At 37.1% G+C, this 57671-nt stretch carries 53 protein-coding genes and 3 pseudogenes (2 of these 56 running past the window's edge); 41 read left to right on the top strand and 15 right to left on the bottom strand.

The features are described 5' to 3' along the window. Positions 1 to 728, bottom strand: the 5' portion of a protein-coding gene (locus tag KI375_RS14275; RefSeq protein ID WP_212974142.1) for an efflux RND transporter permease subunit. The gene continues 1327 nt to the left of window position 1, outside the view; the window shows 728 of its 2055 coding nt (coding positions 1–728); the start codon lies at positions 726 to 728; the stop codon falls past the left edge of the window. A 162-nt stretch (positions 729 to 890) separates the two neighbouring features. Here KI375_RS14275 and KI375_RS14270 point away from each other — a divergent pair, with 162 nt between their 5' ends. The 3 genes from KI375_RS14270 (at position 891) to KI375_RS14260 (ending at position 3325) form a co-directional block, all read left to right on the top strand. Further along, positions 891 to 1442, top strand: a complete 552-nt coding sequence (locus KI375_RS14270; protein ID WP_212974141.1) for a TetR/AcrR family transcriptional regulator — start codon at positions 891 to 893, stop codon at positions 1440 to 1442. Between the two features lie 181 nt (positions 1443 to 1623). Beyond that, positions 1624 to 2103, top strand: a complete 480-nt coding sequence (gene rlmH / locus KI375_RS14265) for a 23S rRNA (pseudouridine(1915)-N(3))-methyltransferase RlmH (RefSeq protein WP_212974140.1) — start codon at positions 1624 to 1626, stop codon at positions 2101 to 2103. 235 nt (positions 2104 to 2338) lie between these two features. Next, positions 2339 to 3325: a virulence RhuM family protein gene (locus KI375_RS14260; protein WP_212974139.1), complete on the top strand. Its 987-nt coding sequence runs from the start codon at positions 2339 to 2341 to the stop codon at positions 3323 to 3325. A gap of 118 nt (positions 3326 to 3443) precedes the next feature. Here KI375_RS14260 and KI375_RS14255 read toward each other — a convergent pair whose 3' ends face one another. Continuing rightward, positions 3444 to 3875 (bottom strand): VOC family protein, encoded by a 432-nt coding sequence (locus KI375_RS14255; protein WP_212974138.1) that lies wholly within the window; start codon positions 3873 to 3875, stop codon positions 3444 to 3446. Positions 3876 to 4291: 416 nt separating this feature from the next. Here KI375_RS14255 and KI375_RS14250 point away from each other — a divergent pair, with 416 nt between their 5' ends. From KI375_RS14250 to KI375_RS14225, 6 genes are all read left to right on the top strand, one after another. Then, positions 4292 to 4984, top strand: coding sequence for a response regulator transcription factor (locus KI375_RS14250; protein WP_212974137.1), 693 nt, complete (start codon positions 4292 to 4294; stop codon positions 4982 to 4984). A gap of 79 nt (positions 4985 to 5063) precedes the next feature. Then, complete coding sequence (locus KI375_RS14245) at positions 5064 to 5987, top strand: ABC transporter ATP-binding protein (RefSeq protein WP_212974136.1); 924 nt, start codon at positions 5064 to 5066, stop codon at positions 5985 to 5987. Next, entirely contained in the window at positions 5980 to 6729 is a 750-nt protein-coding gene (locus KI375_RS14240) for an ABC transporter permease (RefSeq protein WP_212974135.1), read from the top strand. Before KI375_RS14245 ends, KI375_RS14240 begins: the two co-directional genes overlap by 8 nt. Before the next feature lie 21 nt (positions 6730 to 6750). Beyond that, on the top strand, positions 6751 to 7665 hold the full coding sequence (locus tag KI375_RS14235; RefSeq protein ID WP_212974134.1) for a sensor histidine kinase: 915 nt from the start codon (positions 6751 to 6753) through the stop codon (positions 7663 to 7665). A gap of 342 nt (positions 7666 to 8007) precedes the next feature. Further along, complete coding sequence (locus KI375_RS14230; RefSeq protein ID WP_212974133.1) at positions 8008 to 8223, top strand: hypothetical protein; 216 nt, start codon at positions 8008 to 8010, stop codon at positions 8221 to 8223. A 164-nt stretch (positions 8224 to 8387) separates the two neighbouring features. Further along, positions 8388 to 8840: a hypothetical protein gene (locus KI375_RS14225; RefSeq protein ID WP_212974132.1), complete on the top strand. Its 453-nt coding sequence runs from the start codon at positions 8388 to 8390 to the stop codon at positions 8838 to 8840. A 74-nt stretch (positions 8841 to 8914) separates the two neighbouring features. On the opposite strand, the gene KI375_RS14220 is transcribed toward KI375_RS14225, so the two are convergent. Beyond that, positions 8915 to 9337 (bottom strand): hypothetical protein, encoded by a 423-nt coding sequence (locus tag KI375_RS14220; protein WP_212974131.1) that lies wholly within the window; start codon positions 9335 to 9337, stop codon positions 8915 to 8917. 135 nt (positions 9338 to 9472) lie between these two features. Here KI375_RS14220 and KI375_RS14215 point away from each other — a divergent pair, with 135 nt between their 5' ends. The 14 genes from KI375_RS14215 (at position 9473) to KI375_RS14150 (ending at position 22126) form a co-directional block, all read left to right on the top strand. Further along, a complete protein-coding gene (locus KI375_RS14215; protein ID WP_212974130.1) occupies positions 9473 to 9709 on the top strand; it encodes a hypothetical protein in 237 nt (78 codons plus the stop codon). An 89-nt stretch (positions 9710 to 9798) separates the two neighbouring features. Continuing rightward, the gene (locus tag KI375_RS14210) at positions 9799 to 10635 is read left to right on the top strand and encodes a class I SAM-dependent methyltransferase (RefSeq protein WP_212974129.1); all 837 of its coding nucleotides are present in this window, start codon (positions 9799 to 9801) and stop codon (positions 10633 to 10635) included. Positions 10636 to 10919: 284 nt separating this feature from the next. Then, complete coding sequence (locus KI375_RS14205) at positions 10920 to 11585, top strand: NAD(P)-dependent oxidoreductase (RefSeq protein ID WP_212974128.1); 666 nt, start codon at positions 10920 to 10922, stop codon at positions 11583 to 11585. An 83-nt stretch (positions 11586 to 11668) separates the two neighbouring features. Then, positions 11669 to 11869 (top strand): hypothetical protein, encoded by a 201-nt coding sequence (locus KI375_RS27410; RefSeq protein WP_244852637.1) that lies wholly within the window; start codon positions 11669 to 11671, stop codon positions 11867 to 11869. Positions 11870 to 12008: 139 nt separating this feature from the next. Then, entirely contained in the window at positions 12009 to 12761 is a 753-nt protein-coding gene (locus KI375_RS14195) for a copper homeostasis protein CutC (protein WP_212974127.1), read from the top strand. Between the two features lie 237 nt (positions 12762 to 12998). Then, positions 12999 to 15113, top strand: a complete 2115-nt coding sequence (locus tag KI375_RS14190) for a BglG family transcription antiterminator (RefSeq protein ID WP_212974126.1) — start codon at positions 12999 to 13001, stop codon at positions 15111 to 15113. Positions 15114 to 15138: 25 nt separating this feature from the next. Continuing rightward, positions 15139 to 15579 (top strand): PTS sugar transporter subunit IIA, encoded by a 441-nt coding sequence (locus tag KI375_RS14185; RefSeq protein WP_212974201.1) that lies wholly within the window; start codon positions 15139 to 15141, stop codon positions 15577 to 15579. Between the two features lie 5 nt (positions 15580 to 15584). Beyond that, positions 15585 to 15854 carry a PTS sugar transporter subunit IIB gene (locus KI375_RS14180; RefSeq protein WP_207452424.1) on the top strand — a complete coding sequence of 90 codons (270 nt, stop codon included), beginning with the start codon at positions 15585 to 15587 and terminating at the stop codon, positions 15852 to 15854. Between the two features lie 23 nt (positions 15855 to 15877). After that, positions 15878 to 17173 (top strand): PTS ascorbate transporter subunit IIC, encoded by a 1296-nt coding sequence (locus KI375_RS14175; protein WP_212974125.1) that lies wholly within the window; start codon positions 15878 to 15880, stop codon positions 17171 to 17173. 78 nt (positions 17174 to 17251) lie between these two features. Next, positions 17252 to 18244 carry a phosphotriesterase family protein gene (locus tag KI375_RS14170; protein ID WP_212974124.1) on the top strand — a complete coding sequence of 331 codons (993 nt, stop codon included), beginning with the start codon at positions 17252 to 17254 and terminating at the stop codon, positions 18242 to 18244. Positions 18245 to 18328: 84 nt separating this feature from the next. Further along, complete coding sequence (locus KI375_RS14165; protein ID WP_212974200.1) at positions 18329 to 19048, top strand: creatininase family protein; 720 nt, start codon at positions 18329 to 18331, stop codon at positions 19046 to 19048. Positions 19049 to 19057: 9 nt separating this feature from the next. After that, entirely contained in the window at positions 19058 to 19786 is a 729-nt protein-coding gene (locus tag KI375_RS14160; RefSeq protein WP_212974123.1) for a KDGP aldolase, read from the top strand. After that, a complete protein-coding gene (locus KI375_RS14155) occupies positions 19783 to 20511 on the top strand; it encodes an SIS domain-containing protein (RefSeq protein WP_212974122.1) in 729 nt (242 codons plus the stop codon). The genes KI375_RS14160 and KI375_RS14155 overlap by 4 nt, the downstream gene beginning before the upstream one ends. Before the next feature lie 1162 nt (positions 20512 to 21673). After that, positions 21674 to 22126 carry a class I SAM-dependent methyltransferase gene (locus tag KI375_RS14150; protein ID WP_212974199.1) on the top strand — a complete coding sequence of 151 codons (453 nt, stop codon included), beginning with the start codon at positions 21674 to 21676 and terminating at the stop codon, positions 22124 to 22126. Between the two features lie 341 nt (positions 22127 to 22467). On the opposite strand, the gene KI375_RS27975 is transcribed toward KI375_RS14150, so the two are convergent. Next, positions 22468 to 22632 carry a DUF3951 domain-containing protein gene (locus KI375_RS27975; RefSeq protein WP_212974121.1) on the bottom strand — a complete coding sequence of 55 codons (165 nt, stop codon included), beginning with the start codon at positions 22630 to 22632 and terminating at the stop codon, positions 22468 to 22470. 57 nt (positions 22633 to 22689) lie between these two features. Here KI375_RS27975 and KI375_RS14140 point away from each other — a divergent pair, with 57 nt between their 5' ends. Next, on the top strand, positions 22690 to 23211 hold the full coding sequence (locus KI375_RS14140; protein WP_212974120.1) for a hypothetical protein: 522 nt from the start codon (positions 22690 to 22692) through the stop codon (positions 23209 to 23211). Here KI375_RS14140 and KI375_RS14135 read toward each other — a convergent pair. Together KI375_RS14135 and KI375_RS14130 are read right to left on the bottom strand one after the other, a co-directional pair. Then, on the bottom strand, positions 23157 to 23360 hold the full coding sequence (locus KI375_RS14135) for a Mor transcription activator family protein (protein WP_244852648.1): 204 nt from the start codon (positions 23358 to 23360) through the stop codon (positions 23157 to 23159). The genes KI375_RS14140 and KI375_RS14135 overlap by 55 nt on opposite strands. A gap of 77 nt (positions 23361 to 23437) precedes the next feature. After that, complete coding sequence (locus KI375_RS14130) at positions 23438 to 24376, bottom strand: hypothetical protein (protein ID WP_212974118.1); 939 nt, start codon at positions 24374 to 24376, stop codon at positions 23438 to 23440. 641 nt (positions 24377 to 25017) lie between these two features. On the opposite strand from KI375_RS14130, the gene KI375_RS14125 reads away from it, so the two are divergent. The 12 genes and pseudogenes from KI375_RS14125 (at position 25018) to KI375_RS14070 (ending at position 44749) form a co-directional block, all read left to right on the top strand. Next, complete coding sequence (locus tag KI375_RS14125) at positions 25018 to 28110, top strand: DEAD/DEAH box helicase (protein WP_212974117.1); 3093 nt, start codon at positions 25018 to 25020, stop codon at positions 28108 to 28110. Positions 28111 to 28159: 49 nt separating this feature from the next. Continuing rightward, positions 28160 to 28273, top strand: a pseudogene (locus tag KI375_RS27970) (23S rRNA (pseudouridine(1915)-N(3))-methyltransferase RlmH); the annotation flags it as partial. A 26-nt stretch (positions 28274 to 28299) separates the two neighbouring features. Then, positions 28300 to 29529 carry a hypothetical protein gene (locus KI375_RS14115; RefSeq protein ID WP_212974116.1) on the top strand — a complete coding sequence of 410 codons (1230 nt, stop codon included), beginning with the start codon at positions 28300 to 28302 and terminating at the stop codon, positions 29527 to 29529. Positions 29530 to 29999: 470 nt separating this feature from the next. Continuing rightward, on the top strand, positions 30000 to 31934 hold the full coding sequence (locus KI375_RS14110) for a DUF2075 domain-containing protein (protein WP_212974115.1): 1935 nt from the start codon (positions 30000 to 30002) through the stop codon (positions 31932 to 31934). 337 nt (positions 31935 to 32271) lie between these two features. Beyond that, positions 32272 to 32397, top strand: coding sequence for a M48 metallopeptidase family protein (locus KI375_RS27965; protein WP_374706847.1), 126 nt, complete (start codon positions 32272 to 32274; stop codon positions 32395 to 32397). A gap of 136 nt (positions 32398 to 32533) precedes the next feature. After that, positions 32534 to 34462 (top strand): annotated as a pseudogene (locus tag KI375_RS14100) (MrcB family domain-containing protein); the annotation flags it as partial. Beyond that, positions 34434 to 36905 (top strand): restriction endonuclease-like protein, encoded by a 2472-nt coding sequence (locus tag KI375_RS14095; RefSeq protein WP_212974112.1) that lies wholly within the window; start codon positions 34434 to 34436, stop codon positions 36903 to 36905. The pseudogene KI375_RS14100 and the gene KI375_RS14095, both read left to right, overlap by 29 nt. Before the next feature lie 1289 nt (positions 36906 to 38194). Further along, positions 38195 to 39439: an SEFIR domain-containing protein gene (locus KI375_RS14090; protein WP_212974111.1), complete on the top strand. Its 1245-nt coding sequence runs from the start codon at positions 38195 to 38197 to the stop codon at positions 39437 to 39439. Positions 39440 to 40368: 929 nt separating this feature from the next. Beyond that, positions 40369 to 41997: a type 2 periplasmic-binding domain-containing protein gene (locus KI375_RS14085; protein ID WP_212974110.1), complete on the top strand. Its 1629-nt coding sequence runs from the start codon at positions 40369 to 40371 to the stop codon at positions 41995 to 41997. Between the two features lie 155 nt (positions 41998 to 42152). Further along, positions 42153 to 43055 (top strand): ABC transporter permease, encoded by a 903-nt coding sequence (locus KI375_RS14080; RefSeq protein ID WP_212974198.1) that lies wholly within the window; start codon positions 42153 to 42155, stop codon positions 43053 to 43055. An 11-nt stretch (positions 43056 to 43066) separates the two neighbouring features. Further along, on the top strand, positions 43067 to 43960 hold the full coding sequence (locus KI375_RS14075) for a carbohydrate ABC transporter permease (protein WP_212974109.1): 894 nt from the start codon (positions 43067 to 43069) through the stop codon (positions 43958 to 43960). 21 nt (positions 43961 to 43981) lie between these two features. Beyond that, positions 43982 to 44749: a Cof-type HAD-IIB family hydrolase gene (locus KI375_RS14070; protein WP_212974108.1), complete on the top strand. Its 768-nt coding sequence runs from the start codon at positions 43982 to 43984 to the stop codon at positions 44747 to 44749. 527 nt (positions 44750 to 45276) lie between these two features. On the opposite strand, the gene KI375_RS14065 is transcribed toward KI375_RS14070, so the two are convergent. The 6 genes from KI375_RS14065 to KI375_RS14040 form a co-directional block, all read right to left on the bottom strand. Next, a complete protein-coding gene (locus KI375_RS14065) occupies positions 45277 to 45618 on the bottom strand; it encodes a DUF1801 domain-containing protein (RefSeq protein ID WP_212974107.1) in 342 nt (113 codons plus the stop codon). A 51-nt stretch (positions 45619 to 45669) separates the two neighbouring features. Then, positions 45670 to 46065, bottom strand: a complete 396-nt coding sequence (locus KI375_RS14060) for a VOC family protein (RefSeq protein WP_212974106.1) — start codon at positions 46063 to 46065, stop codon at positions 45670 to 45672. An 86-nt stretch (positions 46066 to 46151) separates the two neighbouring features. After that, positions 46152 to 46586, bottom strand: a complete 435-nt coding sequence (locus tag KI375_RS14055; RefSeq protein WP_212974105.1) for a YciI family protein — start codon at positions 46584 to 46586, stop codon at positions 46152 to 46154. A 501-nt stretch (positions 46587 to 47087) separates the two neighbouring features. After that, positions 47088 to 48353, bottom strand: a complete 1266-nt coding sequence (locus KI375_RS14050) for an RNA polymerase sigma factor (RefSeq protein ID WP_212974104.1) — start codon at positions 48351 to 48353, stop codon at positions 47088 to 47090. After that, the gene (locus tag KI375_RS14045) at positions 48350 to 48781 is read right to left on the bottom strand and encodes a YciI family protein (protein ID WP_212974103.1); all 432 of its coding nucleotides are present in this window, start codon (positions 48779 to 48781) and stop codon (positions 48350 to 48352) included. The genes KI375_RS14050 and KI375_RS14045 overlap by 4 nt, the downstream gene beginning before the upstream one ends. Positions 48782 to 48926: 145 nt before the next feature. Beyond that, a complete protein-coding gene (locus KI375_RS14040) occupies positions 48927 to 49739 on the bottom strand; it encodes an alpha/beta fold hydrolase (protein ID WP_212974102.1) in 813 nt (270 codons plus the stop codon). 350 nt (positions 49740 to 50089) lie between these two features. On the opposite strand from KI375_RS14040, the pseudogene KI375_RS27960 reads away from it, so the two are divergent. Next, positions 50090 to 50269, top strand: a pseudogene (locus KI375_RS27960) (hypothetical protein); the annotation flags it as partial. Between the two features lie 112 nt (positions 50270 to 50381). Here KI375_RS27960 and KI375_RS14035 read toward each other — a convergent pair. Together KI375_RS14035 and KI375_RS14030 are read right to left on the bottom strand one after the other, a co-directional pair. Next, positions 50382 to 51380 (bottom strand): HAAS signaling domain-containing protein, encoded by a 999-nt coding sequence (locus tag KI375_RS14035; RefSeq protein WP_212974101.1) that lies wholly within the window; start codon positions 51378 to 51380, stop codon positions 50382 to 50384. Beyond that, the gene (locus KI375_RS14030; RefSeq protein ID WP_212974100.1) at positions 51367 to 51714 is read right to left on the bottom strand and encodes a PadR family transcriptional regulator; all 348 of its coding nucleotides are present in this window, start codon (positions 51712 to 51714) and stop codon (positions 51367 to 51369) included. The genes KI375_RS14035 and KI375_RS14030 overlap by 14 nt, the downstream gene beginning before the upstream one ends. Before the next feature lie 524 nt (positions 51715 to 52238). Between KI375_RS14030 and KI375_RS14025 the strand changes: the two genes are divergently transcribed. Further along, positions 52239 to 53048, top strand: a complete 810-nt coding sequence (locus KI375_RS14025) for an endonuclease/exonuclease/phosphatase family protein (protein WP_212974099.1) — start codon at positions 52239 to 52241, stop codon at positions 53046 to 53048. Positions 53049 to 53265: 217 nt separating this feature from the next. Here KI375_RS14025 and KI375_RS14020 read toward each other — a convergent pair whose 3' ends face one another. Continuing rightward, positions 53266 to 54387, bottom strand: coding sequence for a hypothetical protein (locus tag KI375_RS14020; RefSeq protein WP_212974098.1), 1122 nt, complete (start codon positions 54385 to 54387; stop codon positions 53266 to 53268). An 876-nt stretch (positions 54388 to 55263) separates the two neighbouring features. Between KI375_RS14020 and KI375_RS14015 the strand changes: the two genes are divergently transcribed. From KI375_RS14015 to KI375_RS14005, 3 genes are all read left to right on the top strand, one after another. Further along, positions 55264 to 56436, top strand: a complete 1173-nt coding sequence (locus tag KI375_RS14015; RefSeq protein ID WP_207453839.1) for a ParM/StbA family protein — start codon at positions 55264 to 55266, stop codon at positions 56434 to 56436. 15 nt (positions 56437 to 56451) lie between these two features. Next, a complete protein-coding gene (locus KI375_RS14010) occupies positions 56452 to 57054 on the top strand; it encodes a hypothetical protein (RefSeq protein ID WP_212974097.1) in 603 nt (200 codons plus the stop codon). 394 nt (positions 57055 to 57448) lie between these two features. Next, positions 57449 to 57671, top strand: the beginning of a protein-coding gene (locus KI375_RS14005) for an LPS-assembly lipoprotein LptE (protein ID WP_212974096.1). The gene runs 938 nt beyond the window's last position; only the first 223 of its 1161 coding nucleotides appear in the window; its start codon is at positions 57449 to 57451; its stop codon lies off the right edge, out of view.

Here is a 57671-nt window from a genome sequence, read left to right as displayed (position 1 = left end):
CTATGAAGCAGGAAGATGGCGTAGTCAAGTGACACAGCCAGCTGCAAAATCGGAGCGACAGCTTGGGTGACAAAGGAAACCTCACCTAGAAAGATATTCGTCCCCATATTAATCAGAACGGAGACGCCTATAGTTATAAGGAAAAACACCGGCTCCAGCCATGAAGTAGTGGACAACAGCAGAATCAAAATTATAACGGGTACAAGAATGAACGCTGCATTCATTGACTCATCGCCTGTTAATTGTTGCGATTTCGCCGTATTCAAAGCCTCTCCTGACATCGCATTATCCCTACCAATCAACTCATAGACGGCATCTGTCGTTTCCACTTCTTTTCCACTTTCAATTTCAAAGGAAAACAGTGCATTGTCATCTTTATAGTACGTTTCAATGGTATCTTTATTTTCCATTTCGATGGGTGTTGTAATATCCATTACATCATCGAGCCACATCACCCCAGAGACACCAGCAATGTCTTCCAATTTCTGTTTGTATGCTAATGCTTCTTGGATGTCGACATCCTTTATCATGACCCGTGTATTGGGCACATCATCGTTAAATTCTTCATCCATCACATTCGTGGATTTAATCGATGGTGCATCATCGGACAGATAGTCAACCATATCATAATTGGTCCTAACGCCAAACTGCACTACCGCACTAACAATTGCCAGAACGACAAAGGTGATGACAATCGATTTTTTATATTTTAAAATAAGTTCTGTCATTTCTGTCTTTGCTCATCCTTTCTTGCTCTATCCATTCAAACACGATATCATTATACACGACACCGTGTTGGAGATACAACAGACAGTTTTGTATTGAAAGTGTAAAAACCAACACATAAGATCGATGTGTTGAAGAAAAGTAAAAGTGAGTGTGACAATTTAATGAACAAAAAACTCGATCGACGAAAGAAGTACACCCGAAAGGTTTTAATGGATAGTTTCATCACTTTATTGAAGACCAAGCCGATTTCGGCTATCACCGTTAAAGAAATCTGCGAACGGGCTGATATCAACCGTTCCACTTTTTACGCGCACTACAAAGACCAATTTGACCTGCTTGCGCAAATAGAAGAAGAAATCATCACAGACCTACATATGTATTTAAATCAATACAATGTTGAGCAGGAGCGGGAAGTACTTCAGCTGACAGAAAGGCTTCTGGAATATGTCGTTTCCAAGTATGAAATGTTCCAAGTACTCCTCAATGAAAATGCCGATCATACATTTGAAAGACGTGTAATGGATGTCGTCCGTTCCTTTCTGATCCAAAGTAAGATCACCAGCGATGAAGTAGATGCGAATACTTCCGAATATGTGATTACTTATTTAATCAGTGGCAGCATATACGTTATAAAACAATGGGTTGCCAACAACATGGATCAGTCACCCAAACAGCTCGCACAGCTAATTAATAGTTTTAGGTTTAAGGAATGATAATTTCTGTACAAGAAGCAATCTAGCATTGTCATTCTTAAAAGAGAACTTTCGACAGCAAAAATAAAGAGTAAAGGGACAGGCCATGTTAGCTAGAAAGGGAGTAGGAAGCAAGTCCCTTTTTTGCTACACTAATGAGAAGAGAAAGCGGATTTTATCGCAAAGCAAAGGAACGAACCTAATGAAAATTACGATTATCAGCGTTGGAAAACTAAAGGAAAAATACTTGAAACAAGGTATCCAAGAATATCTAAAACGCTTAAGTGCCTACGCCAAAGTTGAGATCATCGAAGTAGCAGACGAAAAAGCGCCGGAAAACTTAAGCGAAGCAGATATGGAAATCGTCAAGCACAAAGAAGGAGAGCGTATCCTCACTCACATATCCCAAGACACCCACGTCGTCACCCTAGAAATCAACGGTGCCATGCTCACCTCAGAACAACTTGCCAAAAAAATGGACGACCTCGCCACCTATGGCAAAAGTAAAATTGCCTTCATCATTGGCGGATCTCTCGGTTTGAGCAAGGAAGTCCAAGACCGCAGCAACTATGCCCTCTCGTTCTCCAAAATGACCTTTCCCCATCAATTGATGAGATTGGTCTTGTTGGAGCAGGTGTATCGGGGGTTTAGGATTAATAGGGGGGAACCGTATCATAAATAGTGGTAAAGCAAAGGGTTGAAATTGAAATGAATAAAACTGTATTAGAAAAAATCAAATAGTAAATTGTAAACTCCTTTAGATTCTTTCATGAATGTAAGGAGTTTTCTTTTTGTGCTAAGTTAAAGGGAATAAATGTTCCTATCTTATTAAATTTCTTATATTTAGATGTTATAATATTCGGTAGAAGAAAACCTAATAAGTGTCCAATAAATTTTATAAAAAAGGAGTGAATGGAATGGATAACAAAACAGACATTTTAATCTATCAAACAGAGGACGGAAACACAAAAATAGATGTTAGATTAGAAAATGAAACTGTTTGGATGACGCAAAAGGCAATTGCGGAATTGTATCAATCGACTAAGCAGAACATAAGTCTCCATATAAAAAATATCTTTGAAGAAAAGGAATTAGATGAGAATTCAGTTGTCAAGTATTACTTGACAACTGCTAGAGATGGGAAAAATTACAAGACCAAACTCTACAATCTTGAAATGATTATCGCAATCGGTTATCGAGTACGTTCCCATCGAGGTACTCAATTCCGTCAGTGGGCAACAGAACGCTTAAATGAATATCTTGTTAAAGGGTTTACCATGGATGACGAGCGTTTGAAAGAAATGCGCAACTTTGGACAGGATTATTTCGATGAATTGCTGGAACGAATCCGTGATATTCGTGCTTCAGAGAAAAGGTTCTATCAGAAGATAACTAATATTTACGCTACATCAATTGACTACAATCCAAAGGCAGAAATTACACAAGATTTCTTTGCTACGGTTCAGAATAAACTTCATTTTGCTATACATGGTCAAACTGCTGCAGAACTTATTGTAGATAGGGTAAAATCAGAGAAAGAAAATATGGGGCTTACTTCATGGAAAGGGGATAAAGTACGTAAACGAGATGTTACTGTTGCTAAAAATTACTTATCTGAAAAAGAGTTAAAGTCGCTTAATCGAATTGTTACAATGTATTTGGATTATGCGGAGGATCAAGCAGAACGAAAACGACCAATGTATATGAAAGATTGGAATGATAGATTAAATGCATTTCTGAAATTTAATGATCGTGATATTCTTGAAAATGCTGGAAAGGTATCAAAAGCCGTCGCAGATGAGATTGCGATTCAAGAATATGAGAGATTTAATCAACATCGAATTGTTCAAAACACCTCCGATGACTTTGAAAAATTTATTGAGAACAATGGTCTTAAAAAGTAATGAAGTGGTTAATACTACTCTTACACTAAAGGATTAATTAGGTAGAATTACTAATCTTATTTGAATGGTAACACTACCTTTGTGACCATAAGGTAGTGTGTGGAAAATTTTATAAGGCTTATAATCTATCTTTTAAATCATTTTTCTGCATTTCCTTAACATGATCTGAATGAAAAGGAGAACCTTTTACTTCATTCACCACACTAAACGGATTTCCATCTAAATCGAAAAAGTCAAAGAACTTCATGTCACCGAAAGCGTCAATTTCAGTAGTCACTACGTCGTTGTATTTAAAGTGTTGATGGGCAGTTTCAATATCATCAACGATAAAATTGTAATAGGCATTTTTCTGGTTCCCCTTGATGATAAACTCAGTGGGCTGGGGGGCTTCAACTTTTACCAAGGCTAATTGGGTTGACCCAGATGGTAAATAAAAGCCTGCACCATCTTCCCAGCTATCAATTTTCTTTACACCAAGAAACTTTTCATACCACTCTGTAGATTTTTCAATATTTGTTACTGGAATAAAAATACCGCCAATTTTAAACATAATACTCCTCCTTCAGATGAAATTCTTATGTATAACGTATATAATAGCGCAAAAGTTACATGAGAAATAAAAAAATTATAAAAAAGGTGTAAAAGATGATTTTTGAGAACTTAGAGTTAGAGGTAAATAAACTTTATCTTCCTTGTTTTGACGAGTATGATTTTCTCATAATAATTAAATGATGGTAATATTTATTTTACCAATAACAGGTACTGAGCCAAAACATAAATAAAGTATTACCAAGCAAAAATAGAAATTTCCTGGGAAAGTAACAGGATAGAATAAAGTTAATTATGATGATATTCATTGAAGAATAGGATTATGAAGAAATACGGTATATTCCATAATGGGCGTTAGCAAAAAAGTTATGCGTTATATATGCCAAACGAATCCCAAAAATGAAGGTGGAGCAAAGTATGGGTGAACAAATCCACATCTTAGTAGTAGAAGATAACGATGATATTAATCAATTGCTATGTAACATCATAAAAAAGAATGGCTATCATCCGCAGCCTGTATATTCTGGTACAGAAGCAATGCTGTACTTGGAAAAGCAGGAATGGGATATGTTACTCCTTGATCTTATGCTTCCTGGGATGTCTGGGGATGAAATCCTGACAAAGATTGCTGAACAACGTAATATCCCAGTTATTATTATTTCAGCAAAAATAGATCAAGAAACAAAAATAGGTATGTTAAGAACCGGTGCTGACGATTATATTACAAAGCCTTTTGATATTGAGGAAGTGTCTGCTCGGATTGATTCTCATTTGCGAAGATACCAGCGAATAAATAAACGACCAAACACGAAGCGGCTTAAACATAAAGACATAGAGATTGATCAAGAGGCTAAAGCCGTTTTTCTACAAGAGAAGCAGCTAAATTTTACAGCACGTGAATACGAGATATTAGTTCTCTTCCTGTCATCGCCGAAAAAGGTTTTCACGAAGAAAAATTTGTTTGAAAGTGTTTGGAAAGAGGCGTTTTACGGGGATGATAATACGATGAATGTACATATAAGCAACATACGAAACAAACTAGCGGCGATTAACCCAGATGAGCAGTATATCGAGACCGTTTGGGGAATGGGGTATCGACTTAAAACTTAAGGTTTTCTTAAGATTCTCCTTAAGAGTTTATAAAGGTTTCCTTTCTATACTAAAAGCATCATGTTAAGGAGGGAAATGTATGAGCGATTATGTACTGAAAACAAGTAACTTAACAAAACAGTTTAAAAATCAGATGGCTCTAAATAAAGTGAACCTATCGATAAAAAAAGGATCCATTTATGGGTTCATTGGACAAAATGGTGCTGGAAAATCTACACTTATTCGAATTGTAACAGGTCTTGCCAATCCCACTACCGGTTCGATTGAATTATTTGGGCATAGCCATGGGCAGGAGCTGAATAAGACTAGGAAGCGGATCGGTACAATCATAGAAGGGCCGGCATTATATCCGCATATGACAGCTGCTGAAAATTTAGAAGCACACCGGCTTTTAAAAGGAATTCCTGGGAAAGAATGTGTAGAAAGAACACTTGCCATCGTAGGTCTTCAGAATACAGGAAAAAAGAAGGCAAAAAACTTCTCATTAGGAATGAAACAAAGGCTAGGAATAGCCATTGCCTTACTTGGAGATCCTGAATTTTTAATTCTTGATGAGCCTATCAACGGGCTAGATCCAATGGGGGTCGTTGAAATACGACAGCTATTGAAAAAATTGAATCAGGAATATGGCATGACCATTTTAATTTCCAGCCATATATTGAGCGAATTACATTTGCTTGCGACCCATTATGGGATTATTCATCATGGGGATTTATTGGAGCAATTAACAATAGATGAACTTAATCAAAAATGCCAACAATTTTTGCATATTAAAGTAAATAATCCTGAAAAAGCTGCCACGATTATAGAAACGACGCTTTCAACAAATGATTTTGAAGTCATGCCAGATGGATGTATTAAACTATTCGGCTATGTTGATGCCCCTGGAAAGGTTTCATCAATACTTGTAAATGCGGGCCTGGTCATTGAGCAATTCATGCCAATGGGACAGGACCTGGAGTCTTATTTTACAAATCGTATTGGGGGTATTCATCATGGGTAATCTCATTATGGCAGAATGGTATAAGTTAAAGAAGGACCGATCATTATGGACGTTGGTCCTCATTCTTGTGGCTATTAGTCTTTCCTATCCTTTGTTAATTGTATTTGATGAGGGAGCCGATACGATTAAAGTCATTGATTTTTATCGAGATACTATTCTCGCAGGAAACAATTATGTGATAAGACTTGTTCCCTGTATATTAGCCGGTTTCTTTATTTCCAATGAATATTCAATTGGAACGATGAAAAGTATTGCTTCTTCGGGAAATAGCAGGGTCCGTATGTATTTTGCAAAATTGATTGTCTACTCCATTGGGGCCATTTTAATCTCATTGATATTTCCCATTATTTTTACAGGAGCTTCCTCCGTTTTTCCTCATTTCAACGGAATGCCGGGTATCGGATACTTTGCAGCAACAATTGGATTAACAATTCTTTATACAATCGCTTTTGCGTCAATAATGGCATTGTTTGCTACAATCTTTACGGATAGTGGTAAGGCCATCGGTTTTATGCTGATCTTTTTCCTGCTTTTTGATAGTATTTTGTATGTATTAAGCAGCGTATCTCCAGTATTTGAAGGCTTTTTTAACTATTCGGTATTTAAGTTATTTTTAGATATCGTAAATGTAGATACAGTTCATGGGGTTGAAATGTTTAAATTGCTCATCGTTCCGGTTGTAACTTTTGTCGCTTTCGGAATTTTGGGAAGCATCTTATTCTATAAAAGGGAAATAAAATAAGGAAATGAGCGGGTGAGGTAAATGGTGTATATAGCAATATGTTCAATTTTAATCGCATTATTTATTCTCATCCGCTTTATTTTCCTGAAAAAGGAAATACGAAGTGTGAATGAACAATTGCAGGAGAGATACCAAGCTGAAACGGATATGAAAATCAGACTCGGATATTATGATAAGGATTTGGAAAAATTAGCAAAGGAAATAAATATCCAAATAGATGAAACGAAGAGGGCGACTGCCCAAAAAAGACGAACAGAAAATGAGTTAAAGCAAGCAATCTCAAGTATTTCCCATGATATCCGTACCCCGATGACCTCAATCTTGGGGTATATTCAATTTTTAGAGGATGATAATATCCCTGCGGACATAAGAAAAGAGTATACCATGATTGTAAAAAATGGTGCCTCAAGGTTAAAAGTGCTACTAGAAGACTTTTTTGAGTTATCCATTATTGAGTCAGCAGATTATCCATTAAAGATAGAATCCATTCAATTAAATGATTTGGTCCTGGAGGTTTTAGTAGGTTTTTATGAAGAAATCAATCAAAAGCATATCGAGCCAACTATTCATATTCCGGAGGATGAGATAAGGGTCGAGGCTGATGTCTCTGCAGTCAAGCGGGTAATAGAAAACTTAGTTACAAACGCTTTAAAGCATTCTACTGGCAATGTAACCATTTATTTAAAAAGGAACCCTTCATTCGTTGAGCTGACGATTAGTAATCCAGCTCTGCAATTAAAGGAAGAAGATCTCTTTCACATGTTTGATCGCTTTTATAAAGCGGATCAAGCAAGGAAGGGAAAAGGAACAGGACTCGGATTAGCCATTGCCAAAAGTTTAATGGAAAAAATGAACGGAAATCTTTCAGCGGAATTGAAAGAGCAGCAATTAGTGATGAAATGTGAGTGGAAAACCGTGATTCGTGATAGGGGATAGGTCTATATAAGTGAATGGGAAAATCAATTCAATAACTGGTTCATTTCCCCTTTGTTGATTTCGTGAAGTGATGACGACATGCCAATCTGTTGAGGACACAGCTATGGCTTTTTCCGTTTCAAAACCCAATCCTTAGTTTCCCCCAGCTGCTATGATAATTGTTTTCGTGGCTTCTTTCATTTTATCTACTATTCCAATCAATTTCCTATGAGCTAATAAATAGAATCCGCAAGGCCAAGCTTTCAATCTCAGTAGTAGCATTTAATCCCGGCATGATGCTTGGCAAAGGTTCAACACTAACGAGTGATTGTAAACCCTTTCAATGTTTCACGTGGAACAATTATGCCGATCCTGCGTTTTGTTCACCCTAGCATTCGCTCAACCAAACAATCGGGAGACGATCTTGCAAACCTTATTAATAGCAGCTCTATTACCAGCGGGACGTATTGGGACGGCCGCAAACAAATCCCATCCTCAGAGGAATCTTATAATAAAGAACGTGCTGCCGAGCTATGGAATCGGAGTTCTGAAAGGCTTGACTTGGAGAAGGATATTTGAGAAATTGAGCGGGGATAAGAGGAGCCATCGAGGGGGATTTTAAGTATAGTTTACATCATAATTCAATTATTTTTTATTGAAAATTTGGGAATTGATTAAAAAATACCAATATTATGTTAAACTGGAACATAATCAACTTATTAAATATGGAAAGGGGAAAATGGATGAAAAAAAACCTATGGTTCATGTCCATGCTAATCCCATTTATTCTAATCATTTTAGTTAGTTGTTCGAATGGGACTAGTGAAGAAGAACAAGGGATAGAAACCAAAGAAGCTACTTATTTTAAAGCTGACAACTATACGATGTTAGGTGAAGAAAATAAAGTAGGGTTTATATTAAATGAAAATGAAGATTTAGTTGCTAATAAACCAAATAAGTACATGTGGCACTTATGGGGGAATGAAGACTTTGAAGAAAAAGACTTTAAAGTTACAGGCGTTAACCTTGATACCAATGATGAAGAGACGATCGTTACTTCTGCCATAGCTGGTCCTAATAATGGAGCAGATGCCCATATTCCATCAAATATGAATTTCCCCTCAGAAGGGGTCTGGGAACTAAGTGTCTTTGTTGGCGGGGAACTATTTGAAAAAATATCAGTTGAAGTATTATAAATAAGAGCAAGGGCCATTCCAGAAAGTCAGTGAAAACTAAGTTTCTGGAATAGCCCTTTTTAAAATCATCCTGTTCAAATGTATGACTCGATAACATTCTTGAAATCCTGATTGATAATGGAATTAAATGCCTTATTAATCAAAACTTTGTGTTGATTGTCTAATACAAGTATTGGATAATAACTCACGACCGGACTTCTTCTAACTTTTACTTTCTGATATTCGATATGGTTAATCTGTTCTTTTGGAATGGAGAGTTCTTGCCCCTTTATAGTCAAAACAATCGTATTTTCATAGATTGAAATTTTTTTACTTCGTTTAAATAGAAGCAGGTATAATCCGATGAGTGCAAACACGACACCAATGACCATTAACATCGTTTTTGCATAGATAAAATTTGCGCCGACAAAGGCTATAATTCCTACAATAATAAATGCAAAACAATTTTTGTTACTGTCGGTCTTACCAGCATACAAAAGTTCACCAAATTCCTTCAAGCTTATTCCTCCTAGTTGTTTTCATAGAGATACCAGTATTGATACTACCATTATACAAATGAATGTTTACGAGAAATCATATCATTGTTTAGAGTTATGATAAAATGATAAGTACTATTCGAAAAAGTCAGCCAAATGAACAAGCAGGAATTTTCTTATTATATTTTGAATGAAGGAAGGGATCAAGACATTAGCCAATCAAAATCAAAATTAGTAGGTATCTATTTATTGTTTGTTGTTGCTGGCTTAATCATTGGTTATACTATCTTTTCGCCTATTATCGGAAACATGATGTTTGGATTAACAATGGGTTTTATTATTGGAGGAGGTCCTGGCTCGCTTATAGTTCTCAAACTCGAAAAAGGTAATTGATATTTTTAAAAATGAAAGCGATTTCCAAGGATAGCAAGAAATATAGCTTTCGAAAGTCAATGTTAACCATCTAGAAAGTTATTACTAGATTGATAAAAATAACAATAATTGTTTTGAAGGGAGAGGTAGCTTTGTTTTCTGACTTATCCAATCGCCTTTTAACAGGAACTTATAAGGAAAGAATGGATCATATTGCGGCTGAATCAGGTAAATATGAGTACACGTGTAATTTTAAGTATGAAGGAATATTAGCAGAAGAAATATTAACTGAGGAATTAAGGAATATACTCCGCGGCGGGAAAGTACTCGATGTTGGTTGTGGTCATGGAGAGTACACCAATAGCTGGTCTGATTATGCAGAAGAAGTGGTTGGATACGATATGACGGAAGGGTTTATTGAAACTGCAAATAAAAATAAAAAGCCCAATGTAAGGTACGTAGTTGGAAATACAAAAGATGGATTAGGGCTTCCTTTCCCAACAGATTACTTTGATGTTGTTTACACAAAGAAAGGACCAACAAGTTGGTTTCCAGAAGGTAATAGAGTAGTAAAACCTGGAGGTACAATATTGTTACTTTATCTATATAATTGGCTATCTGACATTGGAGATTATTATAAAGGGTGGATTGAACCGAATTCTAATGGAGCAGAAACCCTTAACATAATAAATGAGAGGTTAGCTAAAAGTGGGTTTGAGAACATAAAGACCAAAACCATAGAGGAAATTGCTTATATACCTACTCCAGAAGATGTTATTAACTACATATTCTTTGGCCAGAGTAAAAAGTTTATTGATTATGTCAAAGAACAGCACTTAGAAAAAGTCCAAAGGCAGTTCGAAAAATATGCTCATGACAAAGGAACAGACAGAGGTATTAAGGTAACGAATTACTATTGTTTAATCCATGCAAAAGCATCGTCCTAGATTCTATTAACCATTTTTGGAGGATATTCTATGAAAACTACAGATTGCTCTAAAATTGAAACAGTTATTAACGTATATGGGGCTGTAACAGCAAAACGTTAAAACTGTACACTGTCAGCCATTTGTATAACCGCAATTGTTGCAACAACAAAATTTGAAATATACTCTTATAACATTATTTATTAAGCAAATGATATGTTTCTCATAGATGTTTGTGGCTTATGTTTGCTCTTAACATACGATTTCCGAGTTTTGTTGGTGAACCCCAGTAGGATCAATATGATTTGTACTATAAACAAAGCGAAAGAATGGGTGAAATGATGAATATTATAATTTTCGGCGCATCAGGTGCTACTGGACATGAACTGGTCAAACAGGCGTTAGCGCAGGGACATCATGTGACCGCATTTGTGCGTAATCCGTCGAAGTTACAAATTCAACATGATCAGTTAAAGTTCATTCAAGGAAATGTGACTGACTACGCCTCGGTCGAACGTGCTATACAGGAGCAGGATGCGGTACTTTGCGCGCTTGGCGCTTCTTCTCCTTTGCGAAGGGATCCGGCTCTGATTGAAGGTGTTGACAACATTACGTTAGCGATGAAGAAGCAACACGTAAACCGATTCATTTATTTGTCCTTCCTAGGGGTTAAGGAAGGTCGTAAGGGATTAGGTTTCTTTATTAAATACATCGTTGTTCAATTGCTCCGCAATGTAGTTGCCGACCATGAGGTCAAGGAACAGATTGTAAAGAACAGCAATCTCGACTGGACGATCGTTCGTCCCCCAAGATTGACAAATGGCAACCAGACAGGCAATTACAGAAGCGGGGAGACCATTGAACAGCATTCCTTCATTCTAACGATCTCACGTGCGGATCTTGCTGATTTCATGCTTAGGCAGCTGTCTGACCCAAGTAATATAGGAAAGGCACCGCGAGTCATGTATTGACATCACCTTTTCTTATCGATGATCTAATATCCTCCCGTATTAATTGTAACTGCTGAATACGATCTACTATGAGATGATAAAAATTGCTTAAATATAATACCGATGATTTAATGTTGAACAGAGACCAAGGAGGATTAACATGGCAAGGATTATGGAATATCTTCATTCGAAGAAGCAGAATGCCGAGAAAATACAATGCAACATGTTGTGGCTACTCAACCGCTGTATTGCAGGATAAGGCAGGCGGTGACCATACCCAACACCCTGAATTCGCCGTAGCGTGACGGGCAGCTAATAAGATGACACCTGGAGAGAGAAGCAAGGCGACAGTTTATACCTCTGATGAACAGTGTTAAATTCATTTCTTTTTCTGATAGATGGTGTAATAGGTCGATCAAAGAATGGGGAAGGGGGAAGAATAGAATGAAAAAAGTCGCTGAAATATGTTGTGGCAGTATAGAGGATGCTTTAATCGCACAGAGAGCAGGAGCGGATCGAATAGAATTAAACAATGCCATGTATTTATTTGGATTAACACCATCTCTTGGAACTATCAAGTTGGCAGTTGAATCTTGTCATGTTCCCCTTGTAGTCATGGCTAGGCCGCGTCCGGGCGGATTTAATTATAATGACCATGAACTTGACACGATACTTGCGGATATTGAATCTATGGTGGAGTATGATATTGAGGGCGTGGCATTTGGGTGTTTAGATGAGAATGGGAATATTGATAAAGAAAAGAATAAGAAAATAATAGATGTGATTCATAAAGGTAATAAGGATGCAATTTTTCACAGAGCATTTGATGGGGTCAAAAATCCTTTTAGGTCAATGGAATTACTTATTGATTTGGGAGTAAAGCGGGTATTGACCAGCGGATTAAATACAACTGCAGGGCGTGGGGTAGAATTATTAGCGGAATTGCAGCATAGCTACGGGGATAAAATCGAAATTCTGGCTGGCGGTGGGGTTACTGCTTTGAATTGTAATAATATCCATCATAAAACTGGAATTCTTCAATACCATAGTTCTTGTAAATCATGGAGATTGGACCCAACCACAATAGGGAATGTCTCCTTTGCTTTTGCTGAAAAACCACATGAAGCCGAATATAACGTAGTAGATTACATTAAAGCAGTAGAATTCGTTAACGCAGTGAGAGGTAATATAATGTAAATTGAAAATAAAACTCGGATATACTTCCGGGTTTTTATTTATGGAGAATTTATAAGTGAACAGACAAAGGTATTCACAAATTTTGGAGACAGGAATATCCAAATTTAAATCTGCCTGCTTATCAGTACAATTTTGCACACTTCTATGTGGTTCACTTGGTCTTATCTTAAGGATGAAATCCTATTATAATTCAGATATAGGCATACTACAAATGAACAATTGATTAGGAGGATAATGATGGATCAACGTAGTATGGCAATTTTAAATAAGCTTTCGAAAGCGGATTCGTATATTACTGTCCAGGCGCTTGCCGCATTGCTAAATGTGTCGCGACGCACCATCTACAGTGACCTTGAAAAAGTTAATGATTGGTTGGCGGAACATCACCTTGCCAAAATCAAACAGGTAAGAGGACAGGGCTTGTATATAGATAAGCCGACTAGGAAAGAACTAATAAGGAACAATTTTTTCACTGGAATGACTTATTATGAATTCTCTCCTGTAGAGAGGAAGGCTTGGATATTCATTCATGCTGCGGGAGCGGACCGAGCTTGTTTTTTAGAAGATATCAGGCAGCTCTTTCAAGTAAGCAGGAACACAATCCTAGAGGATGTTAAAAAGCTGAAGGAAGAAGTCAAAGCTTACCAGTTGAGCATTCATACAGAACGAAAAACAGGATACATCATCAGGGGAAATGAAAATAAGATAAGAATGTTGTTAATCAATTATCTATCAATGGTGACCCCACATGAAGGCTGGCATGATGTCCTATCCGATTTACAAGATGCTCCCAAGAGGAATCAAGCATTGCAGCCTTATTCACTTTTTAATACACATTTGATAGGCGTATTACGTCAGTTAATACATGATTATGAACAACGATTTATGATTGAATTTACGGATGAGGTTTTGGACAATATTGTCATTTGGTTTTTCTTTTTCTTAAGACGTATCTCTCAAAAGGAGTTTGTGGAGGTAGACTCCATTGAAAAGGAAGTCATTGAAACAACGGATGAATATGCGGGCGTCTATTTACTATGTAAACATTTATCCGAGTCATTGAATATGACGATCCCGGATAATGAAGTCCATTATTTCACGAGGTTTCTTTTAAGCGCGAAAGTCAATTACAACCTTCGTACAAGATTAGAAAGCGATGAGATGCAGGAATTATTGCAAGTTGTGGAGAAAATGGTTTCAGACTTTCAACTGTATGCTGCGATAGAGTTTCAGGAGCCACAACAAATGATCCAAAATTTGTTGCTACATTTAAAGCCTGCATACTACCGAATAAAATATGGGATTGAAATTGAAAATGTATTGAGGGATTCGGTCATACAAAATTATCCTGAGGTTTTTCATTTAACAAAAAAGGTCGTGCACCATTTTGAAGATTTGATTGGTCAGTCGATCGCAGAAAGTGAAGTCGCATTTATTGCGATGCATTTTGGTGGGTGGCTTCGAAAAGAAGGTCTGATGCTTGAACAAACCGTAAAAAGGATGCTTATTGTATGTACGAATGGATTAGGCACATCACGGCTGCTGGAAAGCCAACTGGAAGGACTGTTTTCGGATATCCAAACTACCGGAGTAGCATCATTAAGAGAATATGAAAAAATGGATTTAGATGTCGATTTCATTGTATCCACGATAGCGCTCGAAGACAAAGGAGTTCCAGTCTTTGTCATTAACCCTGTTTTAAATAATGAAGACAAAGAGCAGTTGTTGATCAAGGTGAACAGCTTGTTTGACTATTCGTCGAAAAAACAAATTTACTCGGTGGAGACAATCATGGATATTGTGAAACGATATGCGGTGATAGAAGATGACAAGGCACTATCCAAAGAACTTAGAAGATACTTGCATCCTCCGATCAATATGGAAAGTGAAACGCCAAAGCCAAACCTCGCTGAACTTCTGCCACCGGATAGGATTTTATTAAGAAAACAGGTATCTAGTTGGAAAAAGGCTATAAGAATTGCCGCGGAGCCATTACTTAAACAAGGATATATCCAAGAAGAATATATATTCAAGATGATTGAAAATGTGGAAGCAAATGGCCCATATATCATCATATCGGAATACTTTGCCCTTCCGCATGCCAACCCGGATAATGGCGTGATGAAAACCGGAATGAGCATGCTGCATTTGGAAGAGCCAGTCGATATATTGGGAAAACCTGCAAAAGTCATTGTTGTTTTAGCCTCAAAAGATAATGAACAGCATTTAAAAGCTTTATCCCAGCTTACGAAACTATTTTCGGACAAAAAAAACAAAGAACAAATAATGTATGCGACAGATGCAAATGAAATTGCCGAACCTATTAAAACATACGGTGCAGTGCGAAATTAACAGCATAATAAGGTGAGTGAAGTTGATGAAGTTTTTGGAAGAAAGCATCGTAGAGATTGGTCTGGAAGTGGCCGATGCAGAAGGTGCTATTGAAGCAGCCGGAAATCTCTTAGTGGATGAGGGACTTGTAGAGAAATCATATACTGAAGCGATGAGGAATTCATATAAGGAAAATGGCCCTTATTTCGTGTTGGCGCCCAGCATAGCGATACCACATGCGCGACCCGAAGATGGGGTGAAGGAAGCATCCGTGTCTCTTGTGCAGCTAAAGAAGCCTGTCGTATTCGGGCATTCCGCAAATGACCCGGTACACCTTGTATTCGGTCTTGGTGCATCATCAAGTGATGAGCACCTCATCTTACTGCAAAAGTTGACAACTTTATTAAACGACCCTGTTAATGTAGATAAATTGAGATCAGCTACAAGTTATGAAGATATAAAAAACATTTTGGAAATGGAGCGATGAACATGATTAAGGTATTGACTGTATGCGGATTAGGACAAGGAACAAGTTTGATTTTGAAAATGAATGTGGAACAGGCATTAGCAGATAAGGGGATTAGCGCAGATGTCGAACATACAGATGTCTCGACAGCTTCAAGTATGCAGGCGGATTACATCATCACCAGCAACGAACTTGCAGAAGGTCTCGTTGGCCATAGTGCAAAGGTCTTCATTGTAAATAACTATTTTGATATGGATGAGATAAACAAGGCAATAGATGAAAATGTCACAGATTAAATAGGTATTGGGAGGAATATGAAATGGATGTCATTTTTTGGATTGCCACGAATATTTTCGGACAAGCAGCAATCTTGCTAGGATTCATCGTCCTTTTAGGATTGCTGCTTCAAAAGAAAAGTACGAGTCAAGTAATCAGCGGAACTTTTAAAGCTGTCATTGGTTTTCTAATCATTAGTGCGGGTGCAACTGTAATCACTAATGCACTTACGGTATTTGAGCCATTATGGAAGGAAGTATTCAACCTTTCGGAAGAGCCTCTCGGGAATTTCATAGGGCAAGAAGGGTTTAACGCGAAGTATGGCAGTGCTGTCACATTAGCGATGACGTTAGGATTTATCATTAACGTTTTACTAGCCAGGTTTACTAGACTTAAATTCATTTATTTAACTGGTCATATGATGTTCTGGACGACGACCATTTTTGCGGGTATTGTGATCCAGACCGCCGGTGATGTTTCATTTGAGAAACTTGTCATCTTTCTGGCTGTGTTCATGGGATTATATTGGACTATTCAACCGGCATTGACACAGCCTTTCATGCGTAAAATTATGGGCAATGACAATATTGCATTAGGGCATACCTCCGCTTCTGTTTCATTGCTAAGTGCCCTTGCAGGTAAGTATCTTGGTAATAAAGAAAATGACTCTGAAAAAATCAAGCTGCCCAAAGGTCTGGAATTTTTAAGAGATTCCAATGTCATTACGGCATTGACAATGGGATTACTGTTTTTAATCGGTGCGATCATCATTTCCTTTAAAGATACACCAGGATCGCAAGCGTTAGTCGAAGCCGCTGGAGAACAGAACTTTATCGTGTACGCCATCATCCAGTCGTTCACCTTTGCCGCAGGGATTGCAGTTGTATTACTGGGTGTACGTATGTTTATCGGCGAGATGGTGCCAGCGTTTAAAGGTATAGCGACTAAAATCGTCCCTGGTGCGAAACCCGCGTTAGACAGTCCGGTTGTATTCCCATTCGCACCGAACGCAGTCATCCTAGGCTTTTTAGGATCATTCATCGGAGCCTTGATTTGGTTGGTTATTTTGGGAAATACAGTTGGTTACGTATTTGTTCCGACAATGATTGTATTGTTCTTCCACTCTGCGACTGCAGGTGTGTTTGGTAATGCCACTGGGGGTGCCAGAGGTGCCATCATAGCTGGTTTTATTACTTCTACTGTCGTAGCTTGGGGGCAATTCATCACGGTGAAAATGCTATTGCCAGATACCATTCCGGATACGGCAATGTGGGCAGCGGATTCAGACATGTTTGTTTTAGGCCCAATCGTCCGTTGGTTGGCACAACTGCTTTTCTAATATAAAAGTGAATAGGGAGATGGCCATTCTCCCTTTTCCCCTTTCAATTAATAAAAGTTCAATTCAGGAGTGATGAACATGAGTTTTATTAGAACAATGCATGGTGATATAGATCCAAAGAAATTAGGCTTTACCTATTCACATGAACATATTGTCTGCCGCCCGCCATATTGGGTAGAACATGAAGCGGATGATCTGCTCTTAGATGATAAAGAAAAGTCCAAGCAAGATGTACTGGATTTCAAAAATTTAGGGGGGCAAGCAATTGTCGACGCAACTGCAGTCGATTATGGCCGTGATGTACAAGCGGTAAAAGAAATCGCCGAGGAAACAGGGATAACCATCGTGGGCACAGCAGGATTCAATAAGAGCTTTCTATGGGATGCTCAAATACCTGAGCATGTGAAAAAGGTAGTCGGTGATTATAACACGTATTATGAATGGATTGATGCCAAATCTATCAATGAGCTTGCTGATTTTGTCATCCGCGAAATTGAAGAGGGACTAGAAGGTACGAATATTCGTGGTGGCCAAGTGAAGTTTGGGACAGGTTACAACAGGATAACCCCTTTGGAAGAAAAGACATTGCGTGCAGTAGCGCGAGCACATCATGAGACCAAGGCTCCGTTGCATTCCCATACAGAAGCAGGGACGATGGGACTTGAGCAGGTCGAGTTACTAAAAAGTGAAGGTGTTAATTTAGAATATATCAGTTTTGGCCACATGGACCGTAATCCAGATCCATATTACCATGAAAAAATGGCACAAACAGGCGCACTGCTTTCCTTTGATGGCATTTCAAAAATCAAATATGCCCCTGAAAGTACCCGCATCAAGTGTATATTGAATTTAGTAGAAAAAGGGTATGAAGACCAAATATTGGTCAGTGGAGATACAGCTAGAAAATCCTACTACAAACATTACGATCATGGATTAGGATTAAAAAATATAATCGGTAACTGGGTACCGAGGTTTATAGACGAAGCAAATAAAAATGGCTTTGGCGGCGAGATGTTAATTGATAAATTTTTCGTCAAAAACCCTGCACGCAGCTTTGCGTTTAAAAAATAAGGTCCCTGGTGTTACAGGAATTAGGTTGGCGTGACTTCATTTATAAAGAATGAAACTTTGACGAAATATGGTGGTGTAGGAGAAATGAACTTCCAATACGAGAATTCCTTTGATATAAAAGAAAAAATCAATCAATCCAACGTAGCCATTTTGCCAATTGGGGCGGTGGAAGCACATGGCCCCCATCTGCCACTTGGAACGGATAATTTGCTTGCCGAGCGGTTGGCGGCAAAATTGGCGGAGCGTGTAAATGGTTTGGTACTGCCGACATTGCCTTATGGCCAAGTATGGAGCCTACGCAATTTCCCAGGGAGTATTAATATAAGCAACAACTCTCTTATCGGTTTTCTTGTTGATATTGGTGAGAGCCTTTATAAACAAGGGTTCAGGACATTTGCGATGGTCAATGGGCATTTAGGGAACCAAACAGCATTGAAAGAAGCTGCACGTGTATTGTATGAATCTTGCCCCGAGATGCGTGTGTTTTATTTCTTCTATCCTGGCATGAACAAGGCCGCGTCTGAAGTCCGGGAAAAAGGTTCAGCACACAACACATACTTCCATGCCTGTGAAATCGAAACATCTTACATGCTTTATTTGGCGCCGGAACATGTGGACATGGACAAGGCGCTTACGGATATTCCGGACATACCAATGCATGCAGACTCAACGCCGACGCCCTGGGAAGAATTCACAAAAACAGCTGTCCTCGGTGATGCCAGCCTTGCAACCGAAGAAAAAGGAAAATATATAATCGACATTGCTCTGGAGAATATGTGCCAGATGATAAAAGAGAAGCGATAGAAGTAAGGGGTGAAGGTTTTGACAAAGAGACTTTATGATAAGTTTTTGTTTAACTTTTTAGCAAATGGCCGTGACAATGCTGCTGCAATAATGGAGGCTGGTTCTGGTTATGTGGTCCCGGGAATTGTATCAGACAAATTTGAATCGATAGAAGCGGCTGCAGAAAAAGTTGCTGAATTAAAATCTGTAACCGAGCTGGTGAGCATCGGCCTAGGCGGTGGGGGAGACACAACCAATTGGAAAAAAGTATTGGATATCGCTGCTGCTTCTATTCCGGGTCATATCAACCAGCCCTTTGAAACCTCCCCATATGCCAGAGGATACTTGGAGGGGAAAAATATTCCAAAACAGTTAGTCAATGCGCTTGTTCAACCAACGGGCGAGGTTGGGACAATAAAGATGGCTAATTCCGGTAAAATTATCCGGGTTGAGGATTTCATTGAAATAGCTGTAGCACTTGGAATAGAAAGTATCAAAATGATGCCGATCAAGGGTACACAGCACTTGGAGGAACTAATCTATTTGACTAAAATAGCAGCTAAAAGAGGAATCCGTGGAATAGAACCTGCAGGAGGAATCGATGCAAGCAATATTAAGGATATTATTGCCGGTGTAAAAGACATTGACATCGAATTGTTTATGCCACACATCTTTGGATCAACGATTGATAAAGATACGGAAGCGACAATTCCATCCAAAGTACGCGAAATCATCAGCGAGGTGAAGGGAACATTATGATCAATCAATATTTTAACAAAATCAATGAATTATTAGCTACTGTAGAAAAAAATGAATATGAGGCAATGAATAACGCAGCCAAAAAAGTAGCCGATGTCATTCAAAATGGTGGAGTGGTTCATTTATTCGGTTGCGGGCATTCACATATATTGACTGAAGAAGTCTATTATCGTGCGGGTGGCCTCGTTCCCATCCATCCAATTTTGCATGAGCCGCTCATGCTTCATGAAGGTGCTTTGCGTTCTTCTGCATTGGAAAGAAAAAACGATTATGCGAAGATATTTATGGAACAACAGGATATCCGTGAGAAAGATGTATTAATCGTAATCTCGACCTCGGGAAGAAATCCGGTTCCTGTCGATGTGGCGCATATTGGCAAGGCAAAGGGTGCCTTCGTTATTGGAATTACTTCAAAGGAATATTCATCTAGCCAACCATCACGTCATACATCCGGGGAATATTTGTACGATGCAGTGGATCTGGTAATCGATAATCATGCCCCGGTTGGAGATGCACTATTGTCACACGACAAAGTAAAGGTGAACTTTTCACCTAGTTCCACTGTTATTGGCTCAGCCATTTTAAATGCCATTTTTGCAGAATCCATAAAGTATATGGTAGAAAGTGGCTTTGAACCACCAATTTTCCTAAGTGGAAATATTGAAGGTGCTGATGGACATAATCAGCGATTAATTGATATGTATAGTGAACGAGTAAAATTATAAGAGAAAGACGGCCTGTTACCATGGTTTGGTAGCAGGCTTGTTTAATGTGGGCACTGAAACGGAAAGGTATGATAGCCTGGAAATTGTCCGTTATATATTCAGGGGTTTGGAAGTTAGCAATTGAGCATGATGTAAAGTGAGTTGGTTAATTATCTAGGTGTTTATGTATGAATTGACAAAGTATAATTTTTAATCATCATTAAAGATGAATAGGAGTTAGACTGTTTTTGCAGTCTGCAAATATTTATCATTACCAGAGGACATTGACTGTTCTTGTAGTCCGTGAAATCTGCACTAAAGTGAATTCTCAAAACCGCTCTAACTAGTTTAGGCGTTTTTTTCTTACCTAGTATTCTATTTGAAGACGTAGCGGGAACTTCATTCTATAACTGCGGAAAAGTTTAAATATGCTATGGAACCTTAATTAGATACACAACTGTGAATTTTCTATTCACTTCATCAACGAATTGGTAGAAGTCTTCCTCTTTTATATCGCTCAACCTAATCCATCGCTCTCTTTCTTTATAATAGTTTGTATAACATCACCAAATCCTATTGTTATCCTAAATTTATGATTATAGATAACCCTTTTCCCGTGTGGATTTGGATCAAATGGAGTAACTCTAAGTCCTTTAAATTCGGAAGAGGACAATGAAAAGGTAAAAAATTAATACATGGTTATACAAATAGTCGAACTATTATTACCGGGGTTCCAGATTATGTATTTGATGGGGGTTCTGGTCATTAGATACGTCATTTGAAAAATTTAATGATGAAGTTGATATTGAAGTTGATAAAATTCGAACTATAATGACCAACTTGACAGTGTAACTAGTGTTATCGAAATTTCCTTTGATTAAGTATGCGACAAAAGGGCATGACGGAGGCCATCACCTAATTACCATAAGTTCAGAAACTTGGGGAGGAATAAGACTGAAAATCAGGGAAGAATATATTTGAGGCAATAAAAGTGAGAATTAATTGACGCTATAATATCCTGATATTACGAAAATAACAATAAAATGATAGTTTTGAAGGGAGAGATAGCTTTGTTTCCTGACTTATCCAATCGCTTTTTTACAGGAACTTATAAGGAAAGAATGGATCATATTGCGGCTGAATCAGGTAAATATGAGTACACGTGTAATTTTAAGTATGAAGAATATTAGCAGAAGAAATATTAACTGAGGAGTTAAGGAATATACTCCGCGGCGGGAAAGTACTCGATGTTGGTTGTGGTCATGGAGAGTATACCAATCGCTGGTCTGATTATGCAGAAGAAGTGGTTGGATACGATATGACGGAAGGCTTTATTGAAACCGCAAATAAAAATAAAAAGCCCAATGTAAGGTACGTAGTTGGAAATACAAAAGATGGATTGGGGCTTCCTTTTCCAACAGATTACTTTGATGTCGTTTACACAAAGAAAGGACCAACAAGTTGGTTTCCAGAAGGTAATAGGGTAGTAAAACCCGGAGGTACAATATTGTTACTTTATCTATATAATTGGATATCTGACATTGGAGATTATTATAAAGGGTGGATTAAACCGAATTCTAATGGAGCAGAAACTCTTAAAAACATAAAGAGGCTGGGACAAAACTTCAGTAAATAAAAATTAAGGCGTTGGAGCTTACACTAAAAAAGTGTAGCCCCCACGCCTTTTTTGTGTAAGCGTCAAATAGGTTCTTATCCCGATTTTGGGATAAGAACCTATTTGACGCTTACTTTTTTTCGAAGAAGGGAAAGCCAAAAACGACCTCCTGCTTCCTCAGCAAAAAAGGTCGTTCTCAACCGTTTAAATTTTTTTATGCGAAAATTGAACCTTTTAGTTTAAAGTTAACGTCTTAAGTATAAGATGCCAATTATTCAATTATCTCCATTTGGCAAATACACAGTATTGGAGGTCAATAATTAAAAATAACCTGATTATTAAACTTAGGAGGTGATAATAATTTAATGTTCATTATCGTTTTCCCTTTTAGTACCTTTCATTGCATCATCAAACGGTGTATACATATTGTCATATCGTTTCTTTTTCACTAAGACATTATATACACCTCTAACTAGAATACCTAAAAATATTATTACTATCGAAATAAGTATTATATTCAAAATCATATTTACAACCCCTTATATTATATTTACAACTAATTTAATCTGAAAGGATGTATAAAATTGAAAAAAATACTAACTATCTTATCTTTTTTATTATTTATTAGTGTATTCAATGTAAATTTTGCTAGTGCTGCTTATAAAAGTGGAAATAAAACTTCTAACAAAGTAGCAATGGGTGGTCGTATTGTTCATTCATTTAAATTTTATCTGCTTTACAGCGAAACTTACAATTCCGCGTCTACAACATCTAACAACGTGACCTATAGGGAATCATATTTTAGCATGGATAGAAAAACTCCAGCTATAGCTAGTGCATCTTCGGCTACTGCATATTACAATGGTAACACAAAAGTTTCAGAAACTGGAGCATTTTCAAAATTCTCTCCTAGTCAGATTGTACCTGCAAACCACCAAGTACGTAATTATCGCCAATCTACAACAAAATCAGTTAAAAAGAAAACTGGTAAAGCAACAAATACAAGCTCTATTGTGGTTTCATGCTCGGCGTATGCACCATGTATATTTAATCAAAAAGTAACTTTATCATATATAATTCCCCTTATCCGCTCCTCGCTTAAGTGAAACATTTTTGCTAGACTAGCTATACTTTGTCCACCATTGTATAAACGGAAGATCTCCTTGTTACGTTCTTCCAATTCTACTCTAAGGCCTGTTCCAGATCCCCATTTTTTTCGCTCGTTTTGCGGAATATAAATATGTTGACCTGCCATGTATTTTTGGATCTCCTTTATAAGACGTTCAGGCAATATATCTTTTGCATTTGTATATTTTTCCATTTTATATATCCCTATATTTCTTTAAATAGCCGTATTGTATTTACCTTTTCCATGCCTTGGTTATGAAAGCCTTCTGTAACCATCGCAGCAAAAACATCAAAATTCTTTAAGGTGATGCGAGAAATGACAGATTCTATATTTAATTGTTTCATCGAAATAAGTGCTCCTTGTACAAATCTCCTAATTTCGTAACGGTCTAGGGTAAATTGGGGGCGCACATGTATGGAGAAAGCGGATGCATAAAGGGCTGTAGTTTCCTTATCTATTTCTTGAAGTTTTACCCGATAATTTGCGATTGCCGAAATTTCATTCGTAGCTTTATCTTTTAATGTAAGTATTACTTGATTCAAGCTTTGGTCTGGAGAATATTGCTTTTGGAACAATTCCGCCATACTATCCTCCCCATCTTCTAGAAGAATCTGTTTAATTTCCTCATATCCCATTTCCATGGCTGGTTCAATTCCAGATGAATCAAATGAATTAGGTTCTTCCCAACTATCCAGATTAAGCTCAGTCGTAATATAGGAATATTCCTCTGAGATAAATCCTAACCTTTCCCAGAATGAAATTCCCTCATTTCTTACTTGCCCAAACATGATCGGTGAATGATTAAAGATCTTTGTTCCACCATTTTCCGCAACCGCATGGACACACTGATGTAATAACTCAACAAGTGCATCTTCAAATTCCTGTAAAAAACCACATTCTAAATAAGCATACTTCGTGACCTTAGCAGTGTATACCCCCATAAAGGAAACAATTTTATTATCATTAATCGCAATAAATCCCTTATTATGAGACTCCGAATAACAATACTGTCTTTTTAAACTCTCACTTGACACCCCATATACAATTATTGCATCCCCAGAAAACCGCTTCATTGTCGCATCGATTAAATGATAAATCATCTCAAAATCATCCGTTTCTTGTACAGCCCTAATATGAAACATTCAATCAACTCCTTTTTGTTGTACTCTTATTATGGCAAGTTTATTAGATGCGTAATATACTAAACATTTTTATAAAAATATTTAAACATGAAACTTGAGAACGGTTCCTCTGATTCATAATACACTCCAGTGTGTTCCAACTGATAGTCAGCGCTCAAATTTGCAACCGTACAAACAATAGGCCATGTTGTCTAGAAAAGGAATAGGAAATAAGTCTCTTTTTTGATACACTAGGAGGGTGAAGGCGGATAAAATAATAATCCTTATTTGAAAATTTTTTGCGTGGTGTTTTTGTCTTTGCCCCATATGGCTGGATCTTCAGCTTAAGTTGCCTTATAGCAACTTAAAGGGCAAGACTTAAGTTGAAGTCTTAAACAGTGTACATAAGATTGATGAATTTATTAGAGACGATAATGCAAATGCTGAGAGTAATAAACGTGAATCCATTAGTGATTACCTGAGTTATTTATAAGAAGTGGTTTTTAGAGATGTTAATTGTATTTGGAGAGATTATTGGCTAGCTGTATTTGTCGCCAAAAAGACTGTATACAATCATTTGCTATGAACTATATAGATAATGTGCTAACACATTTTTATACATGGACATCATTACTAGGCAATAAAAGAATAGGTGGGAGAATATGAATGAAAGGAAAGATATTTTAGATGCTTGGATTACGATAGAGCAACTATCCGAAGGTTCTATTAATAAAAAAGATAAATCGCTTAGGCCTTTACATACAGTAGAGGAGGATTGGAATACGTTTTTTTCAGACTTTTTAACAATACAAAAAGAACAACAAGATGTATCAGATACGTTCTTTAAGAAGTCGGGGTTAGTATTATATTTTGATATTTTTAATTTTCAAGAGGTTGTTGATATATTGAGGAAGAAATACAAGATTGCTAAAACCTACGAAGAAGTTAGTAACTCTGACAAATTTACCTTCACTTTATATTTTGATAACCAGTTAAATTTTATAGCGGACAAATTGTTCTATACGATGAGCGGTTATATCCGCCAACATGGTGATTTACCGAAAGACTTTTTAAAAGTTGAAAACTCATTTAGAGAAGATTTGAACAGGAAGTTTGATGAGGATTTTAATACTACAATTTCTGAACTTTTCCAACAGTATAATGCCTCCACAGAAAACTTCCGCTACGCATTTGTGAAAAACTTGGATAATGGAGATGTAAATTTACATTCGTTCTTTATTGAAGATCTGAACAAAGCAAAGACAATCACGAATAAGAATTTGGATCGATATTTTAATGGGTTTTCTGGAGATAGGCAAAATCTAGATAGCAAAAAGGAATCCATCCATTTTAATCCACATACTTTCGAAACAATGATTTTACAGCCTAAATTTTATCCTCTGGGGCGGTTCCCAAGTAATCCGGATTTTGCCCTTTCATTTATGCAGCAGGTTGCGGTAAATCTAGCTTTAAATGATGAAAATGATATTCGTAGTGTCAATGGTCCGCCAGGAACCGGGAAAACCACATTGTTAAAAGACATTTTTGCTGATTTAATCGTACAACAGGCAGCGGAAATTTCCCAGCTTGCTGATAAAAGAATTCAAGGTGGTCTAGTTTATTGGCGAAATGCGAAACTAGGTGTTTTACCACATTCCATTGCAGATAAGAATATTATTGTAGCAAGTTCAAACAATGGAGCAGTCCAAAACATTGTTAAGGAGTTACCAAAGAAAGAGGAGATTGCTGACGATTTTCAAAGGCAATTAGAGGAATCGAATTATTTTAAAGATGTTGCTAATTCTAAATTAACTGGTGAAGGCTTTGGAAAGGATCGTGAGATTAAAAGTGAGCTTTTGAAAGAGGAAAATTGGGGGACATTCTCGTTGGAGGGTGGAGCATCCACAAACATTAACAAGTTACTTTTAAACATTGAAGTAATGGAAAAAGATTTAGAAGAAAATTATCAAGCAAATACAGATGTATATCAAGAATTTTCACGACTCTATGATGAATTAAAAACCGAAAGAGGAAAAATTCAGGAATATAGCAAAAAAATGTATGATCTTAAGAAATTAAAAACCAAGCATCAGGAGCAATTTATTGCCTTTCAACAAGAAGAAAAGAGGAAACGAGCAAATTTGATTTCACAGGAAGAAGAAGCGAAGCATGAACTGGAAAGGCTGAGACAAGAAAGTGTAAATCTGCAAAAAGATTTATTGAATGCTTCCACTGAAATTGAAAATTTAACGAATGTACAAACTCAAGCTGAAAGGAATTATGAGGTAGTTACCTCACAGAAGCCAAGTTTTTTATGGTACAAGAAAATACTTAATAAACCAAAGGTTGAGCAGTATTTTAAAAATCTCAATGATGCGAACGATCATTTAAACCATCTTTCCAAACAGAAGACTAAATTGTTGCATGACCGCAGGCAACTCGAAAATGGATTAAAGGGAAATGTTGTAAAAAGTGAATATGCTCAAAAACAAATTCAGGACACAAAAGCTGACTTCGATCGATGGATGACTACCCAACAAAATGATCTAAAAAAATTGGAACAGGAAATTGCGTTATTGGAAGAACTCAAACTTCAAAGCGGCATAAAAGAACTCGATTTTTCATTATCATATGATGAACTTCAAAAGTCTAATCCATGGTTTACCAAGCAGTTCCGTATTTTACAATCTGAGTTATTTATTTCAGCTTTAAAAGTTAGAAAGCAATTCCTGTATGAAAACAGAAAGAGTTTGAGAGCGGCAAGGATGATTTGGAATAAACAGTCTGAATACATTGGAAAAGAGAATGGGCATCAGTTAATTTCAGAATCATGGCAATGGTTGAATTTCACTATCCCTGTTGTCAGTACTACTTTTGCTAGTTTTGGTAGAATGTTTAAAAATCTTAATGAAAATTCAATCGGTAATTTATTCATAGATGAGGCTGGTCAGGCACTGCCACAAGCTAGTGTTGGCGCAATTTTTAGAAGTAAAAAGGTTATGGTTGTTGGGGATCCATCACAAATAAAACCAGTAATGACGTTAGATTCAAATGTTCTGACCTTGATTGGAAGACATTACAAAGTTGATGAAAAATTTGTCTCTGCTGATGCATCTACTCAAACAATTGTGGATGCCACAAGTCAGTATGGTTTCCAAAAAAATGAGGATGAATGGATTGGGATACCACTGTGGGTACATAGACGTTCCAACTATCCAATGTTTACAATTTCAAATGAAATCTCGTATGATGGGCTGATGGTACAAGGTAAACCAGAGGATAAATCACAAGGAATATCGCAATGGTATGATTCAACAGGAAAAGCAAATGACAAATTTGTTAAAGAACAAGCTGAGTTACTGAAAAGTCTAATTGAAAAACGCTTGCAAGAAGATCCAGATTTAGCGGAAGAAATCTATGTTATATCCCCATTTAGAAATGTGGCTTATAAACTTGCACAAGTTTTAGATAAAATTAACTTCACAAAACGAGAAGTTGGGAAAGCAACAAATATTGGAACTGTCCATACTTTTCAAGGGAAAGAAGCAAAAATTGTCTATTTTGTTCTTGGAGCCGACTCTAATAGCAGCGGGGCAGCAAGATGGGCTGTTTCTGATCCAAACATGATGAATGTTGCAGCTACACGGGCTAAGGAAGAATTTTATGTGATTGGCGATAAGAAATTATATGCCTCACTTGGAAGTGAAGTCGCCAATAAGACGATTTCGATTATTGATGACTATAATAATAGATAAGCAAATGTAAATATAATGTACCAGACAGCCTCGCGATTTCGGTAGTTATATCACCGCTAGCAAGCCGAAAGAGAAGTAGTTAAAGCCGGGTATTCAAGAATATCTTAAACGGCTAAGTGCCTATGCCAAAGTGGAAGTGGCAGATGCAAAGGTGTCGGAAAAATCAATTGAATAGGTGGGGGATTTAAATTGGAGTATGTTTGGGTAGAAAAGAATAAAAATATTAAAAGTATAGTGAATAAGGAGATGAAGATACATATAAATTGGAGTAAAAAACCTGACGAAGACTATACAAGGCTATCTAAGCAGTATATGAACGCAGGCTATATTATTTTAAAAGAAATTGTAGAAGGCCCACACAATAATATCAAATATGACATGTGGTTTTTACCTAGTATATATATGATGCGGCAAGCTATAGAATTATTAATTAAGTCAGGGATAGCTATTAATGGGGCCACTAAGAGCGAGCTACAGAGGATATTTATTGCTGCAAAACATAATGTTAAGGAGTTGTACAAGACCTATAAAGATAGCTATGGTGTTGAAGAACTAAATGAAGCTGAACAAACATGGTTAGAGGAATATTTGGATAGTATTGAATTAATAGATTCTAGTTCAGACCTTTTTAGATACCCATTTAAAGATGACTTCATGCAACAGTATGGCGATAAGGCATTAGATGTAATTCATATGGGTAATCGACTTATATATTGCTTTAGCACCTTGAATAAAATGATTAATGGTGAATGGTTTAATGAAGTCAAATTAAATGTTGAAGAAGATCCGCATTTTTTACAAGTGGCGGTCACAGGCGTCAATAATTGCTATTTAAGTGATTCACTATGGAGTGATGAATTTCGTAAGCAGATTAAAGGCTATAGTGAGGCTGCAACATTTTTGTTTGAAAATTTTAAGGAATCAGGAGATGAAGCGTTATTTTATCCGATAGTTTTCTTAATGAGAAATGCTATTGAGATAGGATTAAAAAGACTCCTTCATATGCAGATGGACCAAGGGATTGATTTGCATATCGTTAGAAGTAAAAGGAATTCACACTTGTTATATAAAGACCTATGGAATTCAATCAAACCGATGTTAGTTCATTACTCCAAAGAAGATAATCAAAAAGAAGAAACACTTGAACTAGCTGAGAACTATATTAGGTCTTTAGATTGTATAGATAAGCATGGAGATATATTTAGGTATCCATGTACATACAGCAATGAGTATAAGTTCAATGATGAAGAAATTGATGTAGCTAACTTTTACAGCTATTTATTAGGAATCTTCCACTTTATTGACAGTTGTGAAGCGTGGTTAGATAATATTAAAAACTATGAAATGGAAGTGAAAAATGAGAACGAAGCTGAAATGCGAAGTGAATGGGTATCAGAGATGAGAACTTATATGGAATAAGGATATTAATAATGTACATGCTAAAGGCATATTCAAAACATGAGAGCAAGCTCCTGTATCAGAATTTGTACATGTTAATGGTCAGACAGCTGATCGGGCATATTGAATCGGTTCTGAAGAACTATAGGGATGTCAGTTTACGAGCCACAACAGATAAATACTATTTTCATTTTAATTAATTCAAAAAGTGGTAGTATTTCATAATGATTATTTAAATTATAACTAAAAAATTAATTTAAAATAGCTCCATTAAACTGGAGGGGGTGCAAAAGTTTTGTTGCACAAACAATCAGGTATTGAAAGGAAATAAGGGAGATATGCAAGAAATATGAGGGGAAATATAGTACAATTGAACTGTATACTTAAAAACTACTAAATTGTTTCTTATGAATTCGAGAGATGTGAAGAGAACATTTCTTACTTAGATTGTATATTAGAAAATAGTGTATCAAAGTTAGTGAGGGTAAAACATGATCGTTTATGAAGCAAGCAAACAGGAATTTTTAAAGCACGTTGATCATGATCAAATCGTAGCACATATATTAAAAGAGTTTAATTTGAAGTTAGGGCGTACAAGTGAATCAGAGATTCGTTCCTGGGATAACTCGATGCTACATATGTATCGTGTGTTAAACGACCCTTCTATTCCGGATGATGCAGGAGTAGCTATTGAGTATAGGATCCCGAATACTTCAAAACGAGTAGATTTTCTAATTTCAGGTCATGATGGTGATCAAGACTCTGTCATTATAGTTGAGCTTAAACAATGGTCAGAAGTTAAAAAGGTAGAGGGGAAGGAGGCTATTGTAAAAACCTTTCTTAACGGCGGGCTACGAGAGCTTGCCCATCCTTCTTATCAAGCGTGGTCCTATGCAGCTTTGATTGAGGATTATAATGAGAATGTACAAGAGCAATTGATTCAATTAAAGCCATGTGCTTATTTACATAATTATAAAAAAGCAGAAGAAGACCCTCTAACAGACAAGTATTATGACTATTATTTAGATCTGGCTCCCGTATATGCTAAGGGCGATGTTGAGAAACTAAGGGCATTTATTAAGAAATATATTAAATATGGCGATAGTAAAGATATTATCTACCAAATTGATCAAGGAAGAATCAGGCCTTCAAAATCATTACAAGATTCCTTAGTGAGCATGTTAAAGGGAAATCAGGAATTTGTAATGATTGACGAACAAAAGGTAATTTATGAAACGGCTTTACAGTTAGCAAAAAGAGCAATTAAAACAGAGACCAAGCAAGTGATGATTATAGAGGGAGGTCCAGGGACCGGAAAATCAGTACTAGCTATTAATCTACTTGTCGCTCTTACGAATCATTCATTAACTTGTCAATACGTTACAAAGAATTCTGCACCAAGAAATGTATATTCCACCAAATTAAAAGGTGATTTTAGAAAAACACGTATCGATAATTTATTTAAAGGATCTGGCAGCTATACGGAATCAAACCTAAATGAGTTGGATGTTTTAATTGTTGATGAAGCACATCGTCTGAATAAAAAATCAGGTATGTTTCAAAACTTAGGCGAGAATCAAATCAAAGAAGTTATCCATGCGTCTAACATGTCCATTTTCTTTATCGATGAGAACCAGCGTGTAACGTTAAAAGACGTTGGTAGTGTGGAAGTGATTAGGAACTTTGCCGAAGAATATGATGCCGAAATTACATCGGGACAATTAGCTTCTCAATTTAGATGTGATGGTTCAGATGGTTATATAGCATGGTTAGATGATGTATTGCAAATTAGGGAAACAGCCAACGCCAATGATATGGGATTAGATTATGATTTCCAAGTGTTCTCTAGTCCTCATGAAATGAAGCAACAAATTGAATTGAAAAATGAGAAAAGTAACAAGTCAAGAATTGTAGCCGGTTATTGTTGGGAATGGCCCAAGAAAAATCGTACAAAGTCTGGTTATCACGATATAAAGATAGAAGAACATAACTTTGGAATGAGTTGGAACCTAGATAATACATCTACGTGGGCAATTGACAATGAATCGATTCATGAAGCCGGCTGCATTCATACTTGCCAAGGACTAGAATTTGATTACGTCGGGGTAATAATAGGCGACGATTTACGATATGAAAATGGAAAAGTCGTTACAGACTATTCTAAAAGGGCAAAATCTGATCAATCTTTGAGAGGCATTAAAAAGATGATGAAGGAAAATCCTGTGGAAGCTCAAGAAATAGCCGATAGTATTATACGTAATACATATAGGACTTTGATGACCAGGGGACAAAAGGGTTGTTATATTTATTGTACAGATAAAGGGATGGAAGAATACATTAGGAATAGGTTGAAACGTGAAGAGCTATATAGCAGTAAAACGGACAGTGCTATGCAGGTAGCTGAAGAGCAGACTAATTATAAATAATAAGGCTATCTTGAGGGATAATTATGAGATACTCTTTCTTATAGATCGATTAAGTTTGATTTTCTAAACTTCAGCTTCTAGCAAAATAATATTGGTGTTTTCTTAATTATTAGTCGGTGCACGATCAATTTCCTAAATTGTATTACCCTATATGCGCGACTGATCTCTTGTTTTTTTGTATAGAATATCCATGATACTCCTGCATGAATTTTAATCACTTATCCGGCTTTTATTTGCTTGCAGTAATCGGCTTAATATAGGGTAGTAATCTGTATAGTATTATAATAGAGGTTTACAAGAGTGTACTAAACTATTCAGAATAGTTCCAGTAACTAGTATGTTGGGGTTTGGCGTTAATCGAAAAAACGCTGTATCTCTTAATACTGAACTGGCTGCAGCCTCAAAGCATTGCATTGACTATGTTATTTTGCATGAACTGATTCATTTAAATATAACGCCATAGCGATAACTTCGACAGCATCTGTATAAGCTGCCCTGACTAGGAGAGATAAAAAAGGCCATACTTGATGAAGAGATTTTCCAAGAACTTTAACTACATGAATTCACAACCAGATAAGAAGAAAATCCAATTTCTAATATCCAAGGTGGAGAAGAAAAAAACTCTTGAAGCAATAGGAATGCTAATTGTTCGGAATTCTCGCGGTACTAACCTGATGGTAGAGTCCGTTGCCAAAGAGAGAGTTCATAATATATTAATGTGGTTAGAGAGTTCTAAGTTAATTGATGAAGACTGGAGGCCAATGGATCGCTATTTAAATCTGAAAAATGGGGTAGAGGCCATGAATAGTAATTTAAGAGAGATGTTACTGAAAATTATGAGTGGATATTTATTTGCTAAAACTGAGGGATTTGCTGGTCATCAATTAGGTACATTTGTAAGAAATGAAGTACCGAAGGAAATAGACCAAGTTATTTCTAAACAAGTAGAGAATTACCTTGTAAGCGGTTCTGTTGGCCAGGGGAATTGGGCAACTGTTCCGTGGATTGCAATTATGAATAAGATGATTACAACTTCTACTCAGAGAGGGTATTATATCGTTTATTTGTTTAGTGAAGATATGAAAAAGCTTTACTTGACCCTTGCGCAAGGTGTGACAGAAACAAGTAGAGATGAAATGATGCAAGTTAAAAGAGAAATACGTGAGAATATTAAAATGAGTGATCGCATTAAAAAGGACGATCACATTGAATTAGGCATGGGGTCAAAGGCAAAGCAGTATGCCTTATCAACGGCTGCATATATCCTATATACTTTTTCTGAAATGCCTTCAGAGGAAACTTTAGTAAAGGATCTAAAAGAAATGATTCAAGTATATGAGGATTATATACAGTATAGAAATAAAAAGTCATCCAATCATTATAATAGTGATATTAATTCCTCACAGATAGTTAGGGAAGAAAAAGCACATTTTGCCGACTTTAAATCGCTTATTGCGCATATACACTCTTATATTAGAAGTAAAGGGTTTTACTATGAGAGAGAAGAAGTGATGAATTTATTCCTCTCTTTAAAAACAAAGCCGTTTGTCATTCTCTCAGGAATATCTGGAACAGGGAAAACCAAGATGGTGCAGTGGTTCGCAGAGAGCTTAGGTGCAACTGAGAAAAATGGGCAGTTTGCATTAATTCCTATTCGACCTGATTGGAATGACGGATCAGATTTACTTGGTTATGTAGACATAAAGGGAGATTTTAAACCAGGCCCCCTAACAGCCGTAATTAGAAAAGCTGAGCAAAATCCTTCTTTGCCTTACTTTGTCTTATTAGATGAAATGAACTTGGCTCGTGTTGAATATTATTTTAGCGATATATTAAGTGTTATGGAAAGTCGAAAATGGCAAGGTAGTGAAATGGTTTCTAGCTTATTACTATCGGAAGAAATAGCAGGAGAAGCAGTCACTTTACCGAATAACTTATTTATTATAGGAACAGTTAATATGGATGAAACCACGCATCCATTTAGTAAGAAGGTTTTGGATAGAGCGAATACAATCGAATTTAATCGGGTGGAATTAAATAATTTAGCATTTTTGCAAGAGACTGATGAAATTTTACCTATTCCAGTGCAATACAATCAGCTTGCCACTCGTTATTTACACTTAAAAGATTTATATCAAACGGAACCATTATTAATCGAAAAAGTTACGAAAGAACTCGAAAAAATTAATCATACGCTTCAACGAACTAATGCACATATTGGCTATCGAGTTAGAGATGAAATTTGCTTTTATATGGCTTATAACGAAGGGGGCGAATTAATGTCTTTTAATCAAGCGCTCGATCATTGTATTATTCAAAAAATATTACCAAGAATTGCTGGAAGTGATTCACGTGTGGAGCAGGTATTAAAAGATTTATATCAATTATTTACTAACAAGGAATATTTAGAGGAGCAAGGTTTCAATACTAGTACGGAGAGTTCTATCTATCCTAATAGTGCTTATAAGGTTGATGAGATGCTTAGGGGGTTGAGAGAAGATGGCTTTACATCCTTCTGGATCTCGTGAGGAGGTTACTTTAGTCCAGATTGAGACAAGTGACTTTTCTCTTGTTATCAAAGGTAAACCCTATCATCAGCGATATGAAGGTCTACAGCAATACCGGAAAATGGATTTTCATGATATCATGCAGTTTTCTGTTCACGGAGTTGATATAGTAAGTGTATTCGTGTTTGATATAGAGCTAGGAAATTTAGTTGAAAATGTAAACATAAAGCCTATCTTTTTTGAAAATGGGATTTATCAAGTAATTGTAATACCTAAAACAAATACGAATTTAACTTTTTATCATGAGCATCCGCTACTAAGGCAAGCTATAAGTCGTGTTGACCTTCCCGATAATTATATGCTTATGGGGGCGCTTCAATTTCAGAATGAGGTGGGATTCACTTCCTTTGAAATTCACTCAGAACAACAGAAGCTACTAGAAGTAACATTAGAAATTTTTCCAACAAAACTTGATTACAAAAATGATTATAAGAAACTATTAGAAGAAGTGAACGAGGAGATCTACAACCTCGCTTATCACTTCATTCGTAAAACCTATCTTGGTGCATCGATTAAATTAGATAGTAATTCCCATCCTTCGAAGGCAGAATTTTATCGACTTATTAGTAAACATTTTGTACATTTCATACAAGCAACTGATAGAATTGAACAGCAACCTCACCATAACCTTCAAAAGACCTATCAGCGAGCTAGGGGAGACCAATTAAGTCAGCTGGACTCTAGGAGTAGAAAGTTTTTACAGAAAACTCCCCATTTATTTGTTGAGGTGCAAAAAGGAATTGATATAGGTAATAGAAGGGTAATGCCACTTGTAGGTTTAGACATAAAAAAGGAAGTAACTTATGATACTCTAGAAAACCGTTACATCAAATGGATGATAGAACGGCTTATACATAAATTAAATGATTTGAAAAATACACTTTTAATAAAGCAAAACCGTTGGGATGCTGATGTTGATCAGCATCTTATAGAAACTCTTAGCAGAATGGAAAACCAATTAAAAGGTAAGTTAAAACGCCACTTTTGGAGGAATATACGAAAATTAGATCGATCGGTAATGAGTCTCGTTTTGCAAATGGCTCCGGGGTATCGAGATGCCTTTAAAATTTTCCTAACAGTTTCCAAGGGACTAACGTTACAAGGGGAATTTTATCAAATGTCTGTAAAAGATGTCGCAACCCTTTATGAATATTGGACATTCTTAAAAATAGGGCGAATTTTAGATAAGAAATATGAGCTTATTAGCCAAGATATTATCAAAATAAACCGAGAAGGTCTATTCGTTAACTTGCAAACAAACCAATCTGCAAATCGAATATATTGCCATCCGATTACTGGTGAAAAAATTGTATTAACTTATCAATATTATAAGGGGGATCTGCCTACCATTCCGCAAAAACCGGATACTATGCTAAGTATTTCAAAAAAGGGCAAAGACTATAGCTTTAATTATGTTTTTGATGCAAAGTATCGAATTGATTATGCTTTAGAGGGAAGTTTCTACCATTCCAGATACAGAAGTCCAGGTCCGATAGAAGAAGATATTAATACAATGCATCGCTATAGGGATTCAATTGTAGCATCTTTTGATGGTCCATATGAACGGACAGCCTTTGGAGCTTATATCCTCTTTCCCTGGTTTGAAGAGGATATTTATCGAGAGCATCACTTTTATAAAAGCATTGACAAGGTTAATATAGGAGGCCTGCCATTTCTCCCCAATACTACAACCTTAGTAGAGCAATTTATTGAAAGGCTAATTGATATGAGTCCCGAGGAGATTCAAAAGGAAGGGGTTCTTCCTAGAGGTATAGTAGCTGAATGGAAAAGTGATTTGGAAGAAAAGGTGATTATTGGGTTAGTCTCGACAAATGATGACTATATAAGATTCGAGCAAGAGCGTGTATTTGAGATGCCTGCAACGAATTTAAAAAAGGGTTGGCAAGAGGGGAAATATATAACGTTATATGTCAAAGAAGGCGTTAGCGACAAAAATGGAATTTCTATGTACGGACAAATAGAAAATGTCTCTTATATTAGTAATGGAGAAAAAATAAAATTTGATGTTAACCATTGGATACCGCTTGGAAATTTGATTAGGCCAGTTAACTATGGTGTGGCTGGAATGGCACTTACCACGTTAAGTGCTTTAAAGGAAGCTAAGGAATTGCCAGAGTTGTTTATGAAATCTTCTAATGAAGTCGTTCTATGGAGGATGCTTAGAAGGGTGTCGGACAAAATTCATTTGCAACTAGACAACTCACTATTAGACAATGCACGGAAAATTGAAGAGTACAAAGTTAAAGACATAACTTTAAAGATCAATCAAAGCACCGAAAGGGTTACTTTTACTAAGTATGGAAAAGAAGATTCGATAGAACTTGCATTTTTGAAGAAACAGCCCTTTATGGTTTTTAAGAAACTCTTGCGGTTTTTGGATTAATAACAATTCTTTTGTACCAGGTGTATGCATAGTTCAGAATAATGTTCTATTACCAGGTAGAATTAATAAAAAATATTTTGTATTTGGTTGGGTATTTATGTTGGCGAATTTAAGAAATTTCTATAGGTTAACAGAGCTTGCAAAAGTTAAAATAAGACCGTACTATTCCTATTACTGTATTTCTCGGGCCCAGTTTTCCCTTTTTCAAGCGGCGGCCATTTCCTTGTAGTTATTGGAGTATTAATTATAGTTACCTTATATTTGATAGTTTCACCTACTATAGCAAGTGTTGACAAGACTATCCATTTGGCTACATCATCTCAATTTAGTTATTGCTTTTTTCATTTCTAGTATTATTCATCCTTGATCTTTTTAATAATAGTAAAATTTTGAGTTATGCGGTATTCATAGATTTGTTTTCCTATGGTTTTATTAGTAGCTTTGTGATAGTGAATTTTTAAAATATAAGTATATATTTTTTTCTGAAAAAGATATTCCCTTATGAAAGAAAATATGAAGAGAAACAGGAGTTTAATGTAAGTATAAGAAAACTATCAGCATATATTGACCTTGTTAAACAAAGTATATTTCAATTTTGCTTTAATAAATGCAGCAATCTACATTTTCTCCTTGGTGTTTTTTGACATACTCTTTATTAGACATATACCTATTAGTATCGGTGTTTTTCCAAGAGTGGGCAAACTTTTCTAACTCAATCGACGTTATATCTTTGCTAACAACATTTTATTCTGTAACTATACCAGTACAAAATATCCTGTAAGGTTAATGTCACAATGCCCTTATGTCCTTATATTATACCATTTTATATTAAAGTCGAAAGCTATTTTTCAAGTGAATGCTGTTAAATCAATGTTTATTAGCAAAAAAAGATATAAAAACATGTCACAATTCACTTGTTTTAGTGGAAACAATTGGATTCAAATCCCTTGAAGTTATACTCATTTTTCAATCTATAAAAGATAGTGGCAGCTATATGTTTTATTTATTCCATCGTTTAAGGTCTTCAATCCATTGGTCAATGTTTGGTAATACACGCTTAGTCTCTTCCAAACACTCTTTATCACTTTCTATCCTAGGAGTGATTGATAAAATTGGAAATCAGTGGCTCATTTTTAGATTATCAAATACAGATATTATCTCAGCCTATCAAAAGTTTACTATTGAAAGTTTTAATAAAGGCTACAAAAAGGTAAGACCGAATGTCTGTCAAGAGGATTCTATGAATACTATGGTAAAATCTAGTTAAAAGGGCAAAAGGGGTTGGGTAATTGGAATACGAAGAAATAGCACCTAAAGTATTTATATCATATAGTTGGTCATCAGAAGATCATAAACAATGGGTTCTTGAATTAGCAGAAAAATTAGTAGAGAAGTCCGGTTTAGACATCATTCTTGATAGGTGGCATGGAGTTGTAGGGCATGATCGCTTTCAATTTATGGAGGAAAGCATTAAAATGGCAGATAAAGTATTGGTTATCTGTGATAAAACTTATTGTGAAAAAGCGAATGAGAGACATGGTGGAGTTGGGACTGAAACTTTAATTATTACACCTGATATATATAAATATACAAAACAAGAAAAATTCATTCCTATCTCTTTAGAAGAGGTTAATGGTGAATATCTTTTACCTGATTTCTTTAAAAGCAGGTTTTCCTTAAGTATGAAACTAGGGGATTTAGAAAAATCATATAAGGAGTTAGAGAGGATAATTTGGGAAGAGCCTCTGTTAACCCCTCCAACAAAAGGGAAGAAACCGGACTTTAAAGAAAAAAGAGGGGATGAATCTATTATATCTAAGGAACCAATATTTAACGACTTTGATGAAGAAAGAGTGATTTGGTTACTTCCTAGAGGTTTCTTATTATATACGCAAATTACATATGAAAGTCATGAATCATGGGCTGTAGTCGTATCATATTATGATTATGAAGGAGAATGGGGGCATAGTACCCACTATCATGAGTCATATTCAAAAGATTGGGAGAGAAATCTAAAAATACAATACAGAAAACTATCAATACCTGAAGCGGATTGGGATTGGACAAGAGTACCATTAAACTTTTTAATGAGACTAAGAGAAGTAACTGAGAAAGTAGATATACAAAAGTGGGTTGAAAATGAGCAGAAGTGCGATTACCCTGTTTATTACTTTGACCGAGGTGAACCTATATATCTACCTAAAGTCCCGCTTATTTATCAGTTTTATCATGATACGGGAAATTTAAGAGAAATACTCGAAGATTTAAGAGACGAAAAATCTAACATTAGACTAACTAAGGATGAACTTATTGAGAAAGCCATTACTTATCGGCAAAGTGCATTTTTAGAAAGTCTCGCATATTTAGGGGAAGACCATCCATCATTGCCCTTTATAAAGGAAGTTATTGATGACTTTACTAAATTCTACACTTCAGAAGAGGTTTTATCTTGGTTTAGTAAACTTAGGAGTGTCTTGGGAAATACACTTAATCATGAATTGGATGTTTGGGATAAAAAAATCAGAGAGCGGTAGTCTAATTTTCTAAAATTTATTGTTAGCCGAACTAAAATCGCTCCTATATTACTTTCACCTTTTTACATTTAGAGTGTGGACATCTTAGTGAGATAATCAATAAAAATGGCATTTGTAAGAACATACTTGCCAATGCCTTTTTGCCCCTTAAATAACCACGGTGAACCGTGTGGAACCCTGTAACGGGAACTACTTACGATGAAAAACCTAAATAAAAAATAGCCGGACTACTACTGTTTTTTTATTCCTCCATTCCTCATCCGTCAAATAATAATTTTTCTAATAGCTGTAATATTCAATGCCCTGGAAATTTTCCTCAACCGTTGAGAGTTTATATTTTTCCGTTTTTGGTTGGATATTTCTTTAGTACGGCACGTCTTATACTTGTTATGCGTGAGAGTTCCCTCAAAAACAAGTTTTATATGCTTATGGCAAACTTTTTTATCAATGGTACTTTAACACGTACCACCTTTGCGGTGGCTATATGATAAATTTCATATAGTCACCAAATGAAGGTGAATTATGAAAAAGGAGTGATAGTAAATAAGAACTACCAATAAGGGGCTATTTCAACTATCATTTCAGTGCTTGTTTTATGTATAAGAAAAGTATTTACAAAGGAGAGGGGGGACAACGAGAGTTTAGCCAAAACATAAGAGATTTGTGGCAGCAATTTATTATATCGCACCAAGAAAGAGGAAAGGAAATATTTCATTCTCTATTTTTATTTTCCTAAATATGAGTAAAACTATGTGTTAAGTTGTATTTCTGTTTAAACGAAGGAGATCAAGGTGATTTTTAATTTTGAGAATATAAGCTGACTGATTATGTAATCGGATACAGTAGGATTTGCTAGCAAGTGGATACAAGGATGAGGAAATACTCAGCAATAATCATGCATTGTTATACAAATATATGGGGGTTAAATGATGAGGTTCAAAAAAATACAAGTTATCACTATTTTATTAGCTGTTTTGTTGTTTCTATCTGCATGTAATAAACAAAAAGCGGAAGTGGAAGGAAGTGAGGTAGAAGATCTATCCCTAGACATTCTAACGGAATCAGGGCTGCCCATTGTGGAGGAACCGATTACGTTAAACATGTTTGTAAAGAGAAGAGCGGCTGCGGCAGAGGATTGGAATGATGTGTTGGTATTTAATAAGTATGAAGAGTTAAGCAATATTGACGTTAAATGGGAAATGACGCCCCAAGATGGCTTGGAGGAAAAGCGGAATTTGCTATTATCTTCAGGTGGAAAATTACCTGATGCTCTTCATTCTGCTGAAATTCCTAATATCGATATTCTCAAATATGGAGAGCAAGGGACATTCATTCGTTTGAACGATTTAATCGAAGAACATGCGCCTAATCTAACAAAATTATTTGAAGAGAATCCAGAGATTAAAAAGGGGCTTACTTTTCCAGATGGTAATATCTACTCGTTTCCGTTAATAGCATCCGAAGATTTTACTTCCTATCGTATAGGGGCTCGGCCGTGGTTCAAGCGGGATTGGCTGGAGGTTTTAGATATGGATGTTCCAGAAACCTTGGATGAATTTTACCAGTATTTAAAAGTTGTTAAAGAGACGGATTTACTCGGAGACGGTTCAAATCGGGAAATACCCTTTGGAGCAAATAGTATGGATCATCTAGTCAATTGGTTAAAGGGATCGTTTGGTTTGGGGAATCGTGGGACCGCTCATCCCTATATTGATATGGACCCCGAGGAAGAAAAATTAAGATTCATTCCTACTTCACCAGAGTATAAGGAAATGCTTGAGTATATAAACAAGCTATATAGTGAAAATTTAATTGAACAAAATATTTTTACCATTGAACATAATAACTATCTGGCTAACGGATCCGAGGGCTTGTATGGCACTACCATTTACTGGAGCACCGAAAGCGCATTTGGAGTTGGAGAAGATGACTATGACAGTGGCATTGCCTTAGAAGGGCCCGATGGTGATCAACTCTATTCCAATGTATATCCCACACTATCTGGAATTCAAGGTTTTGTCATCACGAAGGATAATCAATATCCAGCCGCAACGGTTAGATGGATTGATCACTTTTTTAGCGATGAAGGGGCAAAGCTATATTATTTAGGGGTGGAAGGCGAAACCTATGAGCAAACTGCTGATGGTGAGTACACATTTTTGGATGAAATCACCAATAACCCAGACGGGTTGACGCTATCCCAAGCTATTTCAAAATACTTAACATATCCAAATGGTGGGGCACCTGGCATTATTATAGAGGAATTTTACCAAGGAACCGAGACGTTACCAGCACTTGTAGAAGCGGCTGATAAAAATGAACCATTCTTGATTCAAGAAACATGGCCAGCCTTTACGTTTACAAGTGAAGAGAGTAAAAAGATGGCCTCTCTAACAGTCGATATTGAAAAATATGTAGAGGAAATGAGAGACAAGTTTATTTCCGGGAATGTATCATTTTCAGAATGGGATAAATATGTTAAAACCATCGAGAATATGAGATTGAGCGAATACATGGAAACACAGGAGGAAGCCTACAAACGATTTAAAAATAGTTGAATCATGACTTCCTTACTAGTCCATCATTCTACCAATATAAAACTATACGGATAACCCCCCGTTGTCCGTATAGGATCGATTTAGGAGGTCATAGCGTGCAGACAAAACAAGCTAGTTCAATCGAGTCGTCGACGGCGATTCCGGCTCCAAAGCGTATGCTAAGTGTGAAAAGGAGATTTTTAAAAAGCTGGCAACTATATCTTTTATTATTACCAGCCATTCTTTATTTTACAATCTTTCATTATATTCCGATGTATGGTGTGCAAATAGCCTTTAAAGATTATATTGCTACACTGGGCATTACTGGAAGCCCATGGATTGGTTTTGACCATTTTACACGTTTCTATCATTCGTATTATTTTTGGCGAATACTAAAAAATACATTTGCGATTAGTTTCTATCAATTAGCCTTGTTTCCATTACCGATTATATTTGCTCTCTCTTTAAACGAGCTTAAAAACGGCGCATTTAAAAAATGGACACAAACCTTAACATATGCACCACATTTTATTTCAGTCGTTGTTGTCGTTGGCATGCTGATTGCCTTTTTGGATCCGATTAGTGGGCTCGCAAACAATGTCATTACCAAATTTGGGGGAGAGGCCATTCCATTTTTGACTAGTCCCGGTTGGTTTAGACATATCTATGTGTGGTCGGGAGAATGGCAATCATTAGGATGGGGGACGATTATTTACTTGGCTGCATTAGCGGGAGTGAATCCAGAGTTGCATGAATCCGCCAGTATAGATGGAGCAACGAGAATACAAAGAATCTTATATGTTAATATTCCCTCGATCCTGCCGTCAATCGTTGTATTGTTTATTTTGAATATCGGTAAGTTCATGTCAATTGGCTTCGAGAAAGTGCTACTGATGCAGAACTCGCTAAACTCAGAGACATCCGACATTATTCAAACATTTGTCTATGAAACAGGCATTATTGGTGGAGAATATGATTTTTCTGCCGCGATTGGATTATTTGATTCTGTGATCAATATCATTTTATTGGTGACAGTGAACTATTTAGCTAAAAAAACAAGTGAAAATAGCTTGTGGTAAGAGGTGACATAATGGCTACCAGAGGTCTATCTGATAACACATTTGATCTATTAAATAAAATTTTCGTCCTGATCGTTACCATCATCATTATTTATCCCTTAGTTTTCGCAATCAGTGCGTCTATAAGTGATCCATCTGCGGTCAGTACAGGGAAAATGTGGTTATGGCCAGTCGATATCACGTTTAAAGGCTTTAAAGTGATTTTTGAAAACGATGCCATCTGGCTTGGATATCGAAATACAATTCTATATACATTACTAGGCACACTATTGCATCTGGTTATATTGCTTCCTTGTGCGTATGCATTATCCAGAAAGGAAGTGATGGGGAAAAAGTTAATCCTCTGGTTTGTTCTATTTACAATGTTATTTAATGGTGGCTTAATCCCTACTTACTTAGTGGTAAAATCACTCGGAATGGTGGACACGATCTGGGCCATTGTCGTACCAGGGGTAGTGGGTGCATGGTCGATTCTAGTTGCTAGAACCTTCTTTGAGCAAAATGTTCCAGATCAACTCGTTGAGGCATCTAGAATGGATGGGGCATCAGATTTATATACTTTTTTCAAAATTGTTCTGCCTTTATCTGCGCCTATCATTGCAGTTATGGCGCTATTCCATGGAGTAAGCCTGTGGAATCAATATTTTACAGCTTTAATCTACCTGACGGACACTAATTTATTTCCATTGCAACTAATATTGCGGGAAATATTAATTATCCATGAAATCGATACGGCTGCAGGAGGCGGAGCCGCACTAGGGGATTCTTTAGTCGAACAAGTGAAAACCGCAGCCCTTGTTAAATATGCAGTAATTATTGTGGCGGCATTACCTTTATTAATTGTCTATCCTTTTTTACAAAGATATTTTGTACAAGGCGTTTTGATTGGCTCGATCAAGGAGTAATGATGAAATAGGAGTTGGAACATGAGAAAAGCAGTATTTTTTGATATTGATGGAACATTAATTGGACGTGATAAGCGCCTTGCAGAATCAACCAAAAAGGCGATTACCGCTTTACAGAATAATGGCATCTTCACGGCCATCGCAACAGGTAGAGGCCCTAACACGATCCAACCTTTGTTAAAAGCGTTAAATATGACTTCATATGTCAGTTTCAACGGCCAATATGTTGTCTGTATGAACAAGATCATCTCTAAACATTATTTAGATTCTCAGTATTTAAAAAGCTTATCAAAAACAGTAGAAAAACATCATCACCAAATCATCTATCTGAATGAGGCGGTTTTAGAGATGGAGCAGCAAACCCAGGAGAACTTTACAGCTTGGAAAGAGGCACATATGATAAATAGTCCAAAAAGTTATTCGGATATCTATCAAGCGATTATATTTATAAAAGAGAATGAAGATCACTATCTGAAAGACTTTCATGATCATTACTCTTTTGTTAGATGGAGTGATCAAGCGCTGGATGTTATCCCTTCAGGCAGGTCTAAGGCAGAAGCGATAAAAGCCATGACTCGAAAGCTTAAGATCGACATGAGGGATGTCTATACCTTCGGCGATGGATTGAATGATATAGAAATGCTCCAACAAGCCGGTGTTGGCATTGCAATGGGCAATGCCCAGGACGAAGTTAAAAAACACGCTGATTTTGTGACTACTGATGTTGACGATAATGGAATTGTCCGTGGATTGCAGGAAGTGGGGCTGTTATCTGGTGAAATAAGGTAGAAATACATCTCAGCCATCCAGCGAGGGGCGGGTGTCTGGTATGATGAATGGGGGGCAGGTACAAAAACAACATGAGATTGTTTTTGTACCTGTCCCTTTGGACTATATAAAGCGGTGTAAAGAAGGCTTTTGATCTGCAATAATTACGCTATTTGTTTAATAAAAATTAAAATAACAGTGGAAGTGTTCGGAAACTCATGAATTAAGGAATTTTTTACGGTAGCTAAGAGGATGGTAATCTCCATACCTATATACTTCAACGAATGTGTTCCTGAATAACTAATATAATTTAAGTTAGATGGTATTGAACCGGTAAATTTGGTGCGTACTTATTGGGGGCCTGCCAACAAAACGCGCAAAACATACGCTAAGTAAATTTTGACATGGAAAAAGCGATTTTTCCTACGCTAAGGAATCACTGGCTTTATTTTATTGAAAAAGAGGGCGGAGTGAATCTAAGCTTGCTACTTTCTTCATGTCAAAGGTGTATTCCCAAAAAATTAATCATTCATAGAATTGATCTGAAATTAAAGCACTGATGAGGCTTGATTAACTAGTGAGACAAGCAGTTCTAGATCAATCGTATCCCCTTTACGAAGCTTCAGTGTCTTTCTTTCTGAAGGTCCATCGAACATGCATTCTGGAAGATCCAGTGTGACGGCATTAAAAATGGTAAAGCTGACTGCTGCTTTAGATGTCGAGATAACAGCTGCATATTTTCCATTTCTTAAAAAATGCGGCTTTTTGTATTGAATGCGTTCATGTACATCTGGTATGGCCTTGTGGACGGCCTCCCGCAGATTAGTGGCAAGTTCTACCTGCCAGGGTTCTTTTATTGCATCAATAAAATCGGTTACTTCCTGATTCATGTACATTCTCTCCTTTTTGTAAATAGTGAATTTTTTTGCATTTGGGTTAGTTTACGGTTTGGTAATCATCCACGTAACACCGAATTTATCGATAACTTCTCCATAGTTTGCGCCCCATGGTTGCAAAGCAAAGGGGTACTTGTTTTCTCCACACTCACCAAGCTTGTCGTAAGCCTCTCTAGCTTCAGACTCATTATCATAGGTTAAAGCAAGACTGATACTGCGGCTGTTGGATACCGATTCAAAGGAATCGGAGATCATTAGCATATTCTTTCCGGCAACCATCAAAGACAGATGCATAACTTTATCCTTCATCGCTTCTGGAGTTCCTGGTGCCTCACCGAATGTTTTAAGTGATAGTATTTCCCCACCGAGTGATTCTACGTAAAAATCCGCCTGGCTTCTTGCATCCTCTGACATTAGATACGAGTTTAATTGTGCTCCCATTTTTTTCAACAACCTTTCATTTTAATTTATCCTTCTATAAATACGACGACTATACATTGGTGAAATCGACAAAAGAAAAAACTTTTTTAATTTTTTTTCAACATATCAAGGTGTTCTTGTAAAGAAGCTTCCATCACCTTTATTCGGGGGTCTTGTATGGACTCTAGTTTCTCTTTTAGTCTTCGCAATTCTATTCTGTACTTGCTTCTCTCCTTCGGAACCGGCATTCTTAGCGCCCAGTTTAGCGCCTCGTCCTCCGTAGTCACATTAATCAACATATATTCCATGATAAGCTCTTGATCTACCGGAAACGGTCCAGTCAATACCTGTGGTTTTCCACCTTTCTTTGGATACGTTATTCTTAAACCGGTTGAACTTGGCTGAAACCCTTCATCGGCAAGAAGTACACCTTTTTTAGCCAGCGACTTTTTATACGAAATCATTGCCTGAAGGTAATCCCTTTCGTCGGCTAGTCCTGCCTCCGAGTACTCTGTGGCTTTGACAATCAATAAAAATCTCATTGTTTTTCCTCCTCGTTTTATTTGGAAGGAATGAAGAGCAAAATAGACTGCTCAAGCTATTCCTTTACCAACACAACGAATAAGGAACGAGAGAATCGACAAAGCTTGGAAAAATTTATCCCGCAGTAACGGGCAGTAATACCCCCACCACAAGGCTTAGAGAATAACGAAGCAGCATAGGAGGGGGATACACTGCCCTAATCTAGCTTCAGCGCCTAGGGACTAGCAAATTTACGATTTCTGTTTGCATAAGTCAACATCGATTCGCCCTTTGGGCTCGTCGTGTTTCCTTTATCTCGTCAGAACCCTTTAAATTTGTACGTCGCTGGACAGGCGCTTTTGCCTTTTTGAGTAAAAGTCGTTTAGGCCAACAAGACGTTGGTCACAAAGGCATAGCGGCGTATAGGATGTACTAGTGCAGACGAAGCGACAGAACGTCGCGTTTTTTAGCCTGAAATCAGCGGGGGATGAAAGAAAACTCCCACTGATTGAAGGTTCACGTTATGTAGATGTTCCTTTTCCACATTCCATTGCACGATTAAGTAGAAGGGTTCGTTCACGTTCATTCTGAGTTAGTGATGCAGCATGTTCAAATTCTGCCCGAGCTTCATCGTAACGCCCAAGCTTCACCAGAAGATCTCCGCGAACACTTGGCAATAGATGATAGTTCTTTAAGGATGGGTCAGCATTCAACTTGTCTACAATCTGGATGCCGATGTCCGGACCAAATGCCATGGAAATAGCAACTGCACGGTTTAACTCTACGATTGGCGAGGGCATTACAATCGAAAGAGCTTCATAAAGAGCGGCAATTTGTGGCCAATCTGTCTTCTCCGGAGTCGGTGCCTGAGCATGGCAAGCGGAGATGGCTGCCTGCAATGAATATGGCCCAAGTGAACGCCCTAACTTCCTGCTGCGCCCCAGTGCTGCCAAACCACGGCGAATCAATAATTGATCCCACTGTGCTCGGTTTTGATCCATAAGAAGAACAGGTTCTCCTTTCGAATTAACTCGAGTTTTGAACCGGGAAAATTGAATTTCCATTAAAGCGACGAGTCCATGAGCTTCGGGCTCATTAGGTGCGATTTCGGCGAGGATACGTCCCAGTCTCAGTGCCTCTTGGCATAGCAAAGGCCGGATCCAATGTTCCCCGGAAGTTGCTGAATACCCTTCATTAAACATAAGGTAAATCACCTCAAGTACGGTCGACAGGCGATCATTAAGTTCCTCTCCAAGAGGTACTTCAAAAGGGATCTTTTTTTCGTTAAGGGTCCTTTTAGCACGGACAATTCTCTGAGCAATGGTTGATTCACCGACGAGGAATGAACGCGCAATTTCTACCGTGGTAAGTCCGCATAACAAGCGCAGTGTCAAGGCAATTCTGGCATCCTGTGATAATACTGGGTGACAGGTCATAAAAATCAGACGAAGGAGATCGTCACCAATCTCCCCATCCAGTACATGATCCATGTCTTCCTCGGTATATAAATCCGTATTCTTAGCAATCTCGGCATATTTTTGATCACGAATCTTTGTTCTTCGCAATAGATCAATCGCACGCCGTTTCGCCGTCAACATCAGCCATGCGCCAGGATTGTCTGGTATCCCGGCATGCGGCCATTTTTCAAGAGCAATCACCAAAGCATCCTGAGCAAGATCCTCTGCAAGACCAACATCCCGTACCATTCCGGTTAACTTTGCAATGATTTTTGGTGACTCTATTCGCCATATCGCTTCAATTGTTCTTTGTGCTTGGGGCAAACTCACGCCTTTCGCTCCTCTACATTCTTGCGAAGTGCTGCTTCTTTTTCTAGGAATTCCGGATTATCTGTTAGGTCCACTGCCTCAAATACCTGTCTAAGCTCAATTTCTCCCTGTCCAAATCCATGTGGATCTGGCATCCTTAATGCCCATTCAATCGCTTCTTCTCTTGATTTAACTTCAATCAAAGTATATCCCGCAATTATTTCTTTTGCCTCCGTAAACGGACCGTCCATAATATTTGGTTTACCACCCGGTTCCGGATAGGAAATCCTTATTCCACTTGAACTAGGATGTAGTCCATCTCCTGCTAATAAAACACCCGCTTTCACCAATTCTTCGTTATACTTCTGCATCGCCTCAATAAGCTCTGGGCTCGGCATTTTTCCTTCCTCAGAGTCTGTAGTCGCTTTTACAATCATCATAAATCTCATAAGTAATAACCTCCTATTTTTTAGGGTGAATCTTCATTCTATTCGGTGTAAAATTGCATCAGCAAATCCGCTTCTATTTTATACAACGAATACCCACCTGTTAAATCGATATTCGTAATGCCTTTTTGTAAAAATTTTTGCCTAATTAGAGATTAGCCGTAAAAAATACGGTAAGCTCTGGTGATATCTTTTTTGTATTAAGCTTCTTAGTATGGCCGAGACCTTTTTTACTCAGCAATTGCGCATTGGGGAGTACGTCTGCCAATGCTTGAGCACTATGACGAAGAGATGCAGGGCTCTCTGTCCCTTCTAGCACCAGCGTTGGCATCGTAACACTGCTCCACCATTCAGCAGAAAGCCCCTTTCCTTCCATGTAGCCATCTAACAAAGCAGCATCATAGGGAAGCGTATGTGCAACCGCCATAAGTTTTGACCACACTCCCGGCATAATGCGCATCATTCTGACAACAAATGATGGTGCCCCCATACCCTTAGCCATAAAGTACATAATGGCTTCCGCTCTGTTATCCTTGGAAATAAGTTCAGCGATATGCTTTGTAAAATCTTTCGGTGGCATACGATCCTCCGCTTTTACCACGAAAGGAGGTTCGTGCAGAGCTAGTTTAGAAATGTTTACCCCTTTCTTTGCTGCTAGTAGGGCTAGAACAGCTCCCGAAGATAATCCCCAAACATGTGCCGATCCACCAGCTTCATCAATTAAAGCCTGAAGATCTTCAATTTCACGTCCAACGCCATATGGCTGTGTATCACCGCTATCTCCTCGGCCACGGCGGTCGTAGTTGTAAACCGTGAAGTACTCGGACAACAAGTTAGCCAGCTCCACCTGCTGCGGAAATTTTCGATAGCTGAATGCACCCGCTACTAGGATGAGCGCTGGTCCTTGGCCAACTTTGTCATAAGCGATTTTCGTTCCGTCTTTTGAAGTAACTAAATACATTAATTTTCCCTCCTTTGTTGTTGTAACTGATTTTCTAGATATTTAGCTTCCAATATTAAAGATTATTCCTCTTCTAATAAAACGACGAGCCACTATAAGCAAAATCGACATATCCTCAAAAAAAATTTTATTAATTTTCTTTGCGGAAAATATTGAATGAATTGGATACTTAAGGATTCCATTTCATCTTATATACTCCATGTGTGTAATAATTTCCTTTAAAAAAGGGGAGTCATTTTGTCCTTTTTAGTTCCACAATACTAGATATTTAATTATACGGATTTTATTTCTGAACAAAGCTAAAAATGGAGTCAAAAAAGTACACATTTTATTATTCGTCCCAAAAACTCATATATCTTACCGAAGCAACAAAATTATTAAAGGAAAAAGGTAATTTTCGAGAAGACGTACTAAAACATGGGTGGGAACATATTAATTCTCTTTGGGGATACACTTTTGACATGATGAAGGTAGCAAGCTTAGATGCACCCATCCTCTTGTTCAATAAAATAAAGCCGAAGATTCCTTAGCGTAGGAAAAATCGGCTTTTCTTATGACGAAATGTGCTTAACGTATGTTTTGCGCTTTGTTGTTGGTGGGATCCCTTATTGGACAAGCACTCCTCTTTTATAATCAAAAGAATTAACGGATTCTAGCCTTACGAAATCCATCGAAAACAGTGAATGCCGCAGATAAAATAAATATGATTATTACGGCTCCTACTAACCCTGTTTGAAATTGTGTAGCTGTTGTATTAAATAAATCACTCATATACGTAATAAATTCTTGGTTCATTAAATTCGGATTACTTAATATGACTATGAATACAATTGTTGCGATAAGCTCAAGAGCACCAGTAAAGATCGCCATTCTCTTTGTCCATTGCCCTTTGATTAATTTGTAGAGAGATAATCCAATTTCCAGTGCAATGATCACGAGGACAATTGGCCAATAACGAAGTAAAACATCTTGATTTAAAGCTGGAAATACGAATTCGATTCGATCTGGGCCGCCTTCATATACACCTAAGAGGTGATTTGCATTAAAGTAAAGGGTTGCCCAAATTGCTGTCCACATTAAATAGCCAAATACTTCGAGCTTCGTAATCGCCTTTTTCTTAGGAATATAAAGGCTGTTTTTCAAATCATCAGGTGTCCATTTTTTAAGATTTATGGATAATGGCTGCGGGTCTTTTCCTTTATCTGTTCTTTCTATAATGGCGAAAACAAGCGTTAGCCAGAAAAAGGTGTGGATGCCAACTTCAATGATTTTCCATATACCCAAAGCAATAATATCTATAAACACATTCATTACTGCTTCTTCGCCAGTATACCCTATAAAATATTCTGCAATAATCGAGATTAGAGAAATAGTAGCAGCAATTGGCAAAATCATTTTTAATAAAGAGACATATACATCAAAATAGCGCGGTCCAATTAGATGCATTGGTTGATCTCGATATCCACTGGCTAATGCTGCTGGATTCCCTAATTTTTCAAGAACTCCATTTACATCTTTTTCATCGTAATCATCAGGCAGCATATCCTCAATGGTTGACCGTAACTCGAGTGCAATATCCTCACGATTTTTTTCAGGCAGCCTGCGAGTGACTTCTTGTATATAAACCTCAATCAGATTCATTTTCCTTCTCCCCTTCTAATAAACCATAAAGTTCTTTCGAATTTTTAATCCATTCTTTTTTTAACTGCAAAAAGATTTCGAGACCGAATTCACTTAGAACATAATACTTACGGGGCCTGCTCTCTGATGTATCCCAACTACTCGTTACTAACTCCTGTTTTTCTAAACGGCGAAGCAATGGATATAAGGTGCTTTGATCAATATTAATGCTCGATTCCTCCAATAACTGAACAAGTGAATATCCGTACTGTGGTGTTCGCAATTGACTTAAAACGGCTAATGTTAGCGTCCCTCTCCTAAGCTCTGTCGTTAATGAATTTAGTAAAGTGCTCATTCCTCCACCTCAATTTTATATGCTGTATTACATACACTATATGGTTTATACTATGTATCGTACACTATTATGGATACAATAGCAATTGAAATTAAATACCCATTTTAAAAAATAAAATAAAATTAGTTAGAAAAGTACATGAAAACAATGCTTGTATTCTGCCTTTATACTTAGAAGGGGATTGTTTTATTGAAAAAGGGGGGGAGTGATAAAACTGTAAATTTTCGAAAAAGTGAATTAGTGAAATATGCTACAAAATATAATTTGAAGGGTATTTAAATAGAATGGCGAAATATACTTTATGAGTACTAGGAGAAGTGACCGATTTTTATTTTAGAACTAACGCTTTAGATGTTTTACAGCTATATTGGGACTCGCATAAATAAGGTTCCTTTCCTGAAAGCTGGGATGAACATACAACATCATGGAAACGCGCACTTAGCACCTTGATTAATCAGGGGTGAAAATGAGAAGTCGTTTTAGTAGATTTTGTAATCAAACAAAGAAGGGGAGGAAATGAATTGATGAAAAAAATGCTAGGGTTGTTTTTAAGTATTATCATGATATTTTTTATAACGGGACAGGCTTCTGCGCAAGGGTATGGAAAAGAAGTTGATGTAAAGGTCATGTCATTTAATATTCATCATGGAGCAGGGCTTGACAATATCTTGGACTTGCAAAGAACAGCGCAAGTAATTAAAGGTGCAGGGGCAGAAATTGTTGGAATTCAAGAGGTGGATCGTTTTTATAGCTCCAGAAGTGACTTTCAAGATCAGGCCAAGGAACTAGCTGAAATATTAGGTTACCATTATGTCTATGGAGCGAATTTAGATCGTTCACCAGCTGAAGGGCAAGTAGAAAATAGGCAGTATGGAACTGCAGTTCTAAGTAAATATCCAATTATAGATTCAGAAAATATATATCTAGATAGCTTTGGCAATGAGCAACGTGGATTGTTAAGAACAAAAATCAATGTTCGCGGAATACATGTGAACTTCTATAATACACATTTAGGCCTAAGTGTGGGAGAGAGAGTTTCACAGGTGCGGGAAATTATAGACATTTCATCTTCCTCTGAAGGACCAAATGTACTTGTTGGCGATCTGAATGCAGAATCACATAGCGAAGAGTTCCAATTATTATTAAATGAAGGGAATTTCGTTGATGTGTTTGATGGTCAAGACAACGCGAATACATTCCCTGTCAAAAATCCAAACAAGCGAATTGACTATATTTTAACATCTCCATCTGTAGAGGCTTCCAATCAAGAAGTCATATATACGGAGGCATCAGACCATTTACCGGTGGTTAGTAAATTAATATTTAAACGATAGTAGTGAAGCGGAACGGGAAACTGTTCCGCTAATACTCCGCAGCGACTAAGTACCTTAATTAAAAGGACAGTGAAATTAAGCTCAAAATCATTAGTAAAGATTTACTTTTAATTTTGTTGTAATAATCTGTTAATTTTAACTAATAAATCCAATAGTAAAGATCAAATAGTTGGCAATAAAAGGAGCAGACCACTCCTTTTATTGCCCTATATAGTTTCTACTGGTAATTAATAATTGCCGGATTGGGGTCTAGCTTCAAGACATCTTCAGGACTAAGCACAGGCTCATCTTTGTTATAAAAGATCTTGAATCCGCCGTATTGGACTGCTTCATTTCGCACGAACTTGCGATAAAGCGACATTTTCGTATTGGAGTCACCCCAACCGTCATAATTCAAGGCGACTTCGACCTTATCTGTTGGTTGGATGGCTTCTTTGTTTGTTAATGCATCATCCACGAACTGATGGACGAGAACAATTTTATCTGGTAAGTCATTTTCCTCTACCATTTCTGTGATGTAGTCCACCGCTTCCTGTACTTCAGCTCCGTCAACTTGACCAAGATCGATACCAGGAGTTTGTCCTTCTTCTACATGGAATTCGGTATCAATGGCAAGGTGAACATAAGGGAGCTTCAACCATTTCTCCAGTAATTTAACTTGATTCAGGACAGAATCTGTTCCGAGTTGGACATCCAGCATTAGTAATGCATCGTTTTCTTTCGCAAGATCGGCATATTCATCAATTTGCTCCGGTGAAGTACTATGGAAGAACTTCCCTTCAGGTCCCGGATCTCGCTGGGCAACGGTAGAGATTAATTCAATCATGGGCACGGCAGGGCGGGATGGATCGGCATCCGAATACGCTTGTGTCTGCTCTTTTAACTTTTCCATTAATTGATCAGGTTCCATTTCTCCTAATATCCCCATATTGCTAGAATTAGGGTGCCCATAATAGGCGACAAGTCTATGATTCTTTAATGGCCCTTCAGTTTGATCCTCAGCATCCTTTACCAATGTTTCTCCCACTTCAATCATTCTCGTACGATCTCCTCCATAGGATTCCGCTTGAGGCATCTGCTCCAAATCCTCTTGAGATAACGTATCTTTAAGAGGAGTGGCATCTTCTGATGGTTCTAATGCTTTGTATGGTTGAGGGGGCGGCTTTTCCTCAGTTTCTTCAGGTTCTTCCTGTTTCTCCTTCTTATCTGCTGTATCATCTTCCTGTGCCGGTTTTTCATCATTTCCTTCGTTTTGCTTGTTAGCAGAGGTGCTTTCCGAACAAGCAACTAGGAAAAAGGTGAGGAGCACGCCAGATAATAGCAAGACTAACTTTTTCATGTTGTTCACTTCCTTATGTATGGGTTTCTCTCTATCTATTACCTTAGATGTTTTCCCTAAGTTTATTAAATTTAACAGATGTGGATAAATTTAACATAGGAATATTTAAGTTACAACCCCTCTGGTAATAGAGCCAAATTTTATGAGATTTCCACAGACGTTTGCTTCCTCATATTGATTGAACACAAGGGAGGCGACATTAGATTCTCTGGCCTAATATCTCTAGCATGATGACAAAATTGCTACCTTTGGTTAATAAACGATATACCATCTCGTTTCTAAAGTTTCCCATCTGGTAGGGCCCCACTTTAAGTATTTCTTAAAATATAGAGACATCCTAGTAAAAAAATAAACATTATAAGTGGGGGAGGGGAGGAGTTATTTGTTCTCTTGTCAGCAAGCTTGCTAGCAACAGCACAAATAATCTTTTCTAGTTTAAGAGCCATCAGCTCCTAAATTTCTATCTTCTCCGACAAAAATATAGGAAGGATTTTACCAAAGGGATAGCACTAAACAACAATAGGAAAAAGCCGTTAATCTCCTTCTATACTAAAAAACAGGTATCTCATCCCGATAAGTATATATGTTTACAAAATAGTTTACGTGTATACGGATATGTGCACAATATTGTTTACAAGTACACAAATGCGTTTACACACCGATAAAACAACATGTGTACACCTTTGTCGTTATTGTATACAAATGCGTTTACAAGTGGACTTATGTTTACGGAATGTTTACAAGTTTACAATTTTGTTTTATTTAGTAACTGTCATTGTGGAATTTCGTAATCTCTTATAAACTTAATATGAAGTGGTATTAAATGGTACTTGTTTTACATAGTAAAAATCTATTAAGTGAAAAGGAATGATATGAATGTCTATATCTAGGATTGCAGCAGTTGATGTTGGGAATGATTCGGTTAAGTCTATTTTTGGAGAACTAGAGTATGAATTAAATATTCCTAACATTATTGCAAGGGATACAGAAGACCGTCCGGTAATTGGAATAGAAGATTTAGATAGTAAGAATCCGCTCGAGGGGATTCATTTGAAGGTGCATTCTCCAGCTCTAAAGGAAAATAATGTGGTTTATCGTATTGGTGACTTAGCGACAAAAAGTAGTAATGCTCAAGAGTTAGATCCAGGAAGTCTAAAATCAGAAGAAGATCAAACATTGGTCATGCTGCTTTCCACATTGGCGCTGGATGCTGTAAGAGAAGAGAATGCAGCCATTTTCCCTCGTGAGAAAAATGTTGTGGATGCGAACTATACGTTGGGAACAGGCCTCCCCCTCCGCGAGGTAAAAGAGGGCAAGGATGCCGGATACCGTTCGAAATTAACAGGATCTGTTCATCAAGTAGAATTTCTCGTAACACCAAAGTACCAGGGGATCAAGGTAAATATTAAATTTAATGAGGTAAAGGTATATCCTGAGGGCTTTGCTGCCTTTATTAATCTTGTAATGGATGACAACCTTAAAGTCATTAATAAAGATTTAATCGATAAAAGAATTTTAATTCAAGATATTGGTGGCTTGTCAACAGATATCGCTGTCATAAGAAACAGGAATGTCGATGATGATAAAGCACAAGGGTTTAATCTTGGGGTATCTGAATCACTAGAGGCTATAAGGGAAGAAATTAGATCCAAACATGGGGTGGAATTAGATAGCCGCCGTGATGTTGTGGATATTATAACTAGGAAAAATAATCGCAATCATATCATGGTAAAAGGGAACCGGACCAGTGTTCATGATATTACAGATCGTATATTGCTAGAGTTAGCCAAAAAACAATATCGTTTATTACGCAATACATGGTTAAAAAACTCACAAACTGAAATCTGTTATTTTCTTGGCGGTGGGTCCATTGTATTAAAAGATTATCTAAAATCGATAAATAACAATCTAGATGGATATAATATTGAATTCTTTGAAGATGAAAAAGAGAGTATTTGGATGATGGCAAATGCCTATTATAAACTCATCACCGACTTTGCAAGGAAGACAGAGAAGAAAAAGGCACCCAAAGAAATGGTGAAAAAATAGAATTAAGGTGATCTGATGAAAAAGTCTGCCTCAAATGAGGTGAGGAGAGGTCAAGCCATTTCATTTCGCGTACCCTCTGACACACCTGATCATTTATTAAAACATCTACAGAGGTTAAAGGAAACAGAACGAAGGAACTTTTCCAGCAAAATTGCTGAGTTTGTGATGCAAGGGGTCGGTCAGTCGCTTTCAAGTGAAAAAGAAGTCCTTTCTATTCCCCTTCCCCAAAAATTAACGAAAGCACAGCGGAATTGGCTAAAGCATGAACATTCTGAAGCATTGCTTGGTAGCATTATTTATCAATTATTAAATGATCCAAGCCGTGCCGCTTCCTTGCTGGCTTCGTTGAATAGTCGTTCCTTGAATTTAGATGAAGCACTATATCTCCAAGAGGAAGAGGCCATGGAAAAACCTAAGGCGGAGGAATTGAACGAGGAAACCGATTCACCTTCTTTAGAGAAAACAACTTCGTCCAATGAGTTCGATACGCCCGATGATGATTTAGATTCACTTGAATTGGAAAGCGTAAGAGAAGATTACTCCGAGGAGGAAGAGGATTCATCAGACGATGATTTAGAGAGCCTATTAGGAGATTTTCTTGCAGAAATGAATAAGTGAAACACAGTATTTCATCCATAGGATTATTGGTGTTGCTCTAGAAGCAATACCAATAATCCTATTTTGCGTAGATAATTCACCCCCCCTAAATTCATAAACTTAAAAGGAGATGTGGGAATAATATGACAATAACCAAAAAAAATAATGAATGGCGCCAGGTACAATTCAGCCTGTGCGCCATTTTGACATGTCCCCGTCTCAATAGGAATATTTTGAAATAAAATATAAGCACCCCCTGTCCAAACTATTTGGAATATAGTAATATAGGTAAATGTTACCAAACGGGCAGATCCGTTTGATAAAGGGAGGGGGATAAAAGGCGATACAAAATTAGTTAGAAAGATAGATACATAATGAAAAAGATACAGTTTTATCTGAAAGGGAGTACAGCTATATGAAAAAATATTTAACAATTCTATCTATATCAGTTATTTTAATTTTACTTACTGCTTGTGGGAAAAATACATATGAGATTGATAAAGAAATACGCGTGGACTTTGAAGGTTATGATGAATACGGTAAGGCGCAAGTACATGTGGACAAGGATGGTCTCTTTAGTGCATTAAATGAAATAATGAAATTAAAGGATCGATCTGAAGTGGTCGAATTCGAATCCT

The sequence above is a fragment of the Bacillus sp. J14TS2 genome (assembly GCF_018333015.1).
Lineage (GTDB): Bacteria > Bacillota > Bacilli > Bacillales > Bacillaceae_C > Lederbergia.
This window is presented reverse-complemented; position numbering and strand designations above follow the sequence as displayed.

Bases quoted from the DNA above. Each gene is read 5' to 3' on its own strand.
- KI375_RS14095 (WP_212974112.1), top strand. From the start codon at position 34,434: ATGGCTTTACATCCTTCTGGATCTCGTGAGGAGGTTACTTTAGTCCAG.
- rlmH (WP_212974140.1), top strand. From the start codon at position 1,624: ATGAAAATTACGATTATCAGCGTTGGAAAACTAAAGGAAAAATACTTG.
- KI375_RS27975 (WP_212974121.1), bottom strand. From the start codon at position 22,632: ATGATTTTGAATATAATACTTATTTCGATAGTAATAATATTTTTAGGT.
- KI375_RS14035 (WP_212974101.1), bottom strand. From the start codon at position 51,380: ATGAATCTGATTGAGGTTTATATACAAGAAGTCACTCGCAGGCTGCCT.
- KI375_RS14250 (WP_212974137.1), top strand. From the start codon at position 4,292: ATGGGTGAACAAATCCACATCTTAGTAGTAGAAGATAACGATGATATT.
- KI375_RS14130 (WP_212974118.1), bottom strand. From the start codon at position 24,376: ATGTTTCATATTAGGGCTGTACAAGAAACGGATGATTTTGAGATGATT.
- KI375_RS14215 (WP_212974130.1), top strand. From the start codon at position 9,473: ATGAACAAGCAGGAATTTTCTTATTATATTTTGAATGAAGGAAGGGAT.
- KI375_RS14065 (WP_212974107.1), bottom strand. From the start codon at position 45,618: ATGAATCAGGAAGTAACCGATTTTATTGATGCAATAAAAGAACCCTGG.
- KI375_RS14170 (WP_212974124.1), top strand. From the start codon at position 17,252: ATGAGTTTTATTAGAACAATGCATGGTGATATAGATCCAAAGAAATTA.
- KI375_RS14110 (WP_212974115.1), top strand. From the start codon at position 30,000: ATGATCGTTTATGAAGCAAGCAAACAGGAATTTTTAAAGCACGTTGAT.
- KI375_RS14240 (WP_212974135.1), top strand. From the start codon at position 5,980: ATGGGTAATCTCATTATGGCAGAATGGTATAAGTTAAAGAAGGACCGA.
- KI375_RS14165 (WP_212974200.1), top strand. From the start codon at position 18,329: ATGAACTTCCAATACGAGAATTCCTTTGATATAAAAGAAAAAATCAAT.
- KI375_RS14025 (WP_212974099.1), top strand. From the start codon at position 52,239: ATGAAAAAAATGCTAGGGTTGTTTTTAAGTATTATCATGATATTTTTT.
- KI375_RS14230 (WP_212974133.1), top strand. From the start codon at position 8,008: ATGCCGATCCTGCGTTTTGTTCACCCTAGCATTCGCTCAACCAAACAA.
- KI375_RS14015 (WP_207453839.1), top strand. From the start codon at position 55,264: ATGTCTATATCTAGGATTGCAGCAGTTGATGTTGGGAATGATTCGGTT.
- KI375_RS14235 (WP_212974134.1), top strand. From the start codon at position 6,751: ATGGTGTATATAGCAATATGTTCAATTTTAATCGCATTATTTATTCTC.
- KI375_RS14060 (WP_212974106.1), bottom strand. From the start codon at position 46,065: ATGGGAGCACAATTAAACTCGTATCTAATGTCAGAGGATGCAAGAAGC.
- KI375_RS14055 (WP_212974105.1), bottom strand. From the start codon at position 46,586: ATGAGATTTTTATTGATTGTCAAAGCCACAGAGTACTCGGAGGCAGGA.
- KI375_RS14020 (WP_212974098.1), bottom strand. From the start codon at position 54,387: ATGAAAAAGTTAGTCTTGCTATTATCTGGCGTGCTCCTCACCTTTTTC.
- KI375_RS14010 (WP_212974097.1), top strand. From the start codon at position 56,452: ATGAAAAAGTCTGCCTCAAATGAGGTGAGGAGAGGTCAAGCCATTTCA.
- KI375_RS14045 (WP_212974103.1), bottom strand. From the start codon at position 48,781: ATGAGATTTATGATGATTGTAAAAGCGACTACAGACTCTGAGGAAGGA.
- KI375_RS14190 (WP_212974126.1), top strand. From the start codon at position 12,999: ATGGATCAACGTAGTATGGCAATTTTAAATAAGCTTTCGAAAGCGGAT.
- KI375_RS14195 (WP_212974127.1), top strand. From the start codon at position 12,009: ATGAAAAAAGTCGCTGAAATATGTTGTGGCAGTATAGAGGATGCTTTA.
- KI375_RS14135 (WP_244852648.1), bottom strand. From the start codon at position 23,360: ATGGCAGGTCAACATATTTATATTCCGCAAAACGAGCGAAAAAAATGG.
- KI375_RS27965 (WP_374706847.1), top strand. From the start codon at position 32,272: ATGTTGGGGTTTGGCGTTAATCGAAAAAACGCTGTATCTCTTAATACT.
- KI375_RS14255 (WP_212974138.1), bottom strand. From the start codon at position 3,875: ATGTTTAAAATTGGCGGTATTTTTATTCCAGTAACAAATATTGAAAAA.
- KI375_RS14075 (WP_212974109.1), top strand. From the start codon at position 43,067: ATGGCTACCAGAGGTCTATCTGATAACACATTTGATCTATTAAATAAA.
- KI375_RS14080 (WP_212974198.1), top strand. From the start codon at position 42,153: ATGCTAAGTGTGAAAAGGAGATTTTTAAAAAGCTGGCAACTATATCTT.
- KI375_RS14225 (WP_212974132.1), top strand. From the start codon at position 8,388: ATGAAAAAAAACCTATGGTTCATGTCCATGCTAATCCCATTTATTCTA.
- KI375_RS14040 (WP_212974102.1), bottom strand. From the start codon at position 49,739: ATGTATTTAGTTACTTCAAAAGACGGAACGAAAATCGCTTATGACAAA.
- KI375_RS14245 (WP_212974136.1), top strand. From the start codon at position 5,064: ATGAGCGATTATGTACTGAAAACAAGTAACTTAACAAAACAGTTTAAA.
- KI375_RS14270 (WP_212974141.1), top strand. From the start codon at position 891: ATGAACAAAAAACTCGATCGACGAAAGAAGTACACCCGAAAGGTTTTA.
- KI375_RS14175 (WP_212974125.1), top strand. From the start codon at position 15,878: ATGGATGTCATTTTTTGGATTGCCACGAATATTTTCGGACAAGCAGCA.
- KI375_RS14030 (WP_212974100.1), bottom strand. From the start codon at position 51,714: ATGAGCACTTTACTAAATTCATTAACGACAGAGCTTAGGAGAGGGACG.
- KI375_RS14070 (WP_212974108.1), top strand. From the start codon at position 43,982: ATGAGAAAAGCAGTATTTTTTGATATTGATGGAACATTAATTGGACGT.
- KI375_RS14155 (WP_212974122.1), top strand. From the start codon at position 19,783: ATGATCAATCAATATTTTAACAAAATCAATGAATTATTAGCTACTGTA.
- KI375_RS14185 (WP_212974201.1), top strand. From the start codon at position 15,139: ATGAAGTTTTTGGAAGAAAGCATCGTAGAGATTGGTCTGGAAGTGGCC.
- KI375_RS14085 (WP_212974110.1), top strand. From the start codon at position 40,369: ATGAGGTTCAAAAAAATACAAGTTATCACTATTTTATTAGCTGTTTTG.
- KI375_RS14125 (WP_212974117.1), top strand. From the start codon at position 25,018: ATGAATGAAAGGAAAGATATTTTAGATGCTTGGATTACGATAGAGCAA.
- KI375_RS14260 (WP_212974139.1), top strand. From the start codon at position 2,339: ATGGATAACAAAACAGACATTTTAATCTATCAAACAGAGGACGGAAAC.